Below are 42,853 nucleotides of genomic sequence, written 5' to 3' on the forward strand. Positions count from 1 at the left end.
CGCCGGCGCCGCGGCGGTGGGCCTGCTGGTGGAACGGCTGCCGCTGCCGGTGTGCTTCGCGGTGTCCGGCGCGGTCGCCGCGGCGGCGGCGCTGGTGCCGGGGCGCCGCCGCGGTCGGACCGGTGAACGGACGGGGTGGTTCAGTCGTCGTCCGAGTCGGAGTCTTCCGAGTCCGAGTGGTCCGAGTCGTGTGAGCGATCGGCCGTGACCTTGCCGGTCTTCGGGTCGACCCGCCAGTCCTGCTCGCCCTCGCCGGAGGACCGCGTCTCGACCTCCCAGGCCGCCCTGCCGTCGCCGTAGTGACCGTCCTCGTCCAGCTCGACGGAGGTCACGGTGCCATGGCCGGCCGTGGCCCGCGCGGCCTCGGCGGCGTCCACGGACGTCCCCTTCAGCGCGGCCCGCACCTCGTCGGTGTCGTCCTCGTCGTCCGTTTCCGAGCCGAGGACCCTGCCGTCGGCCGGGTCGATCCACACGCTGTGCCAGGTGCCGTCACCGGCGAGGACGTCGACCTCCCAGGCGGCGCGCTCGCCGTCGTCGCCGTCGTCGCCGTCCTCGGCGTCCAGTTCGGCGGAGACGGCCGTGCCGGGTGCCTCCCGCAGGGCGGAGGCCACGGCGTCGGCCACCGTCACCTTCGTGGAGGACACGCGGGCGGCACCGTCCCGGTCGTCCGCCTGACGTGTCGCACCGGCGTCGTCGTCCCCGGTGTTCGCCAGGGCCGTCGCCGTACCGCCTCCGACCAGTGCGGCGGCGGTGACGGCGGCGATCACGATGTTGCGCTTCATGCGGGTTCCTCCGAAGTCGTTCACAATCACTCCGATGTGGACGCCTTCACTGTCGCGGACCGACGCTGAGGCCAGGCTGAAGCCGCCTGAAGGGATCTTCAGCTTGGCTTTGCGACCCTCTATTCATGCGCCCACCCGTCACCCACCACCACCCTGCCCAAGGCGCTGCGCGCCGCCCCTCTCGAATCCTGATCGTGGAGGACGAGAAGCGCCTCGCCCTGTCGCTCGCCAAGGGCCTCACCGCCGAGGGCTACGCCGTGGACGTCGTCCACGACGGCCGGGAGGGCCTGCACCGGGCCGGCGAGGGCACGTACGACCTCGTCCTCCTCGACATCATGCTGCCCGGCCTCAACGGCTACCGCGTCTGCGCCGCCCTGCGCGCGGCCGGGCACGACGTGCCGATCCTGATGCTCACCGCCAAGGACGGCGAGTACGACGAGGCGGAGGGCCTGGACACGGGCGCGGACGACTACCTCACCAAGCCCTTCTCGTACGTCGTCCTCGTCGCCCGCGTGAAGGCCCTGCTGCGGCGACGCGCCCAGGGGGCCGGGGCCTCGCCCGTGCACGTCCTCGGCGACCTGAAGGTCGACACCGCCGCGCGCCGGGTCTTCCTCGGCGAGGGCGAGGTCACGCTCACCGCGAAGGAGTTCGCGGTCCTGGAGCAGCTCGTGGTGCGGGCCGGGCAGGTCGTCTCCAAGGCGGAGATCCTGGAGCACGTCTGGGACTTCGCCTACGCCGGCGACCCCAACATCGTCGAGGTCTACGTCAGTGCCCTCAGGCGCAAGCTGCGCGCCGGCCTCATCGAGACCGTGCGCGGCGCCGGATACCGGCTGGAGGGCGGGCGATGAGCCGCCTGTTCGGGTCCGTCCGGGCCCGGGCCACGCTCGCCGCGACGCTCGTGGTCGCCGTCGCCCTCGTCGCGGCCGGTACCGCCGTCCTGCTGTCCCTGCGCTCCAACCTGCTCGGCGAGGCCGGCACCCAGGCGGAGCGCTCCGCGCGGGAGGTCGCGACGGAACTGGCCGTCGGGACGCCGTACGGGGACCTGTCGCTGGTGGACGACCGGCCGGTGCAGGTCGTCGACGAGGACGGCCGGCTGGTCGCCGCCAGTGAGGACCTGGAGCGGATCAGCGGGACGGGCGTCACCGCGGTGAAGCCGCAGCCGGCCGCTCCTCGGGACGGCGAGCACGACGAGGCGGACGAGGACGATGACGACTCCGGCGAGTCGCTCGGACCCGGTGAGATCGGGGAGCGGACGACCGTCAGCGACGGCTCGGCGACCATCGACGGCGACGCGGAGGACTACCGCTTCGCCGCCGTCCCCGTGGAGACCGAGGACCGGGGCCTCCTCACCGTCTACGCCGGTGCCCCGCTGTCCGCCGAACACGGCGCCGTGAACACCGCGCTGACCGTCATGCTGATCGGCTTCCCGGTGCTGCTCGCCGTCGTCGCCTGGGTGACCTGGCTGGTCACCCGGCGTGCGCTGCGCCCGGTGGAGGGCATCCGGCGGGAGATGGCCGCGATCACCGCCAGCGAGGACCTCGCGCGCCGCGTCCCGGTACCGGGTACCCACGACGAGGTGGCCAGGCTCGCCTCGACCACCAACGAGACGCTGGCCGCCCTGGAGTCCTCGGTGGAGCGGCAGCGGCGGTTCGTCGCCGACGCCTCGCACGAGCTGCGCAGCCCGATCGCCTCGCTGCGCACCCAGCTCGAGGTGGCCGCCGCCCACCCGGAGCTGCTCGACCTCGACGGCGCCGTGGCGGACACCGTACGGCTGCAGCGGCTCGCCGCCGATCTGCTGCTGCTGGCCAGGCTGGACGCGGGGGAGCGGCCCGCCGACGCGCGCGTCGACCTCGCCGCGCTCGCGCGGGAGGAGGCCGGGGGCCGGACCGGGGTGAGCGTGCGGGCCGGGGGCGAGGTCACCGTGGCCGGATCGCGGGGGCAGCTCGGACGGGTGCTGGCCAATCTGCTGGACAACGCCCAGCGGCACGCCCGGTCGGCGGTGGAGGTGTCCGTGCGGCGGGACGGTGGGCTGGCCGTGGTCGCGGTGGCCGACGACGGCGAGGGTGTGCCGGCGGCCGACCGGGAGCGGATCTTCGAACGGTTCGTACGGCTCGACGCCGCCCGCAGCCGCGACGACGGCGGCGCCGGGCTGGGCCTGGCCATCGCCCGCGACGTCGCCGTACGGCACGGCGGCACCCTCACGGTCCACGACGCGCCGGCGGGCGGGGCCCTGTTCGAGCTCCGCCTGCCGGGCGCCTAGGCCGTCGGGGCCGTCGGGGCCGCCGGGGACGCGGTCAGGAACGTCCCCGCTGCCCGCGCAGGTGCTCCGCGACGGGTTTCAGTGCCTTGTCGAGCTCCGCCAGGTCCTCGGGGGCCAGCAGGTCGATGAAGTGCCTGCGCACGGATGCCACATGGTGCGGCGCGACCTTCCGCATCGTCTGCAGGCCGTGCTCGGTGAGCACGGCGTAGAGCCCGCGGCGGTCGGACTCGCAGTTCTCCCGCCGGACCAGGTCGGCGTTCTCCATGCGCGTGATCTGGTGGGAGAGGCGGCTCTTGGACTGCATCGTGGCGGTGGCCAGGTCGCTCATGCGCATCCTGTCGCCCTCCGACTCGGAGAGGTTCACCAGGATCTCGTAGTCGTTCATCGTCAGGCCGAACGGCTGCAGGTCCCTTTCCAGCTGGTGCGTCAACAGCCTGTTGACCTCCAGGTGGGTGCGCCAGGCACACTGCTCCGTCTCGGTCAGCCAGCGGGTGGCCGTCTCGGTCTCCATGAATGAAGTCTACCTAAAAGGTTGAAAGGCGAACTAGTGAGGGATTCTCCGTGACGGTGACGGTGCGCACGCGTTCGATGTCACACTCCGCAGGTTACCGCTCACAGCCCGAAGCGGCGCTGGAGGTCCCCCAGCTGTCCGGGAAGCCCCGGTACCCCCGACCGCCCTCCCGGTACGCCGGGAGCCCCGCCGCCGGGCACTCCCGCCTGCTGGGGAGCGACCCCCGCGGCCTGCTCCGCCATCAGGACCTCACTGGACTGCAGCAGCACCGTCCCCGCTCCCACGAACTCGAACTGGTGCTCCTCCCCGGAGGCCCCGCCCAGGCCCGTCATCGCACGTAGGCCGCCCAGCAGGCCGGTCATGTACCCGTGGTCGTAGTGGTGGCAGGGCGACGGGCAGTCGGCCCAGCCGACCAGGGCCTGCGGGTCGACCCGGATCGGGGGTTCCACGAACACCACGGGACCGTTCGACGCGGCCACGAACTTCCCGGTCCCGATCAGGGTCAGAAAACCCGGCACGATCGACTGCTTGAGGGCAAGACTTGGCTGAAAAGCGAGCAAGTTGCCCGAGCGAATGGTCAGATTGCCGTCCTCGAGGTCGTACGAGTTCACGTCGAACGCCCGGTCGGCGAGGAGCATCTTGCCCGAGCCCTCGGCCACGACCCAGTCACTCGCGTGCAGAGGCGAATGGAAGGACGTGCGCAGCAGACGGTCCAGCCGGCCGTGCCCGACTCCGTTGAAGTCGATCGACCCGTAGTAGGCGATCATCTTTCCCTTCTGCAGGAACCACTGACCCCCCTCGAGTTCCACGCAGAAGGTGTACGGGTTGACGTTGTCGTCGGCCGGCAGGGTCACCGGATCGTGGTGAACGGTGCTCACAACTTCTCCTCCGAGGCCTGGACGTACACCGTGCCGCTGCCGCTGAGCTCCAGCTGGAACGCCTCGCCGGAGCCGCGCCCCACCATGTCCCGCCAGCCCAGCGCCGTGGACAGCTTGTTGCGGACGTCGCCGTGGTGGGCGACGTAGGCCTGCGGGTCGACGTGCACCGCCCGCTGCGGGGTGATGGGCACCTCGAAGACGCCCCCGTGGGCCATCACCGCCACCGCGCCGTGCCCTCTCAGGCTGGTCGTGAACAGCCCCTGCCCGCTGACCTGGCCGCGCACCATGCCCATCACCCCGCCCTGCGCGCCCAGGAACACCGTGCCCTGCTCCAGGGTGCCCTCGAAGACGAGCAGGCGGTCCGCCTCCACGTACAGGGTGTCGCCGGCGAGGTTGATCACCTGGACGTGGTGGCCGCCGTGCCCGAAGAACACCGTGCCGCTGCCCTCGACGGTCATCAGCGGCGTGTCCTCGTTCGCGACCCGGCGGCCGATCATCGACATGACGCCGCCCTGGCCGCCCCGCAGGTTCGGGGTGAAGGACACCTCGCCCTGGTACGCGAGCATCGCGCCGCGCTGACTGAACAGCCGCTGCCCGGGCGCCACGGTGGCCCGCACCATCCTGGTGTTGATCTCCTGGAAGGCCATGGTCAGACATCCCCCGCGATCGTGTTCCGCTCGCTCGGCTGCACGTACACCAGCCCGTCGCCCTCGAAGCGGATCTGGAAGGCCTCCCCGCCGCCCTCCCCGAACAGCGTGCGGAACGTCACACCGGACTGGAAGGTCTGCCGCAGGTTCCCCTGGTGCGCGACGTACGCCCCCGGGTCGACGGTCAGCGGGTACTGCGCGCTGACCCGCAGCACCACCGCCGGGCCGTCCGACATGATCGCCGCCTGCCCGTGGCCCTCGACGGTCGTGGTGAACAGCCCGTTGCCCTGCGAGGCGCCGCGCGTCCCCGTGAAACTGGTGCCCGTCCGCAGCCCGGCGTCGGCCGCCAGGAAGTTGCTCGACTCGACGTACAGCTTGTCGCCCTGGAGGCCGACGAGGTTGATCTCCGACGCCCGGTCCGCGAACCAGCAGGTCCCGTGCCCCTTCACCTCCATCACCGTCATCTGCTCACCGGTGATCCGCCGGGTCACCATCCCCCGGATGCCCTCACCGCCGCCGCTCAGCTTCTTGAAGGTCACCTCCCCGTCGTACGCGACCATCGAGCCGTTCTTCGCCTTCACGGCGTCTCCGGTCATGTCGACGGCGAGTACCTTGCTGCCTTGAAGTCGGAACATCGCCACAAATGGGAAAGGTAGTCGCCGTCCGGGCCTCCCGACAGGTCCCCGGGGCGGAGACGACCCTGATCCCACCCCCCGGGGCCTGTCCGGCTCCGCCCCCCTCGCCCGGGCGCGTCGGGGGTTTGCCACAATGGACGCGCGCTTGTGCGTGCGTTCACAAATAGCTGCTTCGGCGCGCCGATGTACCGATCCCTCTCATCCCTCTCCCACCGAAGGTGACCCGTGGACCTCAAGACCGCCACCGCCCTCCGCCGCCTCCGCCTGGTCTCGGGCCCCGAGGCGATCTCGTTCATCCTGCTGCTCGTCTGCTCCGTCCTGAAGCGGACCACGGACTTCAACGCGGTGCCGGTGATGGGCATGATCCACGGCGTCCTCTTCGTTCTGTACGTCATCTTCTGGGCCGACGCCTGGAACCGCGCCAAGTGGCCGCTGAAGACCGCCGCCCTCTACTTCGTCCTCTCCGTCCTGCCGACCGGCGGCTTCTTCGCCGAGCGCAAGCTCAAGCGTGAGGCCGAGAACGCGGTCATCGCCTCCCGCGCCCGCCAGGAAGGGATCGTGGGCGCATGATCGTCGCCTTCTCCGTGACGCCGCTCGGCGTCGGCGAGGACGTGGGGGAGTAGGTGGCCGACGCCGTCAGGCTCAGAGGCTGGGGGCTCTAGGCGTCGCGGGCCACGTGAGCGTGGTCGGTGAGCTCACGCCGGAACAACTCGCGTCCGGTGGTGCGTCGGGGGTGCTGTAGCGCCCAGTCCTGGGGGTCGTTTGGATCACCCTGGGGGCCGGACGGTTCCCCGCACTCGTACGTGAGTCGTACTTCTGGCGCCCCTGGAACCCGTAGTGCGTCCGAGTGGTCATACGATTCCGGGGGGCATGCCGCTCGATCGGGGGGTGCACCCCACCTCGCCTAGCGTCGGTCACTCGGCGTCACGCTCCTCCTGGCCAGGACCGCGCATGGGAACGGCCCGCCACCGGATCGGAGTCTGGTGGGCCGTGAGTGGCACTCGAGGGCAGGGCTACAGGGATTTCGCTCAAGGCGAGCCCATCCAGCTCCCCCTGTGGCGCCTCCTCTGGCGTCGGTCCCCAGGCTACGGTCAGGCGGTCGGCCAGTTGCTTCGGGTGGAGTGTCACCCGCAATCCCATGCCCGCCAGGAGGCGGGACCGGGCCGGTACGTCGTACATCTCCCAGGCCTGCGCCATGGTCCGCCCGGTGGCCACCTGGATTTCCCGGACGTCGGGGTCATGCGCGTCCCTCAGGCGGGTGTACGTGTCTTCGAGGTCTTGGGCCAAGCTCTCCAGTGTCCCCAGCATCAGCGGGCCAGCGGTGGCCATGCGTGCGGCCAGACGCTCTGCCTGTTCTTGCGCTTCGAGTAGTTCGGCGGACAAGTCGTTGCCGCCTTCCAATCGAATGACGGTCTCTGGGCAGGAGCCGAAGGTCGTTAGGAACTCCGCCTCCACACGGCTGTCCAGCGCCTCCGCGTAGATGGTGACGTGGCCCGCCTTGCAGCGGTACAGGGGGACGCCCTTGTCCGACGTGCCGCCGTTCAACTTCCCGGAGCATCGGTAGCAGGACGCCATCTCGGAACACATGGGCGTAGCGCGGCGCGGGGCACGGTCCTGGCCCGTGGCCAGAGCCAGCATGCGTTCCCGGACCTTGAGCAACTCGGCAGCGGACAAGATCTCTTCCGCGAATTTCACGGGCGTGATGCCGTCCGGCTCACAGACCAGTTCGCCGTTGTGTACGCGCTGGCCCCGCAGCGTGGGCGACTTCAGGAGCCGTCGCCATTGAGGCTCTGACAGGCCCGTCATGCGTGCCGTGGCGGCCACCGTGGAGCCGTTGACGAGAGCCGCGACAGCTTTGCGGATCTTCGCGGCCTGGTCGTCGTCAATGGCGAGGTAAGCGGCTCCGTCCCGCCGTTCAATGCGGTAGCCGAACGGGGGGCGGCCTGAAGACCAACGGCCTTGACTCCGGCGGGTGGCGTGCCCATCGGCGATGCGGGACGAAATCGCGTCGAGCTCCCACTCGGCAAGCGCGGCCAGGACCGTGGCCACCATGCGCCCGGTCGGAGTCGTCGTGTCGATGGCGTTGTCCGCAGTGGCAATCGACGCGCCATGTGCTTCGGCCCAGGCGACCAGCCGCAGGAACTCGGACACGGACCTGGCAAAGCGGTCCAGTTTCCACGCCACGATCACGCCGGGGCGGGCGGCCATCAGGGCGGCCATGCCCTTACGTGCTTCAAGCGGCTTCGAGCCGGACACGCCGGCGTCGATGTATTCAACGGCGTCCACCGGGTCGTACCCGTGGGCGAGTAACCAGCGGTGAGCGAAATCCCTCTGGGTTTGAAGGCTGGCGCTGTCGTCGGACTCGCGTGACAGCCGGAGGTAGATGGCGAGGGGTGCCCGGCGTTCCATCATGTGCTCCAAGATATCCATGTTCCATAAGAGTGAGACGAGGTTATGGACATCGTCCTGTGGCCCGTAGCTGCCGTCGAGGCACGGGCGCCGCGCGTCTCCCTGGTCCTCAAGGCGGACATCCGCCCCGGCGTGACGGACGGCCTCACGTCGAAGGTGGAGACGGTGGAGCGGCACCTCGCCGAGTAGCCGTGCGGCGACGGTGGTGGTATCGAAAGGCGAGACGGGGCTGACCGGCATATGACCGGCCGGTAAGGTCTGGTGCCGTGCCCAAGCCCCTCAGTCTCTCCTTCGACCCCATCGCCCGTGCCGACGAACTCTGGAAGCAGCGCTGGGGAAGCGTCCCCTCCATGGGCGCGATCACCTCGATCATGCGGGCGCACCAGATCCTGCTGGCCGAGGTCGACGCCGTGGTCAAGCCGTACGGGCTGACGTTCGCGCGCTACGAGGCACTGGTGCTGCTCACCTTCTCCAAGTCGGGCGAACTGCCGATGTCCAAGATCGGCGAGCGGCTCATGGTGCACCCCACCTCGGTGACGAACACGGTCGACCGGCTGGTGCGGTCCGGCCTCGTCGCCAAGCGACCCAACCCCAACGACGGCCGCGGCACGCTCGCCACCATCACCGACAAGGGCCGCGAGGTCGTCGAGTCGGCCACCCGCGACCTGATGGCGATGGACTTCGGCCTGGGCGCGTACGACGCCGAGGAGTGCGGCGAGATCTTCGCGATGCTCAGGCCGCTGCGGGTCGCCGCGGGGGATTTCGCGGAGGAGTGAGGGGCGACTCCGCCGGACACATCGTCGACGGACGTGTCGATTCGTCGCCACCGGGGCGGGCGATTGCCGGCGCCTCCAGGCCGCCGGCCTGCCACTTCCCCCACCAGCCGTCCACCGCCTCCGGCGATGCCGCGAACACCGCTGCGACGTCCGCAGGGTCACGCCCTGCCGCCAACGCGGCCTCCGCCCCGCGGACATCGCCTCCGCACGGCGGCATGACGCCCGCGACGCCCGCCGACCGTCCGCCCTGTTCGGCCTCACGTGATCAGAACTGGGCGTCAGGACACCTCACCGGCGTACTGGTCCCCGCGGGCGATCCCCGATCGGCGGTTTCCCCCGGTCGATGTCGATGAGTGCGGGAGTCACCACGGCCCTGCCGCCCCTCGTCACGCCCCCTCGGCGGTGAGCCGGCCGACGGCCCGGATGACCTGCCGCCGGGTGGCCAGGCGGCGGGCGAGGAAGGCCATCACCCGGTTCATGCGGCCTGCGATGACGCTGGGCGGTGGGTTCCTGCGGTCCAGGGTGGCCAGCGCGGTGCGGACGACGTCGACGGGCGAGGCGAGCCGGGTCCCTCCGGCGGCCCGGGTGGTGCCCACGACGTCGAAGAACTCTGTCCGGGTCGCGCCGGGGGACAGGGCCAGCACCCGCAGACCGGTACCGCGTGACTCCTCCCACAGAGCCTCGGTGAGGCTGAGGACGAACGCCTTGGTCGCCCCGTAGAGCGCCATGCGCGGGTTGGGCTGGTAGGCGGCCATGCTCGCCACGTTGACCAGGACCCCGCGGCCCGCCGTACGCAGTTGGTCGATGAAGGCGCGGCTGATGTCGGCCACCGCGGTCACGTCGACCGCGATCTCCCGGCGCAGCCGTACGGGGTCCGCCTGGTGGAAGGGGCCGAAGGTGGCGAACCCGGCGTTGTTGATCACGCTCGTGACGTTCAGGCCGAGCTGGGTCATCCGGGCGGCCAGCGCCTGCCCGGGCTGGTCCGTGGCCAGGTCCATCTCCACCACGTGCACCTGGACTCGATGGTGTTCGCGCAGCTCGGTGGCCAGCGTCTCCAGGCGTTCCCTGCGGCGGGCGACCAGCACCAGGTCGGAGCCGCGGGCGGCGAGTTGGCGGGCGAACTCGGCTCCGAGGCCCGCGCTGGCCCCGGTGATCAGGGTGGTTTGTCCTTGGTAGTCGACGGCTGGCATGGACGTTCCTTCTTTCAGTCGCTGTCCTCCTGGCAGTTAATGCCAAGTAGGCGTCCGCTGTCCAGGGGGGTAGCCTGACGTCCATGACGACCTTGTGGGAGCGTTCGCGGCAGGTCGCCGTCCAGGCGATCCTGGATACGGCGGTACGTCTGTTCGCCGAGCAGGGCTACGAGCAGACGACGATCGCGCAGATCGCGCGGGAGGCGGGGATCTCGCAGCGCTCCCTGTTCCGCTACTTCGGAACCAAGGAGGACCTGGTCTGCGGGGACCAGGAGGCGCTGGGCAACCTGCTGAAACGGACCGTCGAGCAGCAACCGGCGGAGATGTCCGCCTGGGATGCCCTGCGCGCCGGATTCGAGGTCGTTCTGACCGCCAACCACACCCCTGAGCGTGCGTTGGAGCTGTCCCGCCTCATCTTCGACACACCCTCGCTGCGTGCCCGCTACATCGAGAAGCGGCTGAGCTGGCAGGCCGAACTCGTCCCCGTCATCCGGGCGCGGCTGGGCAACGGCCCGGGTCGCCCCGCCCCCGACACGCAGGCCAGGGCGATCGTCGCGACGGTCTTCGCCTGCGCCGACACGGCGACCGAACTCTGGGCCGGACATGACGGACGGCTCGACCTGGCAGACCTCTACGACCAGTGCCTCGGGGCGGTACGGGGCCAAGGGTGAGGCACATACCCCCGGCACAAAGGGACTGAGCGTGTCGCCGGGGTCGCCGCAAGATCGCGCGAAACGGACGGTTACGCTCGTACGCATGAAAAAGAGCGTGCTGACCCGCTACCGGGTCATGGCGTACGTCACCGGTGTGCTGCTGATCGTGCTCTGCCTCGGCATGATCGCCAAGTATCTGCTGGACATGGACGGTGCCGCCGACTTCACCCGCATCGTCAGCATCGCGCACGGCTGGCTGTACGTCGTCTACCTCGTCTTCGCCTTCGACCTGGGCGCCAAGGCGAAGTGGAAGGTCAGCAAGCAGCTGTGGGTGCTGCTGGCCGGGACCATTCCGACGGCCGCGTTCTTCGTGGAGCGCAAGGTCAGCCAGGAGCTGGACGCCAAGGTCGCGGCCGAGAACGCGCCCGCGGTCGCCAAGGCGTAGGCAGCCTGCCGCCGCCGTACGGAGACCCGTACGGCGGTCTCCCATCGACATTTACTTGGACGTCCTAGTAAATTCGAGGGTATGGACGCTGACGCCATAGAGGAGGGCCGCCTTCGCTGGCAGGCCCGGTACGACGCGGCGCGCAAGCGCGACGCGGACTTCACCACGCTCTCCGGTGACCCTGTGGAGCCGGTGTACGGACCCCGGCCCGGGGACGCCTACGAGGGCTTCGAGCGGATCGGCTGGCCGGGGGAGTACCCCTTCACCCGCGGCCTGCATCCGACCGGCTACCGGGGGCGCACGTGGACCATCCGGCAGTTCGCCGGGTTCGGCAACGCGGAGCAGACCAACGAGCGCTACAAGATGATCCTCCGCAACGGCGGCGGCGGGCTCTCGGTCGCCTTCGACATGCCGACGCTGATGGGCCGAGACTCCGACGACCCGCGCTCGCTCGGCGAGGTCGGTCACTGCGGCGTGGCCATCGACTCGGCCGCCGACATGGAGGTGCTGTTCCAGGACATCCCGCTCGGTGACGTGACGACCTCCATGACGATCAGCGGGCCCGCCGTGCCCGTGTTCTGCATGTACCTGGTCGCCGCAGAACGGCAGGGTGTCGACGCGTCCGTCCTGAACGGCACGCTCCAGACCGACATCTTCAAGGAGTACATCGCCCAGAAGGAGTGGCTCTTCCAGCCCGAGCCGCACCTGCGCCTGATCGGCGACCTGATGGAGTACTGCGCGGCCGGCATCCCCGACTACAAGCCGCTCTCCGTCTCCGGCTACCACATCCGCGAGGCCGGGGCGACGGCCGCGCAGGAGCTGGCGTACACGCTGGCGGACGGCTTCGGGTACGTGGAGCTGGGGCTCTCCCGCGGGCTGGACGTGGACGTCTTCGCGCCCGGCCTGTCCTTCTTCTTCGACGCGCACGTCGACTTCTTCGAGGAGATCGCCAAGTTCCGCGCGGCCCGGCGCATCTGGGCCCGCTGGATGCGGGACGTGTACGGCGCGCGGTCCGACAAGGCGCAGTGGCTGCGCTTCCACACGCAGACCGCCGGCGTCTCGCTCACCGCCCAGCAGCCGTACAACAACGTGGTCCGTACGGCCGTGGAGGCGCTGGCGGCGGTGCTCGGCGGGACGAACTCCCTGCACACCAACGCCCTGGACGAGACCCTCGCGCTGCCCAGCGAGCAGGCGGCGGAGATCGCCCTGCGCACCCAGCAGGTGCTGATGGAGGAGACCGGCGTCGCCAACGTCGCCGACCCGCTGGGCGGTTCCTGGTTCGTCGAGCAGCTGACGGACCGGATCGAGGCGGACGCGGAGAAGATCTTCGAGCAGATCAAGGAGCGCGGGCTGCGCGCCCACCCCGACGGGCGGCACCCCATCGGGCCGGTCACCTCCGGCATCCTGCGCGGCATCGAGGAGGGCTGGTTCACCGGCGAGATAGCCGAGTCCGCCTTCCGCTACCAGCAGGCCCTGGAGAAGGACGACAAGAAGGTCGTCGGCGTCAACGTCCACACCGGCTCGGTCACCGGCGACCTGGAGATCCTGCGGGTCAGCCACGAGGTCGAGCGCGAGCAGGTGCGGGTCCTGGGCGAGCGCAGGGCCGCCCGCGACGACGCGGCCGTACGCACGGCGCTGGACGGCATGCTCGCCGCGGCCCGCTCCGGCGGCAACATGATCGAGCCGATGCTGGACGCCGTACGCGCCGAGGCGACGCTCGGCGAGATCTGCGGGGTGCTGCGTGAGGAGTGGGGGGTGTACACGGAGCCGCCGGGCTTCTGACCGGGGCCCGGGTGCCCGGATGCCCGGATGCCCGGATCACGGTTCCGGCCCGGGAGCGGGTCCTACGAGGCCGGGGGCCGTGTGTGCGGTCGGCAGGGGCGTGGGGCCGCTCGGCGCACCGTGGAGTGGGGACGGGCCTCACCCGGGACCGGCCTGGTCCTCCTCCGTGCCGGCCAGGCCCGTCAGCAGGACGCGGATGAAGCCGCGCACCCACTCCTCGTCCGCGGCCTCCGCGCTGACCAGCGTGCGGTGCACCACCGCGCCCGCGACCACGTCGAAGATCAGGTCCACCGTGCGGGCCGCCTCCGCGGCATCCGGCTCGGGCGGCAGCTCACCCCTGTCCTGGGCGCGGGACCTGCCCTCCAGCACCAGCCGCTTCTGCCGCTCGACGATCGACGTGCGGATGCGCTCGCGCAGCGCGTCGTCGCGGGTGGACTCGGCGACCACCGCCATCAGGCCGCTCTTGGCCTCCGGGCGGGCCAGGATCGCCGCGAACTGGAGCACCACGCCCTCGATGTCGGCGGCCAGGCAACCGCGGTCGGGCAGTTCGAGCTCGTCGAAGAGCTCGGCGACCGCGTCGACCACCAGTTCGTTCTTGCCCGCCCAGCGACGATAGAGCGTGGTCTTGGCAACCCCGGCACGCGTTGCCACGTCTCCCAGGGTGAGCTTCGACCAGCCCAGGTCGACCAGCGCCGCCCGCGTCGCGGCCAGGATCGCGGCGTTGGCCGCGGCGCTGCGCGGGCGGCCGGCGCGCCCGGCGCGGCCGGCGGGGGTACTGCTCTGCATCCCCCGACCTTAACCGGCGGGTAACCCGCGGGCGGCCGTGAGGGAGATCACTGGAGCGGCCTGTTCCGGCGGCCCGTCCTGGCATTACGCTACGGGTCGTAGCGAAAGCACGGGTCCGTCCGTGCCCGAGCGACGACCACCGGCGCGGGGTGGGGACCCGGCGCCAACCGAACACTTCAGGGCGGGCTTTCGACCCGCTTTTCACGCACGCGCGGAGTACGGGGGAGGATAGACCCATGCAGCCACGGAACATGTCCATGAGCGGGGTCGTCGACCTCGCCGCGGTGAAGGCGGCCCAGGAGGCCAAGGCGAAGGCGGAGCAGGCGCGCGCCGAGGCGGCCCGGCACGGCGGGACGGGGGCCGTCTCCCCGGCCGATCTCGTCATCGACGTCGACGAGGCCGGCTTCGAGAGCGATGTCCTGCAGCGGTCCACCGAGGTCCCGGTCGTCATCGACTTCTGGGCCGAGTGGTGTGAGCCCTGCAAGCAGTTGAGCCCGGTCCTGGAGCGGCTCGCCGTCGAGTACAACGGGCGCTTCCTCCTCGCCAAGATCGACGTCGACGCCAACCAGATGCTGATGCAGCAGTTCGGCGTGCAGGGCATCCCGGCCGTGTTCGCGGTCGTCGCCGGCCAGGCACTGCCGCTCTTCCAGGGAGCCGCCGGCGAGGCGCAGATCCGCCAGACCCTGGACCAGTTGGTCCAGGTCGCCGAGGAGCGCTTCGGGCTGACCGGTCTCGCCGTCGACCCCGAGGCGGACCCGGGCGCCCGGCCCGCCGCCGCTCCCGAGCGTCCCGCCGGGCCGCACGACGCGGCGCTCGAGGCCGCCGTGCGGGCGCTGGACGCGGGCGATCTGGCCGGCGCCGTCCAGGCGTACAAGAACGTGCTGGCCGACGACCCCGGTAACACCGAGGCCAAACTGGGGCTGGCGCAGGCCGAGTTGCTCCAGCGCGTGCAGAACGCCGACCCGCAGCGGGTCCGTCAGGACGCGGCCGACAAGCCGGGCGACGCCCAGGCGCAGATCGCCGCCGCCGACCTGGATCTGGTGGGCGGTCACGTGGAGGACGCCTTCGGGCGCCTCATCGACACGGTGCGCGTCACGGCGGGGGACGACCGGGACGCCGTACGCCTGCGGCTGCTGGAGCTGTTCGAGGTGGTCGGCGCGGACGATCCGCGGGTGGCCACGGCCCGCAGGGCGCTCGCCCGCGCGTTGTTCTGAGCCGGTTTCGGCCCCTTCGGCCGGCCGGTCGGTGACCGGCCGGCGGGTGATGCCCGTGTGAAGGAGCTGTCGACGATACGTCAGTGCGGCCGCGCTTTACCAAAGCTTGGTAATCGCGGCCGCTGTTACTGCCAGTAAGTCGATGGCGTCGATCTGTCGGACTCTGTCCGACGATCAGTACTTTTGTTCCGCCCTTGGGGCACACCCAGCGTCGCCGTTCGGGACCGGTGTGTCGCGCCGTGGTGATCCGGCCGTTACTAGCCAGTAACGAACCCCCTTGTGTCGGCGGCGAGAATGCACCACGATCGGCGACGCTCGGTCCATTCCCGTTCCCCGAAAGCCAGTCGGGTCGCGGGGCTTCCTGGGTCCCCACCGAGCAGAGCCGGCGGCAGTGGAGCCGGCTCTTGGGCAGGGGGGTCTTCGCCCACGCGGCGAAGCCTGTCCAGCAGGGTTGTGCGTGATGCGTGTCAGGCGCGACCAGTGGTTGTCGCTCGGGGGTGATCGCCGGTGATTCGGGCGCGTGTACGTGCCGCCGAGCGCGGGCGCTCTCCTTCCCGAGGACGTAGCACTTCTCCCATCCCTGCCAGGCCGAGCCGCCGATCCGGGGGCGGGCCGAGGCCAGGAGATGTACGTCCGAGAAGGAGGAAATATGGAGTCCCAGGTGCGTGGCGGGACCAGATGGAAGCGGTTCGCCTTGGTGATGGTGCCCAGCGTGGCCGCCACGGCGGCCGTGGGTATCGGACTGGCCCAGGGCGCCCTCGCGGCGTCGTTCAGCGTGTCCGGCCAGCAGTTCAAGGTGAAGGCCGAACGCCTCGAGGGCGAGGGCTTCGCCCAGTACGGCGGCATGGAGATGGTCTACGAGTCGATCGAGGGTGGCAAGAAGGTCCCTCGCCCGGTGGCGATCTCCTCGTTCGACACCGCCAAGATCACCAAGATGTGCCAGTCGGTGAAGACGGAGATTCCCCTCATAGGGAAGTCGGTCTACCTCCGTCTCGAGGCGGGTCCTGACGAGCGCCACAAGGTGGAGGCCACGAACCTCTACATCGATGTCGCTCAGTTGAAGGCCGACGCCACCTTCGAGGACATCGACATCGGTGTGGCGGCCGGGGACCTGACCCGCGGTCCGGACGTGAAGGACGACGTCAAGCAGGGCGCCTTCGCCCAGCAGGCGAGGAAGGCGGACCTCAGGGGCGTCGAGCAGACGGCGTGGGCGACCTCGGCCGGCACCTTCAAGCTCAGCGGCCTGAACATGCGCCTCGGCATGGACCCCAAGATGGAGTGTTTCTGACGGTCCCCGTCACCGAGGTGACCTCGGTCCGCTGAGCGGCCGAGGAGGGGCGGGGGGGCGCCTCCCCGCCCCCACACCCCCGGACTCAGCCCACCCCGGCTTCTCCATGCCTAGGCCGAGCCGAGCCGATACCTACGTTCGACGGACCAGGGAGCTGTTTTTTCATGAGTGCCGAGACTCCGGTCCAGAGCGCCGGGAACTTCACCCGGCTGCGTCTGCGATTCCGCGCCTGGCGGGGCAGCCGGCCGTTCTGGGCGGGTCTGCTGACCCTGCTGGGCGGGGTGCCCATCGCCTACTTCCCCTACGCCACGCTCAAGCTGGGCAACATGTCGATCGCCATGGCGACGACCGCCGGCGCGGGCTCGCTGATCATCGGCGTGCTGCTCATCACGCTGGGGCTGACGATGTGGTTCCAGTCGGCGACGCGCATCTTCGCGGGTGTCGCGGCGATCCTCCTCGCCCTGGTGTCCCTGGTGGTCTCCAACATCGGCGGCTTCCTGATCGGCTTCCTGCTGGCGATGATCGGCGGCGCGCTCGGCGTCTCCTGGGTGCCGGGCCGGGAGAAGCCCGAGGACACCGGGAAGCCGGACACCTCCGACGGGCCCGCGGGAGAAGGGGCCGCGGAGGATCTTCCGCGGGGCGCCGACGCCGCGCGGGGATTCCCGCACACGTCGTACGAGGCCGGCGACGGGGAGGCGGACGGTCCCCGGGCCGCGGAGCGCACCGGGGGGTACCGTGTCGGCTGACGAGGCCCGCGACCGTGTGAGAACAGGGCCGCGTCACGCGGCACCGAAGAAGCCGCTCTTCACGAGACTCCACATGCCGGGGGGCAAGGCCATAGCCCTGGCGGCGATGCCGACGGCGGTCCTCATGGGGATGGGGTTCACGCCGACACTCGCGCTCGCCGACGGCAACGACGGGGCACCGCCGGCCAACAGCCTCACGGCCGAGGAGTACAAGGCCTGCGTGGCCGCCCTGGAGGAGGCCGAGGAGAAGTCCTCCGAGTCTCCCGGTCCGTCGGCGTCCGAGGCGCCCGGGGAGGGCGAGGACGGCGCCCAGGAGCCGGACCCGTCCGCCTCCTCGGACGGCTCCGGCACCGCGGGCGGCGACGCCGACGACACGGACCAGGACGGGGGTTCGTCCTCTTCGCCGGATTCAGGTTCCGACGACGAGGCCGACCCCGCCCCCTCCGCCTCGAAGGAGGCGCAGAGCCGGGAGACGGCGTCCGGCGCCGGCGGCGAGTCGGCGGCCCCCTCGCCGTCGGAGAGCAAGGGCGGCGGCCTGCTCGACGGCCTCGGCGACGCCCTCGAGGGCATCCTCACCGGCGGCGGGAAGACCGGGGAGAGCCCCGCGCCGACCCCCTCGGCATCGGCGTCCGAGAGCGCCTCCGGCCCCCTGAAGGACACGACCGGGAAGGTCACCGACACGGTCGAGGACACCGTGGAGGACACGACCGGCGCGGCCGAGGACACCGAGGAGACGGTCGAGAAGGCGGCGGAGGCGACGAGGAAGGCCGTCGAGGAGGCGAAGGAGGAGAAGGAGGCGGGCGACGAGGCCACCGCCTCCCCCGACCCGTCCGAGAGCGCGTCCGCGGACCCCGAGGACTGCCCGATCGCCACGGACGCGGTGGGCGGCGTGGACAACGCCATCCTGCTGCCCGACCGACCCTGGCAGCTCAACGCCAGCTCACTGACGCTGAAGGGCGCCTCCTACAAGGGGATCGTCGAGGTGAGGACGGCCAACGGCACCACCAAGAAGGTGCTGAAGTACGTCATTTCCCACGGCACCGACATCGGCGACCTGCACCAGACGGTGAAGGACGAGCCGTCCGGCAAGACGTACCACGTACAGGCGGCCAAGGGCTCGACGTCCACGATCACCGACGGCGACACGGTGATGTACACCGAGAGCATCTCGGGCAACCTGCTCGGGCTGATCCCGATCACCTTCGACCCGGAGCACCCGCCGCCGCTGGACATCCCGTTGATCTACTTCACGAAGGTGACGGTGGTCCAGGCCGGACAGTTCGGCGGTACCCTGCACATCCCCGGGCTGCACCAGTACGTCACCGGCTGAGCCCGCCCACAGGCCCGTTCGGGAGCCGCGACACACGCCGAGGGCGCCCCCTGCGACAGGGGGCGCCCTCGGCGCCGTACGGCGGCCGTGTGTCCGGCCGCGGGGGGGGGCGTCAGCCGCGCCGCGTCTCGCCCAGGTGGTGCACACGGACCATGTTGGTGGTGCCGGGGACGCCGGGGGGCGAACCGGCGGTGATGACCACGACGTCGCCGTCGTTGAACCGGCCCAGGCGCATCGTCTCCTGGTCCACCAGGTCGACCATCTCGTCGGTCGAGTTCACGAACGGCACCACGTGCGGCTCCACACCCCAGCTGAGCGCCAGCTGGTTGCGGGTGGACTCGTCGGTGGTGAAGGCGAGGATCGGCTGGGCCGCGCGGTAGCGGGAGAGCCGACGGGCCGTGTCGCCGGACTGGGTGAAGGCCACCAGGCCCTTGCCGCCGAGGAAGTCGGCGATCTCGGCGGCGGCACGGGCCACCGAACCGCCCTGCGTACGCGGCTTCTTGCCCGGCACCAGCGGCTGCAGGCCCTTGGAGAGCAGCTCCTGCTCGGCGGCGGTGACGATCTTCGACATCGTCTTGACGGTCTCGATCGGGTACGCGCCCACCGACGACTCGGCCGACAGCATGACCGCGTCCGCGCCGTCCAGGATCGCGTTGGCCACGTCGGAGGCCTCGGCGCGGGTCGGGCGCGAGTTGGTGATCATCGACTCCATCATCTGGGTCGCCACGATCACCGGCTTGGCGTTGCGCCGGCACAGCTCGATCAGGCGCTTCTGCACCATGGGGACCTTCTCGAGCGGGTACTCGACGGCCAGGTCGCCACGGGCGACCATGACGGCGTCGAAGGCCGCGACGACGTCCTCCATGTTCTCGACCGCCTGCGGCTTCTCCACCTTGGCGATCACGGGGACGCGGCGGCCCTCCTCGTCCATCACGCGGTGCACGTCGGCGACGTCCTTGGCGTCCCGGACGAAGGAGAGGGCGACCAGGTCGCAGCCCATGCGCAGCGCGAAGCGGAGGTCCTCGACGTCCTTCTCGGACAGCGCGGGCACGTTGACCGCCGCGCCGGGCAGGTTGATGCCCTTGTGGTCGGAGATGACGCCGCCCTCGATGACGATCGTCCGCACCCGGGGGCCCTCGACCTCGGTGACCTTCAGCTCGACGTTGCCGTCGTTGATGAGCACCTGGTCGCCCTTGGTCACGTCGCCGGGCAGGCCCTTGTACGTCGTGCCGCAGATCGTCCTGTCGCCCGGCACGTCCTCGGTGGTGATGGTGAACTCGTCACCCCGCACCAGCTCGACGGGACCCTCGGCGAAGGTCTCCAGGCGGATCTTCGGGCCCTGCAGGTCGGCGAGGACACCGATGGCCCGGCCGGTCTCCTTGGCGGCGGCCCGGACCCGGTCGTAACGACCCTGGTGCTCGGCGTGGGTGCCGTGGCTGAAGTTGAAGCGGGCCACGTTCATGCCGGCTTCGATCAGCGCGACGAGCTGCTCGTGGGAGTCGACCGCGGGGCCGAGAGTACAGACGATTTTCGAACGGCGCATGGGGCGATCCTAACGGTTTGTTTCGCTGCGGAATATTCCGTCTGGCGGAAAATACAAAAGGGCGGGATGCCGCTCAGGTGAGATTCCCCGAATCATTTACGAGTGCGTAGGTCTGGGTCGCGATCTCCATTTCCTCGTCCGTCGGCACCACGGCCACCGCCACCCGGGCGTCCGCGGGCGAAATCAGCCGCGCCTCGTCGCCGCGTACGGCGTTCAGCTCGCCGTCGACCGCGAGGCCGAGCCCCTCCAGGCCCGCCACGGCAGCCTCCCGCACCGACGCCGAGTTCTCGCCGACCCCGGCCGTGAAGGCCACCGCGTCCACCCGCCCGAGGACGGCGAAATAGGCGCCGATGTACTTCTTCAGCCGGTGAATGTAGATGTCGAACGCCAGCCGTGCCCGCTCGTCGCCGGCGTCCACACGGCGGCGGATCTCCCGCATGTCGTTGTCGCCGCACAGTCCGATCAGACCGCTCCTCTTGTTGAGGAGAGTGTCGATCTCGTCGGCGGACATTCCACCAACACGCATCAAATGGAAGATGACGGCCGGGTCCATGTCTCCCGAGCGCGTACCCATCACGAGCCCCTCCAAAGGCGTCAGCCCCATGGAGGTGTCCACGCACCGCCCGCCCCGCACCGCCGAGGCCGACGCCCCGTTGCCCAGGTGCAGCACGATGACGTTCACGTCCTCGGGCGCCTTGCCCAGCAGCTTCGCGGTCTCGCGGGAGACGTACGCGTGCGAGGTGCCGTGGAACCCGTAGCGCCGGACGCGGTGCGCGTCGGCGGTCTCGACGTCGATGGCGTAGCGGGCGGCGGACTCCGGCATCGTCGAGTGGAAGGCGGTGTCGAAGACGGCGACCTGCGGCAGGTCCGGGCGCAGCGCCTGCGCGGTGCGGATGCCGGTGAGGTTGGCGGGGTTGTGCAGCGGCGCGACCGGGATGAGCCGCTCGATCTCGGCGAGCACGGCGTCGTCGACGACGGTCGGCTCGGTGAAGCGCTTCCCGCCGTGCACCACCCGGTGCCCGATCGCGGCCAGCTCGGGCGAGTCCAGGCCGAGGCCGTCCTTGGCCAGCTCGGCCGCCACCGCCTTGAGCGCGGCGTCGTGGTCGGGGACGGACCCGCTCCACTCACGCGTCGCACCACCCGTCGGCGTGTGCTTGAGCCGTGAGCTCTCCTCGCCGATCCGCTCGACCAGGCCCACCGCGAGCCGGTGGTGGTCGCGCATGTCGAGCAGCTGGTACTTCACCGACGAGGAACCGGAGTTGAGGACGAGGACGCGGGTCGGGCTCACTGGTCGGACGCCTTCTCACTGGGGGACTGCTGGGCCTGGATCGCCGTGATGGCGACGGTGTTGACGATGTCCTGGACGAGGGCGCCCCGGGACAGGTCGTTGACCGGCTTGCGCAGCCCCTGGAGGACCGGGCCCACGGCGATGGCGCCGGCCGAGCGCTGCACGGCCTTGTACGTGTTGTTGCCGGTGTTCAGGTCGGGGAAGATCAGCACGCTGGCCTGGCCGGCGACCGCGGAGCCGGGCAGCTTGGTCGCCGCGACCGACGGCTCCACGGCGGCGTCGTACTGGATCGGTCCCTCGACGCGCAGGTCGGGCCGGTGGGAGCGGACGATCTCCGTAGCCTCGCGCACCTTCTCGACGTCGGCGCCCGACCCGGACGTGCCCGTCGAGTACGACAGCATCGCGATCCGCGGATCCACCCCGAACTGCGCCGCCGTGGACGCCGACTGGGTCGCGATGTCGGCGAGCTGCTCGGCGTTCGGGTCCGGGTTGACCGCGCAGTCGCCGTAGACCAGGACCTTGTCGGCCAGGCACATGAAGAAGACGGAGGAGACGATCGAGGCGTCCGGCTTGGTCTTGATGATCTCGAAGGCCGGCCGGATCGTCGCCGCCGTCGAGTGCACGGACCCCGACACCATGCCGTCGGCCAGCCCCTCCTGCACCATCAGCGTGCCGAAGTAGTTGACGTCGGAGACGACGTCGTAGGCCAGCTCCACGGTCACGCCCTTGTGGGCGCGCAGGGCGGCGTACTTCTCGGCGAAGGAGTCGCGCAGCTCGGACACCGCCGGGTCGATCAGCTGGGCGGCGCCCAGATCGATGCCCAGGTCGGCGGCCTTCTTGCGGATCTGCTCCACCGGGCCGAGCAGCGTCAGCTCGCACACGCCCCGGCGCAGCAGCACCTCCGCCGCGTGCAGCACCCGCTCCTCGGTGCCCTCCGGGAGCACGACCCGGCGCAGGTCGGAGCGGGCCTGCTCCAGCAGCTTGTGCTCGAACATCATCGGCGTGACCCGGTCGCTGCTCGGTGCCGAGACCCGCTTGTTGAGGTCGGCGGTGTCGACGTACCGCTCGAAGAGGCCGAGAGCCGTCTCCGCCTTGCGCGGGGTGGCCGCGTTCAGCTTGCCCTCCAGGGAGAACAGCTGCTCGGCGGTGGGGAAGCTGTTGCCGGTCACCGAGAGCACCGGCGTGCCCGGGGCGAGGCGGGCGGCGAGGGTGAGGATGCCGTCGCCGGGCACCTCGTTCAGGGTCAGCAGGACGCCGGCTATCGGCGGGGTGCCGGCGCTGTGCGCGGCCAGCGTGCCGATCACCAGGTCGGCGCGGTCACCGGGGGTGATCACCAGGCAGCCCGGGGTCAGGGCGCCCAGCAGGTTGGGCAGCATGGCCCCGCCGAAGACGAAGTCCAGCGCGTCGCGGGCCAGCCCCGAGTCGTCGCCGAGGACCACCTTGGCGCCGAGGGAGTGCGCGATCTGGGAGACGGTCGGCGCCGACAGGGCGGGCTCGTCGGGGACGACCCAGCACGGCACCGGCAGCCGGTTCGCGAGCCGCTCGGCGATCTGGTCCCGGTCCTCGCGGGCGACCCGGTTGGTCACCATGGCCAGGACGTCGCAGCCCAGCCCGTCGTAGGCGCGGAAGGCGTTGACGGTCTCGGCGAGCACCGACTCGGCGGTCTGCTTCCGCCCGCCCACCACCGGGATCACCGAGGCGCCGAACTCGTTGGCCAGCCGCGCGTTCAGCGACAGCTCGTCCGGGAGCTGGGTGTCGGCGAAGTCGGTGCCGAGGACGAGGACCACGTCGTAGTCGCGTGCGACCAGGTGGAAGCGGTCGACCAGCGCGGACAGCAGCTCGTCCGTGCCCTGTTCGGCCTGGAGCGCGGAGGCCTCGCGGTAGTCCATGCCGTAGACGGTCGCCGGGTCCTGCGTGAGCCGGTAGCGGGCGCGCAGCAGCTCGAAGAGCCGGTCGGGCCCGTCGTGGACCAGGGGACGGAAGACGCCGACCCGGTCGACCTGCCGGGTCAGGAGCTCCATGACCCCCAGCTCGACGACCTGGCGGCCGTCGCCGCGGTCGATGCCGGTCACGTACACGCTGCGCGTCACGCGTGTTCTCCGTTTCGTAGGGCGTTCGTGTGGCCGTTCGTGTGGTCGTCGTGCGGTCATGCGTGTGGCCGCCGTACGGCCGTTCGTCTGGCGGCGGCTGTCCCGTGCACAGGAATCACCCACCGGGGTGAGCGAAACCCTCTTGACAATACCTCTCCCTATAGATAAGGCGCCCGTCAGTGAGTCGTACTCGAAGGTCACTGAGGTACCGACCGGACGGAAGCGGCATCCCGTTGGGGGACGTGAAAGAATCGGACCTGGCTCACCGGTGTCAACAGCGAGCAGGAGACACAGCACGATGCGTATCGGAGTTCTCACCGCAGGCGGCGACTGCCCCGGCCTGAACGCAGTGATCCGGTCGGTCGTGCACCGAGCGGTCGACAACTACGACGACGAGGTCATCGGCTTCGAGGACGGCTACGCGGGCCTCCTGGACGGCCGTTACCGCTCCCTCGACCTGAACGCGGTCAGCGGCATCCTGGCCCGCGGCGGCACCATCCTCGGCTCCTCCCGTCTGGAGCGCGACCGGCTCCGCGAGGCCTGCGAGAACGCCTCGGACATGATCCAGAACTTCGGCATCGACGCGCTGATCCCGATCGGCGGCGAGGGCACCCTGACCGCCGCCCGGATGCTGTCGGACGCGGGCCTCCCGGTGGTCGGCGTGCCGAAGACGATCGACAACGACATCTCCTCCACGGACCGCACCTTCGGCTTCGACACCGCCGTCGGCGTGGCGACCGAGGCGATGGACCGGCTGAAGACCACCGCCGAGTCCCACCAGCGGGTCATGGTCGTCGAGGTGATGGGCCGGCACGCCGGCTGGATCGCCCTGGAGTCCGGCATGGCCGCCGGCGCCCACGGCATCTGCCTGCCCGAGCGCCCCTTCGACCCCGCCGACCTGGTCAAGATGGTCGAGGAGCGCTTCGCCCGCGGCAAGAAGTTCGCCGTGGTCTGCGTCGCCGAGGGCGCCCACCCCGCGGACGGCACCATGGACTACGGCAAGGGCGCGATCGACAAGTTCGGCCACGAGCGCTTCCAGGGCATCGGCACGGCCCTCGCGTACGAGCTGGAGCGCAGGCTCGGCAAGGAGGCCAAGCCGGTCATCCTCGGCCACGTCCAGCGCGGCGGCGTGCCGACCGCGTACGACCGGGTGCTCGCCACCCGCTTCGGCTGGCACGCGGTGGAGGCCGCGCACCGGGGTGAGTTCGGCCGGATGACCGCGCTGCGCGGCACGGACGTCGTGATGGTCCCGCTCGCGGAGGCCGTCACCGAGCTGAAGACGGTGCCGAAGGACCGCATGGACGAGGCGGAGTCGGTCTTCTAGACCGCTTCCGGACAACACCCACAACACCCACAACACCCACAACGCCTGCAACACCCGCAACACCTACGGGTGTCTCTCGACCGCCGCCCAGAAGTGCTCCACGATCCGGTCGAGGAAGTCGCGGCCCGCCGCGCCGGAGTCGCCGCTGCCGCCGCCCCAGCCGAGGGTGGCGGCCATGCGCCCCTGGTAGTCCTGGTGCAGCACCTGGAGGACGTTCTCCAGGACTCGCCGGTCCAGCGGGGCCACCTTGGCGATCGGGCGCGCGTACCCCTGCCAGCGCGTGGTCACGGCGCTCGACAGCAGCTCGGCGAGCTTCCCGTCGCGTCCCGTGACGGTCACGAAGTCGGGCAGGGTCAGGCCGAGCACGTCGGCGAGCGCGGCCGACTGGCGGTCGGTGCCGCGCCAGCCGTCCGTCTCCTCCATCCGCAGGTAGGCCTGGAGCGCGACCCCGACGGCCCGCGCCACGTCCTCCGGCGCCAGACCGCGGGCGACGCGGTGCTCGCGCAGGGTCTGCGGCCGGCCGATCAGCTCACCGGGCGAGCACCACAGCACCCCCGCGAGCGCGGTCAGCTCATGGCTCCCGGGGGAGGTCGTCCCCCGCTCCCAGGCGCGGACGAGGTCGGCGGTGACATACGGCAGCCCGTACGACACCCGCATGCCGTGGGCGACGTGCTCGGGCCCCATGGTGAGGGCGGCGCGGAGCCGGCGGGCGGCCAGGGCGTTGAACGGGGGACCCGACTGGTTCGGGTGGGATGAGGGTCGGCGCACGCGCCACACCGTAGGGGGCGGGGGCGGTGCTGACTACGGGCTGTTCGGCCTGCGATACGGATTGTAGGAACGTACGGGCGGATGCGGACACCCGTGGGGTCGTTCACCCCTTGACCGCCCCGCCCAGCGCGAACCCCCCGCCCAGCCGCCGGGAGATCAGCACGTACAGCAGGACGACCGGCGTCGAGTAGACGATCGAGAACGCCGCGAGCTGCCCGTAGGCCACCATGCCCCGGTTGCCGAAGAAGTCGTTGATGCTCACCGAGGCGGGCATCTGGTCCGGGGTGAGCAGCAGCATGAAGGGGACGAAGAAGTTCCCCCACATCATCACGAACGAGAACACCGTCACCACCGCCACCCCCGGCCCCATCAGCGGCAGCACGATCCGCAGCAGCGACTGGAACGACGACGCCCCGTCCGTCCACGCCGCCTCCTCCAGCTCCTTGGGCACGCCGTCCATGAAGTTCTTCATCAGCCAGATGGCGAAGGGGAGCTGGGAGGCGGCGAAGAAGAAGATCGTCCCCTGCATGGTGTCGATCAGGTTCACCCGCACGAAGAGGGCGTAGACCGGCACCATGACCGCGGTGATCGGCAGGCTGGTCGCGAACAGGACGGTCAGCAGGAACGGCCGGTTCAGCCGCGACCGGAAGCGGGAGAGCGGATACGCGGCGAGCGCCGCGCAGACCACCGTCAGCAGGGTCGCGCCGCCGCACAGGACCAGGCTGTTGAGCAAGGGCCTGAAGGTGATGTCCTGGGTGAGGATCGCGTCGAAGTGGTCCAGCGTCAGACCGTCGGGCGCCTTCACCCTGAGGCTCGCGTGCGGGTCCAGGGCGGACAGCACCACCCAGGCAAGCGGCAGCACGAAGGCGGCGGCGACCACGAGCAGACCGGCGTCGGCGGCCAGCCGGCGCTTCGTACGACGCCCGGCGGGCGGGCGTGTCGCAGGGGCCTCAGGGGCCGTAGGGACCGTAGGGGCCATGGGGGTCAGACCTCCGTCCGCAGCAGGCGCAGGTACACGACCGAGAACAGCGAGCCGATCAGCAACAGCAGCAGCGCCACCGCCGTGCCGTAGCCGATCAGGCTGTTCTGGAAGGCCTGTTCGTACATGAACAGCGGCAGCGTCTGGCTCTTGCCGCTCGGCCCGCCGCGCGTCATCACCCAGATCAGGCCGAAGACCGACAGGGTCTGCAGGGTGTTGAGCATGAGGTTGGTGCCGATGGAGCGCCGGATCATCGGCAGGGTGATGTGCCACATCCGGCGCCAGCCGCTCGCGCCGTCCACTGCGGCGGCCTCGGTGATCTCCTTGGGGATCTCGTTCAGGGCGGCGGAGTAGACGAGCATCGAGAACGCCGTGCCCCGCCAGACGTTGGCGAAGGACACCGCCAGGATCGGCAGGGTGAACAGCCAGTTCTGGGAGGGCAGGTGGAGCCAGTCGAGGAGGGCGTTGAGGGTGCCCTCACGGCGGAAGAAGGCGTAGAGCAGGAAGCCCGCCACCACTTCCGGCAGCACCCACGCCGTGACGACGATGCCGCCGGTGAGCGTACGGACCGGCTTCGAGGCCCGCTGCATCAGCGAGGCCAGCGCCAGACCCAGGGTGTTCTGCCCGATCAGCGACGACAGCACTGTGAACACCAGGGTCAGCCACACGGCGTTGAGGAACGCCTCGTCCTGGAACGCCCGCCGGAAGTTCTCGAATCCGACGAAGGACTCCTCGGCCTGCCCGGTGAGCTGGAGGTCCGTGAAGGCGATGACGACGCAGTAGGCGATCGGACCGGCGAGGAAGAGCAGCAGCAGGACGACGGCGGGGGAGACGGGCAGGGCGCGCAGCAGGGAGCGGCGGGCGGTGACGGTCCGCGCGCGGCGGGCCGGGGACGGGGTTGGGGGGACCGGCGGGACTTTCCGGAACTCCGGTCCCGCGTGCGGCGGGGTGGCCGCGGTCACTTCCTGACCACCTGGTTGTCGGTGGCCTCCTTCAGCGCCTCGTCGTAGCCGCGCGCCGCCTCCTCGACCGACTTGTCACCGGTCGTCACGCCCTCCATGGCCTCCTGGATGGCGACGGAGACCTTGGGATACGCGGGGTAGGCGGGCCGGTAGTGGGTGTCGGCGACGAGGTCGGTGAAGAACTCGATGCCGGGCTGGGCGTCGACGTACGCGGGATCCTCCGCCACGTCCTCGCGGACCGCGATGCCGGAGTTGGCGACGTACCACTTCTGGGCGTTGGCCTTGGTCTGCATCGTCTTGATGAACTCGAAGGCCAGGTCGGGGTTGGCCGCCTTGGCCGGGATCGCCCAGGTCCAGCCGCCGGACATGCTCACCCGGCCCGGCGCCTGCCCGTTCTGCGTGGGCATGGCCGCCAGCCCCAGCTCCTGCGACCACTCGGGCCACTCGTGCCCGCTGCCCTCCAGCCAGTCCTGCGGCAGCCAGGAGCCGTCCAGGGCGATACCGAGCTTGCCCTGCGGAAGCAGCTCACCGCGCACCTTCGTACCGAAGTTGGGGTCGAGCGCGTCGGAGACCTCCGGGCCGAGCTTCTCCTTGTAGACGGTCTCGACGAAGCGCAGGGAGTCCTCGAAGCCCTGCCCCGCCGCGATCCACTTCCTGCTGCCCTTGTCGTAGAGCGGGTCCGTGGTTCCGTCGCCCGTGCCGTACAGCAGCATCTCGAAGCCCTGCATGGTGGCGGCCTCGCCGGCGGGCTTGCCGGTGTAGACGTTGAGGGGGACGACTCCGGGCACCTTCTCCTTGATCGTGCGGGCCGCGTCCAGCACGTCGTCCCACGTCTTCGGCTGCCAGTCGGCGGGCAGGCCGGCCTTGGCGAAGACGTCCTTGCCGAACCACAGTCCCCGGGTGTCGGTGCCGTCCGGGACGCCGTACGTCCTGCCGTCCTCGCCCTTCGCCGCCGCCTTGGCGGTGCCGATGAACCGGTCCCAGTCCCCCCACTTCGCCAGGTAGTCGTCGAGGGATTTCAAGTACCCGCTGGTGATGTCGGAGTTGATGAGGAAGGTGTCCTCGTAGACCAGGTCCGGCGCGGTCTTGGGGGAGCGGAGCATCTGCTGGAGCTTGGTGTAGTACTCAGAGTCCGGCGCCTTGATCGGCACCAGCTCGACCTTCTTGCCCGGGTTGGCCTTCTCGAACTGCTCCTTGATGTCGCCGAGGTAGGTGTCCATCACCTTGATGGAGTTGTCCGTCGACTGTTTGAAGGAGACCTTCACCGTGTCCGGATCGCTGCCGGAGCCGCTGCCGCACGCGGCGAGGGTGGTGGAGGCGAGCGCGGTGAGGGTGAACAGAGCGGTGAACCGGACGGTGGGGCGCACGGGCACGACCTCCTACGGGCACGACGCTGTGGCCGGGACGGCTGCTCGGTGAACGTAAGAGGGGTGGTCTGGTCAGGTCAATGCGTGTGCGGCGGATTGAGCCCTGGGGGTGATGTCGCCACTTCGGCTGCAGGAGGTGGCCGGCTTTGCCGGGCATGTCCGGAGGGGCCCCGTCACCGACGGCGGGGCCCCACGCAAGGTCTGCCGGCGAGCGCTCGGGCACTCGGCTCAGATGCTGTTGGCGATGCGCTCGTGATCCCGTTCGCCCTCACGGGTCTGGATGCCGGCGGCGAGCAGCTTGTGGGCGAGTTCGGTGACCTCGTCGCCGAACGCCGCGAACAGGCCCTCGTTCTCCACGGCATACGCCGCACGAGGGACCGGAGGCGCGACCGCGTCGACCGCGGCCTTGGTGATGGTGATCACCTCCGGTCGCAGGCCGGCGATCCGCCGGGCCAGAGTGTCGACGAACGCGTCGAGTTCCCCGGCGGGCAGCGCGCGGTTGATCAGGCCGTATCGTTCCGCGAGCTCCGCGCCCACGAGTTCGGCGCCGAGGATGAGCTCGAGCGCGCGGGCCCGGCCCGTCAGGCGCGTCATGTTCACCGTGCCGCCGCCTCCGGGGAGGATCCCCATCAAGGACTCCGGCTGAGCCTGCCCCGACTTGCCGATCGCCGCGAAGCGCATGTCCAGGTACATGAAGAACTCGTTGCCCGCGCCGCGGGCGAGACCCGAGAGCTTGCCGATGGTGACCTGCGGCAGTGAGCGGACCTCCTCGCTCATCGCCTGGAGGATGTTCAGACCGTCGGGAATGGTCGCGTTCGGTGCGGCCGCGATCGCGGCGCGGGTGGCCGCGGGCAGTGCGTCGGGGTCGGTGAGGTAGGCCATGTCACCGTGCGCGATGAAGAACTCGGGGTCGGCGCTCTCGAAGACGATGGCGCGGACGTCGGCGTCGTCGCGCACCCGCGCGATGAACGCCCGGAGGGACGGCAGCAGGACCGCGTCCATCAGATTGAGCGGCGGGTGATCGATCGTCACCGTCGCGACCCCGTCCGAGACGTCGATCGTCAGGGCGGAGAGGTCGTCATAGCTCATGGGGTTGCTCCAACTCGAATGAAGGTGTGCGATACCCAGCGTCGCGACTGACACTGAGTATCAGGTTAGGAACCCGTGCCCATTTAAGCAAACGAGTGTGTCGGAGTACGCTTGGCTCCATGAGCGCAGCACCCGTCGGTACCCGTGAGATCGGCCGTCACGCGGTGCGGGCGGAGCTGGCCCGCGTGGCTTTCAACCGGTTCTGTCTCACCGGCTTCGACCAGGTCACCTTCGCCGACCTCGCCGAGGCCGCCGGAGTGTCGCGGAGCACCTTCCTGCGCTACTTCGGGACCAAGGAGGACGTGGTCCTGTTCGTCTTCGACCCGGTCGGTGACGTCATCGCCGACGCGCTCGAAGCGGACCGGGCCAACGAGGACGACTGGGGCAGGTTGCGCGACGCTCTCGAGTCGGCCGTCACGTTCCTCGTCCGCGACGTCCAGGAACTCGTGACGATCCTCGGCCTCATCGACCAGACCCCGGCGCTGTGCGCACGGCTCCGGGAGAAGCAGACTGAATGGCGACCGGAGATCGTCGCCCGGCTGCGGGAGACGGCCTCCTCGGCCGACGGATCACCGGTCATTGCCGACGTGCGCGTCGCGGCGGCGCTCGAATGCCTGTGGATCGTCCTCGGGCAGTGGAGCGCGAGCGGCGGCCAAGAGGATCTCGGCGAACTGCTGGACGCCGCTTTCGCCGCCTTCTCCACCCCGGCGCGCGGGCAGACGGACGCTGTGTCGTCGTAGGAACCGGGGCTTCGCCACACGGCTTCGCCAGTTCCGAGGGAAGTGGGCAGGCCCGGCGGCCCGTCCCGCAAGCGGGATTCGTCCCACACCGCCCGCGGGGGCGAACGCACCGGCGTCGCACGGTCGTCGTCCAGGTCGCGGGGTGGGTGCCTGGCCTTCACCGCCGGCCGACGGTTCACCGATCGAGTGCGGGCGTCGCGCCGTTCATGACGCCCGCTCCCCGGTCTCCCGTCACTGGAGAGTCAAGCCGCGAGCGCCAGGTGATGCCCGGAGCGCCGGCCCCCGCCACGCTGCTGAGCGCCCGGCGTCAACGACCCCGGGCCCACCGGTACACCAACTCCGGCCGCCCCACCTGACCGTAGAGCGGGCTCCGTCCCGCCCGGCCCGCGTCCACCAGGTGCTCCAGATAGCGCCGGGCCGTGATCCGTGAGATGCCGACGGCCTCGGCCACCCCGGCCGCCGTGAGGCCCTCCTCCGCGCCCCGCAGCGCGCCCGTCACCCGCTCCAGCGTGGGCGCGCTCAGCCCCTTCGGCAGGGCGGCCGGACCGGGAGCGCGCAGCGTGGCCAGCGCCCGGTCCACCTCGTCCTGGCCGCTCGCCTCCCCGGCCGCACCCCGGAACTCCGCGTACCGCACCAGGCGGTCGCGCAGGGTCGCGAAGGTGAACGGCTTCAGCACGTACTGGACGACTCCCAGCGACACGCCCTCCCGGACGACCGCCAGGTCCCGGGCCGACGTCACCGCTATCACGTCGGTGTGATGCCCCGTCGCCCGCAGCGAACGGGCCAACTGCAGTCCGTGCACGTCCGGCAGGTGCAGGTCGAGCAGGAGCAGGTCCACCGGCGTACGGTCCAGTACGCGCCGCGCCTCCGCCCCGGTGTGCGCCTTGCCGACCGCCGTGAACCCCGGTACCCGGCCGACGTACATCACGTGCGCGTCGGCGGCGACGGGGTCGTCCTCGACGACCAGGACGCGGATGGGCTGCTCCTGGGTCATACCGCGCCCCCGGAGGCCTGTCCGTCCGCCGGAGTGTTCGACGGTGACGGGGCGTCCCCGCCGACGCCCAGCGGCAGCCGCGCCTCGAACCGGGCGCCGCCGCCCTCGGCCTCCGCCACGGTCAGGGTGCCGCCGTGCCGTTGCACCGCCTGCCGCACCAGCGCCAGCCCGAGGCCCCGCCCGCCCTCGCCGGCCGGCTTCGTCGAGAAACCCCGCTGGAAGAGCAGGTCGGCATGGTCCGGGTCGACGCCCGCGCCGGTGTCCGACACCCGCAGCACCAGCTCGGACCCGCCGCGCCGGGCCGGTACTCCGGAGCCTGCGCCGCCCGCGGGCACCTCGGGGCCGGTGCCGGCGACCGCCCCGGTGTCGCCGCCCCCGGCGACCGCTCGGGTGCCGCCGCCCCCGGCGACCGCTCGGGTGCCGCCGCCCCCGGCGACCGCTCGGGTGCTGCCGCCCCCGGCGACCGCTCGGGTGCTGCCGCCCCCGGCGACCGCTCGGGTGCCGCCGCCTCCGGCGACCGCTCGGGTGCTGCTGCCCTCGGTGACCGCTCGGGTGCTGCTGCCCTCGGTGACCGCTCGGGTGCTGCTGCCCTCGGTGACGGCTCGGGTGCTGCTGCCTTCGGTGACGGCTCGGGTGTTGCCGCCCCCGGCGACCGCTCGGGTGCTGCTGCCCCCGGTGACGGCTCGGGTGCTGCTGCCCTCGGCGACCGCTCCGGACCCGCCGCCCCCGGCCGCGTCCGTGTACGCCGCCACCGTCACCCGCGACGGCACCCGGCCCTGGGCCGCGTCCACCGCGTTGTCCACCAGGTTGCCCAGGATCGTCACCAGGTCCCGCGCGGGCAGGGACGGCGGCAGCAGGCCGTCGTCCAGTCGGCTGTCCTGCGACACCACCAGCTCCACTCCCCGCTCGTTGGCCTGCGCCGTCTTGCCCAGCAGCAGCGCGGCCAGCACCGGCTCGCCCACCGCCGCCACCACCTGGTCGGTGAGCGCCTGCGCCAGCTCCAGTTCGGCCGTCGCGAACTCCACGGCCTCCTCCGAGCGCCCCAGCTCGATCAGCGAGACGACCGTGTGCAGCCGGTTGGCCGCCTCGTGCGCCTGCGAGCGCAGCGCCTGGGTGAAGCCGCGCTCCGAGTTCAGCTCGCCCATCAGCGACTGGAGCTCGGTCACGTCGCGCAGGGTCACCACCGTGCCCCGGTGCTCCCCGCCGGAGACCGGTGAGGTGTTGACCACCAGCACCCGCTCCGCCGTCAGATGCACCTCGTCCACCCGCGGCCCGGACGCCAGCAGGGCCCCCGTGAGCTGCGCCGGCAGCCCCAGGTCCGCGACCGAGGTGCCCACCACGTCACCGGTCACGCCGAGCAGCTCCCGTCCGCCGTCGTTGATCAACGCGACACGGTACTGCCCGTCCAGCATCAGCAGCCCCTCCCGCACCGCGTGCAGCGCCGCCTGATGGTAGTCGTGCATCCGGCTCAGCTCGTCCGCGTTCATGCCGTGTGTGTGCCGCCGCAGCCGGGCGTTGATCACGTACGTGCCGACCGCGCCGAGCAGCAGCGCCCCGGCCGCCACCGCCATCAGCGCCGTCAGCTGCTCCTGCGCCCGCTTGCTGATCTCCTCGACCTTGATCCCGGCGCTGACCAGGCCGACGACCCGGTCGCCGTCCTGGACGGGCGTGACCGCCCGCACCGACGGGCCGAGCGTGCCGGTGTAGGTCTCCGTGAAGGTCTCCCCCCGCTGCGCGCGCTCGATGTGGCCGCGGAAGGGGAGGCCGATCTGCTCCGGGTCGGGGTGGGTCCAGCGGATGCCCTCCGGATCCATGATCGTCACGAAGTCGACGTCGGTGTCCCGCATGACCCGCACCGCGTACGGCTGGAGCCGCGCCGTCGGATCGGGGGTGCGGATCGCGTCCACCACGGACGGCGAGTCGGCGATCGCCAGGGCCACCGACCTGGCCTGCCGCCCGGCCGCCGCCTGGGCCTGCCCCCGGTCGCTGATGTAGGTGAACAGCGCGTATCCGGCCACGACGACCGCTATCAGCACGGCCTGCATGGCGAAGAGCTGGCCGGCCAGGCTACGGGGTCTCGGGACGCTGAGGCGCATGCGGCCAGTCTCCCTCTTGGCCGATTATGAACTAAATGAACGCAAGGGTGACCGCGCTCACAGCGCGGGAGATAGTCAGCGCATCCCCGAAACAAACCCCCGGACGTGAGCCGCACGCCGGTGATGCCGACGACGTCGTCAAGGAGGGCCGCCGTGACCAGCAACGCCGCTACGGCACCTGCCGCACCCAAAGCCAAGCGGGACCGCACGCACTATCTCTACATCGCGGTGATCGTCGCGGTCGCCCTCGGTATCGCCGTCGGTCTGGCCGCGCCCGACTTCGCGGTCGAACTGAAGCCGATCGGCACCGGCTTCGTGAACCTGATCAAGATGATGATCTCGCCGATCATCTTCTGCACGATCGTGCTGGGCATCGGTTCGGTGCGCAAGGCCGCCAAGGTCGGCGCGGTGGGCGGCATCGCGCTCGCCTACTTCATGGTGATGTCGCTGGTGGCCCTCGCCATCGGCCTGCTCGTCGGCAACATCCTCGACCCCGGCACGGGCCTGGCGGTCACGGACGCCGTCAAGGAGACCGGCCACGCGCAGGTCGACGCCGAGGCCAAGGACACCACCGAGTTCCTGCTCGGCATCATCCCGACCACGATCGTCTCCGCGTTCACCGAGGGCGAGGTCCTCCAGACCCTGTTGATCGCCCTGCTCTGCGGCTTCGCCCTGCAGGCCATGGGCAGCACCGGCCAGCCGGTGCTGCGCGGCATCGAGCACATCCAGCGCCTGGTCTTCCGCGTCCTCTCCATGATCATGTGGGCCGCCCCGGTCGGTGCCTTCGGTGCCATGGCCGCGGTCACCGGCTCGGCCGGCCTCGACGCGCTCAAGAGCCTGGCCGTGCTGATGCTCGGCTTCTACGTCACCTGCGTCCTGTTCGTCGTCGTGGTGCTGGGCGCCCTGCTGCGCATCGTCTCCGGCGTCAACGTCTTCTCGCTCTTCAAGTACCTGGGCCGCGAGTTCCTGCTGATCCTGTCCACGTCCTCGTCCGAGTCCGCGCTGCCGCGGCTCATCGCGAAGATGGAGCACCTGGGCGTCAGCAAGCCGGTGGTCGGCATCACCGTCCCGACCGGCTACTCCTTCAACCTCGACGGCACCATGATCTACATGACCATGGCCTCGCTGTTCATCGCCGACGCCATGGGTACGCCGATGTCGATCGGCGAGCAGATCCCGCTGCTGCTCTTCCTGTTCGTCGCCTCCAAGGGTGCCGCCGGTGTCACGGGCGCGGGCCTCGCGACCCTGGCCGGCGGCCTGCAGTCGCACAAGCCCGCGCTGGTGGACGGCATCGGCCTGATCGTCGGCATCGACCGCTTCATGAGCGAGGCCCGTGCCCTGACCAACTTCGCGGGCAACGCCATCGCCACGGTGCTGGTCGGCACCTGGACGAAGGAGATCGACCGGTCCCGCGTGGACGAGGTGCTCGCCGGCCGGGCGCCGTTCGACGAGAAGACGCTCCTGGACGACGGGCACGGCGGCCACGGCGACTCCTCCGCGGAGCTGCCCGAGCAGGGCGGCGAGAAGGAACTGGCCAAGGCCTGACGCGCGCGCCCGCGCGCAGACTCCGGGCGGCTGAGGTGCTCCCCCCGTCGCTCAGCCGCCCGGTCCCCCCGCAAGAAGCCCCGCGCATCCCGGCGCGGGGCTTCTTGCGTTGACGTCCGCGTCAAGGCTTACGTTCGTCCGCATGCGAATCGGCGAGCTGGCCGCACGGGCCGGGACCACGACGCGGACGCTGCGGTACTACGAGTCGCGGGGGCTGCTGCCCGCGCGGCGCACCGGCAACGGATACCGGACGTACGACGAGGACGACCTGAAGCTGCTGCGGCAGATCAGGACGCTCCAGGACTTCGGGTTCGACCTGGAGGAGACCCGGCCGTTCGTGGAGTGCCTGCGCGCCGGGCACCCCGAGGGCGACTCGTGCCCGGCCTCCCTCGGGGTCTACCGGCGCAAGCTGGCGGAGCTGGACACGCTGATCGAGCAGCTCACGACGGTGCGGGCGCAGGTCGCGGCGCAGCTGACGCGGGCCGAGGCGGCGGTTCCGGGGGGTCCGGAGCCCAAGTGCGAACTGGGAGGACACGTATGACGCACAGCGGGGTGGCCGAGGTGACGGACGCGGATTTCGCGGCGGAGGTGATCGGGGCGGAGCTGCCGGTGCTGGTGGAGTTCACCGCGGACTGGTGTCCACCGTGCCGGCAGATGGCTCCGGTACTCAGCGCCCTCGCTGAGGAGGAAGGGGACCGGCTGCGGGTGGTGCAGCTGAACGTCGACCGGAACCCGACGACCACGAACGCGTACAAGGTGCTGTCCATGCCGACGTTCATGGTGTTCCGCGACGGTGAGCCGGTGAAGTCAATGGTGGGCTCCCGGCCCAAGCGGCGGCTGCTGGAGGAGCTGTCCGACGTGATCTGACCGGCGCCTGGCACGAGAAATCCCCCGAGCAATTGCGCTCGGGGGATTTCTTTGCGTATATTTGTTGGTTCGTGACTTCAAGAGAATGAGGCCACGAAGAAGTTCAGTGAGCACAGTATATCCGGGCGGGAGTGGAATTGTCAAACACCGAATTTCCGGACGATGAATTGCGGCACGAGCAGGAATTCATCGACGGACTCTACGCACGCGTGGACGCGCTGCGCGGCGACACCGAGGTCTCGGTCACGGACGCCCTCGCGCAGGGCAACACCCCCATGCAGGCCCGGCTGGAACGGGACATCCTGGTCGCCGAGCGCTCCGGGCTGCTCGCCGCGCTCAACGCGGTGGACGGCTCCCTCTGCTTCGGCCGGATCGACCTCACCTCCGGCGCGGGCCACCACATCGGCCGCATCGGGCTGCGCGCCGACGACGCCGAACGCACCCCGGTCCTGATCGACTGGCGGGCCGACGTCGCCCGCCCCTTCTACCTGGCCACCGGCCACACCCCGATGGGCCTGCGCCGTCGCCGGCACATCGCGAGCGAGGGCCGCACGGTCACCGCCCTGCACGACGAGTTCCTCGACGTCGGAGACGAGACGCGGACCGGCCACGAGGACCCGTCCGGCGACGCCGTGCTGCTCGCCGCGCTGAACTCCGCGCGCACCGGCCGCATGGGCGACATCGTGCAGACCATCCAGGCCGACCAGGACCGCATCATCCGCGCCCCGCACCGCGGCGTCCTGGTCGTCGAGGGCGGCCCCGGCACCGGCAAGACCGCCGTCGCCCTGCACCGCGCGGCCTACCTCCTCTACGAGCACCGCGAGCTGCTCGCCAAGCGCGCCGTCCTCATCGTCGGCCCCAACCCCGCCTTCCTCGGCTACATCGGCGAGGTGCTGCCCTCCCTGGGCGAGACGGGCGTACTCCTCGCCACCGTCGGCGAGCTGTTCCCCGGCGTGAAGGCCACGGCCACGGACACGCCCGAGGCGGCGGCGGTGAAGGGCCGCGCCGACATGGCCGACGTGCTCGCCGAGGCGGTCCGCGACCGGCAGGCGCTGCCCGACCCGGTGATCGCCATCGAGCACGACCGCGAGATCCTCATGCTCGACGACGACCTGGTCAACGTCGCCCGCGAGCGCACCCGCGCGGCCAGGCTGCCGCACAACGCGGCCCGCGAGCACTTCGAGGGGCACATCCTCAACACCCTCACCGACATGGTCGCCGAACGCATCGGTACCGACCCCTACGACGGCACCAACCTCCTCGACCCCAGCGACATCACCCAGATCCGCGACGAGCTCGCCGAGAACCCCGAGGTCTGGTCGGCCATCGACCAGCTCTGGCCCCGGCTCACCCCGCAGCGCCTGGTCGCCGACTTCCTCGCCGCCCCCGAGGCCTTCCTCCCCGCGGAGGACGCCGCCGCCGTCCGCCGCCCGGTCACCCGGCGCTGGACCGTCGCGGACGTGCCCCTGCTGGACGAGGCGGCCGAGCTGCTCGGCGAGGACGACCGCATCGCCCGCTCCCGCGCCGAACGCGAACGGCAGCAGCAGATCGCGTACGCGCAGGGCGTGCTGGACGTGTCGTACGCCTCCCGGACCTACGAGTTCGAGGACAAGGACGAGGAGGAGGCGGAGGTGCTGTCGGCGCACGACATCATCGACGCCGAGCGCTTCGCCGAGCGCCACGAGGAGGACGACCACCGCAGCGCCGCCGAACGCGCCGCCGCCGACCGGACCTGGGCCTTCGGGCACATCATCGTGGACGAGGCGCAGGAGCTGTCCCCGATGGCGTGGCGGCTGCTGATGCGCCGCTGCCCGACCCGCTCGATGACCCTGGTCGGCGACCCCGCGCAGACCGCCGAGGCGGCCGGCGTCGGCTCCTGGTCGAAGATCCTCGCCCCGTACGTGGAGGACCGCTGGGAGCACACCCGTCTCGGCGTCAACTACCGCACCCCGGCCGAGATCATGGACGTCGCGGCGGCCGTGGTCCGCGCCGAGGACCCGCGGTTCACGCCGCCGAGTTCGGTACGGTCCACGGGCGTACGGCCCTGGATCCGCGCCACCGGGGACCTCCCGGCCGCCGTCGCCGAGGCCGCCCGGGAGCTGACCCCCGAGGAGGGCCGGCTCGCCGTCATCGCCCCGCGCGAACTGCACCGGGCCCTCGCGGCCCGGCTCGACGGCGTGACGGCGGGCGCCGAGCCCGACCTCACGCACACCGTCGTCCTCCTCGACCCGCGCCAGTCCAAGGGCCTGGAGTTCGACTCCGTCCTGGTCGTCGAGCCCGGCCGCTACGGCACGAGCGACCTGTACGTGGCCCTCACCCGCGCCACCCAGCGGCTCGGCGTGCTGCACACCGAGCCGCTGCCGAAGGGGCTCGTGGACGCGGCCTGACCGTCAGGCCGGGCGCACCTGACCGTCAGGCCGGGCGCAGCCACAGCGTCGCCAGGGGTGGCAGGGTCAGCCGGATGCTCGCCGGCCGGCCGTGCCACCCCTGCGGCTCCGGCTTGACCGGGTCCGGGTTGCCCACGTCGCCGCCGCCGTACCGCGCGGCGTCGGTGTTGAGCACCTCGTGCCAGGCGGGGACCTCGTCGGGGACGCCGAGGCGGTAGTCGGGGCGCACGACGGGGGAGAAGTTCGACACCGCCAGCAGCGGCGTCCCGTCGGCGTCCAGGCGCAGGAACGCGAGGACGTTGTCCTCGGCGGCGTCCCCGGTCACCCAGGCGAAACCGGAGGGATGGGTGTCGCGCCGCCAGAGCGCCGGCGTGTCCCGGTAGACGGTGTTGAGGTCGCGGACCAGGTCCAGCACCCCCCGGTGGTCCGCCGCCGCCCCGTACCGCGGGTCGAGCAGCCACCAGTCGGGGCCGTCCGCCTCGGACCACTCGGCGCCCTGGGCGAACTCCTGGCCCATGAACAGCAGCTGCTTGCCGGGATGGGCCCACATGAAGCCCAGGTACGCCCGCTCGTTCGCGCGCTGCTGCCACCAGTCGCCGGGCATCTTCGACACCAGCGACTTCTTGCCGTGCACCACCTCGTCGTGGGATATCGGCAGCACGTAGTTCTCGCTGTACGCGTACACCATGGAGAAGGTCATCTCGCCGTGGTGGTACTTGCGGTGCACCGGCTCGTGGCTCATGTACCGGAGCGAGTCGTGCATCCAGCCCATGTTCCACTTCAGCCCGAACCCCAGCCCGCCGAACCCGCTCGGCCCCTCGTGGTGCGTGGCCCGCGTGACCCCGTCCCAGGCCGTCGACTCCTCCGCGACGGTCACGACACCCGGCACCCGGCGGTACACCGTCGCGTTCATCTCCTGGAGGAACGCCACCGCGTCCAGGTTCTCCCGGCCCCCGTGCTCGTTCGGCGTCCACCGGCCCGGCTCGCGCGAGTAGTCCAGGTAGAGCATCGAGGCGACCGCGTCGACCCGCAGCCCGTCGATGTGGAACTCCTCGCACCAGTACACGGCGTTGGCCACCAGGAAGTTGCGCACCTCCCGGCGCCCGAAGTCGAACTCCAGCGTGCCCCAGTCCGGGTGCGCGGCCCGCAGCGGGTCGGCGTGCTCGTACAGCGGGCGGCCGTCGAACTCGGCCAGCGCCCAGTCGTCGCGCGGGAAGTGCGCCGGCACCCAGTCCATCAGGACGCCGATGCCCGCCCGGTGCAGCCGGTCCACCAGGTACCGGAAGTCGTCGGGGTCGCCGAGGCGGGCCGTGGGCGCGTAGAAGCCGGTGACCTGGTAGCCCCAGGAGCCGCCGAAGGGATGCTCGGCGACGGGCATCAGCTCGACGTGCGTGAAACCGAGGTCCTTGACGTAGGCGGGGAGTTGTTCGGCCAGCTCGCGGTAGGACAACCCCGGGCGCCAGGACGGCAGGTGGACCTCGTACACCGACATCGGCGCCTCGTGCGCGGGCACGTCCGCACGCCGGGCCAGCCACTCCTCGTCCCCCCAGGCGTACTCCGAGGCGTGCACCACGGAGGAGGTGGCGGGTGGTACCTCCGTACGGCGGGCCAGCGGGTCGGCGCGGAAGGTGCGCGAGCCGTCGGGCCGGGTGATCTCGAACTTGTACAGCTCGCCCGCGCCGATGCCGGGCAGGAACAGCTCCCACACGCCGGTCGAGCCGAGCGACCGCATCGGGTGGCCGGTGCCGTCCCAGAAGTTGAAGCCGGCGGCCACCCGCACCCCGCGCGCATGGGGCGCCCACACCGCGAAGCGGGTGCCCGTGACGCCCTCGTGGGTGGTCGGATGCGCGCCGAGCGCCTGCCACAGCTGCTCGTGCCGGCCCTCGCCGATCAGATACAGGTCGAGGTCGCCCAGCGTGGGCAGGAAGCGGTACGGGTCCTCCACCTCCTGGGCGCTCCCGTCGTACGTCACGAGGAGCCGGTACGGGGGGACATCGGTCAGCGGGAGCAGTGCCGAGAAGAACCCGTCCCCGTCGTCGCGCAGTTCGGCCCGCAGCTCCCCGGACAGCAGGGTGACCGCCAGGGCGTACGGCCTGAAGGTCCGGAAGGCGACTCCGCCGGGCACCCGGTGGGCGCCGAGGACGGAGTGCGGGTCGTGGTGCGTGCCGGCGATCAGCCGCTCCCGGTCGACGGGGTCGAGGGCGGGGGAGACGGCGGCTGCCACCGGGGCGGGGACGGCGGTCGCGGGTGCCTTCCCGGCAGGGGGCTTCCTGGCAGGAGCCCTCTTGGAGGGGGCCCTCTTCGCGGTCTTCGCCGTGCTGTTGGCCGTGCTCTTCGGCGTGCTCTTCCTCGCCGCCGCGGCCTTCTTGGCGACAGGCTCCTTCGCAGCCGTCTTCTTCGCGGCCGGCGTCTTGGCGGCCGTCTTCTTCGCGTTCCTCTTCGCGGCCACCGCCTTCTCAGGCGGCGCCGCCTTCTTCGCGGCGCTCTTCTCCTCGGCCGTCTTCTCCTCGGCCGTCTTCTTCGGGTCGGGACCGCTGGGCGAGGGGCGGGGGGTCACGGGTGGAGCCTCCTGGGCGACATGGGATCGAGCGGTGGCGTCATACCGGTTCGGGCGTGGCCAGGCGGCGCACCGCGGACAGCGGCACCGCCAGCCAGTCGGGACGGTGCCGGGCCTCGTACAGGACCTCGTAGACCGCCTTGTCCGTCTCGTGGGCGCGCAGCATCACCGGGTCCGTGCGCGGATCCCGGCCGGTGACCTCCGCGTACCCGGTGCAGTACGCGGCCCGGCACGCACCGGCCCAGCCCGGCACCGGGGCGTCGGCCGAGTGCGCCGCGTAGTCGAAGGAGCGCAGCATCGCGGCGACGTCCCGCACCGGCGGCTGGGGCATCCGCCGCTCGGCCAGCGGTTTCGCCGGCTCCCCCTCGAAGTCGATCAGCGACCACTGACCGGAGGGCGAGCGCAGGCACTGGCCCAGGTGCAGGTCGCCGTGGACGCGCTGGGCCGTCCAGGTACGTCCCTCGGCGGCGAGGTCGCCCAGCGCGGTGAAGGCCGTGCGCAGTCCGGGCGCGTACGGGCGCAGCAGGGGCACCGCCCGCGCGGCCTCCTCCAGCCGTTCGATCATGCCGTCGGCGAGCTGCCGTATCCGGCCGTGGCCGAGGGTGACGGTCGGCAGCGCGCGGGCCAGCGCGGTGTGCACCTCGGCGGTGGCCCGCCCGAGCGCCCGCGCCTCGGCGGTGAAGTCCTCCCCCTTGGCCGGCTCGCGCAGGGCCAGCTCCCAGCCGTCCGTCGCGCCCTGCACATACGGCTGGAGCACCCCCAGCACCCAGGACCGGCCGCCCAGGTCCGCCACCATCCACCCGGCCGGCGCCGGAACCCGGGGGCAGCCCGCGCGGGCCAGCGCCAGCGGCAGCTCCAGGTCGGGGTTGACGCCGGGCACGATCCGGCGCAGCACCTTGAGAATAAACGTATCTCCATATACGACCGAGGAGTTGGACTGCTCGGCGGTCATCAGTCGCGGCACCAGTCCGGTGCGGATCTCCCGGCGCCGGTCCCGCTCGAAGCGAAGCCCGCCGATGCGGGCCTGGGTGCGCAGTGCCTCCAGGAGCACCTCGGCGGGCCGGGTGTCGTACAGGGCGTCGTAGGCGGTGCGTCCGGCCAGGGGGCCTTCGGTCACGTGCCCGATGAGCGCGGGCGCCAGCCGGGGCGGCAGCGCCTCGCGCACGCCTATGAGGAGCTGGTAGCAGTCGCCGGGCTCCTCGGGCGCACCCGGTCCCGGCACGAGCTGCTGGTGGGCGCGGACCAGCACGTGGTACAGGCCGAGGCGGGCGTCGGCCGGGAGCAGTTCGGTGGCGGCGACCAGCGCGAACCCGGTGACCGGGCGCCCTTTGCCCGCGAACCAGCGTTGCCGCGGCAGCCAGTCCCGCAGCAGTGGATCAAGTGACGCAAGGAGGCCTGGCGGGTTCGTGACGGTGCGTGTGACGGCTTCCGACATGGCGTCGCGTCCTTTCCCCGGGTCGTCGGGGTGCTAGTGATGCGTGCCCCGGGCGGGGCGGCGGAAACCGCCCCGCCCGGGGATCGGGCCGGTACGTCCTAGAGGGCGTCCTTGCGCAGCCGGAACCAGTAGAAGCCGTGCCCCGCCAGGGTCAGCAGGTACGGCAGTGCGCCGACCGCGGGGAAGCGGACTCCGCCGAACAGCTCGACCGGGTGGCGGCCCTCGAAGGCGCTCAGGTCGAGCTCGGTGGGCTGCGCGAACCGGGAGAAGTTGTGGACGCACAGCACCAGGTCGTCACCGTCCTCCCCGTTCGGTGGGGCCTCCCGCAGGAAGGCCAGCACCGCGGGGTTGGTGGAGGGCAGTTCGGTGTACGAGCCCAGGCCGAAGGCGGGGTTCTGCTTGCGGATCTCGATCATGCGGCGGGTCCAGTGCAGCAGCGAGGACGGCGAGGCCATGGACGCCTCGACGTTCGTCACCTGGTAGCCGTAGA

At 71.1% G+C, this 42,853-nt stretch carries 39 protein-coding genes and 2 pseudogenes (1 of these 41 running past the window's edge); 19 read left to right on the plus strand and 22 right to left on the minus strand.

The annotated features are described in order from the left end of the window. Positions 1 to 208, plus strand: the end of a protein-coding gene (locus tag RM812_RS26350) for an MFS transporter (protein WP_311576849.1). Its footprint begins 1,088 nt before the window's first position; only the last 208 of its 1,296 coding nucleotides appear in the window; its start codon lies off the left edge, out of view; its stop codon occupies positions 206 to 208. Here the strand turns inward: RM812_RS26350 and RM812_RS26355 are convergent. Next, positions 141 to 782 carry a PepSY domain-containing protein gene (locus tag RM812_RS26355; protein ID WP_311576851.1) on the minus strand — a complete coding sequence of 214 codons (642 nt, stop codon included), beginning with the start codon at positions 780 to 782 and terminating at the stop codon, positions 141 to 143. The two genes, RM812_RS26350 and RM812_RS26355, sit on opposite strands and share 68 nt — an antisense overlap. A gap of 125 nt (positions 783 to 907) precedes the next feature. Here RM812_RS26355 and RM812_RS26360 point away from each other — a divergent pair, with 125 nt between their 5' ends. Both RM812_RS26360 and RM812_RS26365 read left to right on the plus strand, forming a co-directional pair. Then, a complete protein-coding gene (locus RM812_RS26360) occupies positions 908 to 1,630 on the plus strand; it encodes a response regulator transcription factor (RefSeq protein ID WP_311576853.1) in 723 nt (240 codons plus the stop codon). Continuing rightward, positions 1,627 to 3,042, plus strand: a complete 1,416-nt coding sequence (locus tag RM812_RS26365) for a sensor histidine kinase (protein WP_311576857.1) — start codon at positions 1,627 to 1,629, stop codon at positions 3,040 to 3,042. The genes RM812_RS26360 and RM812_RS26365 overlap by 4 nt, the downstream gene beginning before the upstream one ends. A gap of 34 nt (positions 3,043 to 3,076) precedes the next feature. Here the strand turns inward: RM812_RS26365 and RM812_RS26370 are convergent, their stop codons facing one another. The 4 genes from RM812_RS26370 to RM812_RS26385 all read right to left on the minus strand — a co-directional run bounded on the left by RM812_RS26370 (position 3,077) and on the right by RM812_RS26385 (position 5,713). Then, positions 3,077 to 3,553 (minus strand): MarR family winged helix-turn-helix transcriptional regulator, encoded by a 477-nt coding sequence (locus RM812_RS26370; RefSeq protein WP_311576860.1) that lies wholly within the window; start codon positions 3,551 to 3,553, stop codon positions 3,077 to 3,079. 101 nt (positions 3,554 to 3,654) lie between these two features. Next, complete coding sequence (locus RM812_RS26375) at positions 3,655 to 4,431, minus strand: AIM24 family protein (RefSeq protein WP_311576864.1); 777 nt, start codon at positions 4,429 to 4,431, stop codon at positions 3,655 to 3,657. Beyond that, entirely contained in the window at positions 4,428 to 5,078 is a 651-nt protein-coding gene (locus RM812_RS26380) for an AIM24 family protein (RefSeq protein WP_311576867.1), read from the minus strand. Before RM812_RS26380 ends, RM812_RS26375 begins: the two co-directional genes overlap by 4 nt. Positions 5,079 to 5,080: 2 nt before the next feature. Then, on the minus strand, positions 5,081 to 5,713 hold the full coding sequence (locus tag RM812_RS26385) for an AIM24 family protein (protein ID WP_311576872.1): 633 nt from the start codon (positions 5,711 to 5,713) through the stop codon (positions 5,081 to 5,083). Positions 5,714 to 5,938: 225 nt separating this feature from the next. Between RM812_RS26385 and RM812_RS26390 the strand changes: the two genes are divergently transcribed. Further along, a complete protein-coding gene (locus RM812_RS26390; protein ID WP_311576880.1) occupies positions 5,939 to 6,283 on the plus strand; it encodes a DUF3817 domain-containing protein in 345 nt (114 codons plus the stop codon). An 88-nt stretch (positions 6,284 to 6,371) separates the two neighbouring features. On the opposite strand, the pseudogene RM812_RS43370 reads toward RM812_RS26390, so the two are convergent. Both RM812_RS43370 and RM812_RS26395 read right to left on the minus strand, forming a co-directional pair. After that, positions 6,372 to 6,500, minus strand: a pseudogene (locus RM812_RS43370) (DUF7848 domain-containing protein); the annotation flags it as partial. Between the two features lie 137 nt (positions 6,501 to 6,637). Beyond that, positions 6,638 to 8,143, minus strand: a complete 1,506-nt coding sequence (locus RM812_RS26395; RefSeq protein WP_311576883.1) for a recombinase family protein — start codon at positions 8,141 to 8,143, stop codon at positions 6,638 to 6,640. Between the two features lie 15 nt (positions 8,144 to 8,158). Between RM812_RS26395 and RM812_RS26400 the strand changes: the two are divergent. Next, positions 8,159 to 8,311: pseudogene (locus tag RM812_RS26400) on the plus strand (thiamine-binding protein); the annotation flags it as partial. Between the two features lie 77 nt (positions 8,312 to 8,388). Continuing rightward, the gene (locus tag RM812_RS26405; RefSeq protein ID WP_311576886.1) at positions 8,389 to 8,898 is read left to right on the plus strand and encodes a MarR family winged helix-turn-helix transcriptional regulator; all 510 of its coding nucleotides are present in this window, start codon (positions 8,389 to 8,391) and stop codon (positions 8,896 to 8,898) included. A 386-nt stretch (positions 8,899 to 9,284) separates the two neighbouring features. On the opposite strand, the gene RM812_RS26410 is transcribed toward RM812_RS26405, so the two are convergent. Further along, entirely contained in the window at positions 9,285 to 10,088 is an 804-nt protein-coding gene (locus tag RM812_RS26410; RefSeq protein WP_311576893.1) for an SDR family NAD(P)-dependent oxidoreductase, read from the minus strand. A gap of 83 nt (positions 10,089 to 10,171) precedes the next feature. Between RM812_RS26410 and RM812_RS26415 the strand changes: the two genes are divergently transcribed. From RM812_RS26415 to RM812_RS26425, 3 genes are all read left to right on the plus strand, one after another. After that, positions 10,172 to 10,759: a TetR/AcrR family transcriptional regulator gene (locus RM812_RS26415; RefSeq protein WP_311576896.1), complete on the plus strand. Its 588-nt coding sequence runs from the start codon at positions 10,172 to 10,174 to the stop codon at positions 10,757 to 10,759. Between the two features lie 85 nt (positions 10,760 to 10,844). Continuing rightward, positions 10,845 to 11,186 carry a DUF3817 domain-containing protein gene (locus RM812_RS26420; RefSeq protein WP_311576898.1) on the plus strand — a complete coding sequence of 114 codons (342 nt, stop codon included), beginning with the start codon at positions 10,845 to 10,847 and terminating at the stop codon, positions 11,184 to 11,186. Between the two features lie 81 nt (positions 11,187 to 11,267). Beyond that, positions 11,268 to 12,968, plus strand: coding sequence for an acyl-CoA mutase large subunit family protein (locus tag RM812_RS26425; protein ID WP_311576900.1), 1,701 nt, complete (start codon positions 11,268 to 11,270; stop codon positions 12,966 to 12,968). A 138-nt stretch (positions 12,969 to 13,106) separates the two neighbouring features. Here RM812_RS26425 and RM812_RS26430 read toward each other — a convergent pair whose 3' ends face one another. Next, positions 13,107 to 13,754 carry a TetR/AcrR family transcriptional regulator gene (locus RM812_RS26430; protein WP_311576903.1) on the minus strand — a complete coding sequence of 216 codons (648 nt, stop codon included), beginning with the start codon at positions 13,752 to 13,754 and terminating at the stop codon, positions 13,107 to 13,109. Positions 13,755 to 13,990: 236 nt separating this feature from the next. On the opposite strand from RM812_RS26430, the gene RM812_RS26435 reads away from it, so the two are divergent. The 4 genes from RM812_RS26435 (at position 13,991) to RM812_RS26450 (ending at position 18,332) form a co-directional block, all read left to right on the plus strand. After that, complete coding sequence (locus RM812_RS26435) at positions 13,991 to 14,968, plus strand: tetratricopeptide repeat protein (protein ID WP_311576906.1); 978 nt, start codon at positions 13,991 to 13,993, stop codon at positions 14,966 to 14,968. A gap of 649 nt (positions 14,969 to 15,617) precedes the next feature. Then, positions 15,618 to 16,256, plus strand: a complete 639-nt coding sequence (locus RM812_RS26440; RefSeq protein ID WP_311576909.1) for a DUF6230 family protein — start codon at positions 15,618 to 15,620, stop codon at positions 16,254 to 16,256. A gap of 164 nt (positions 16,257 to 16,420) precedes the next feature. Continuing rightward, positions 16,421 to 17,002 (plus strand): DUF6114 domain-containing protein, encoded by a 582-nt coding sequence (locus RM812_RS26445; protein ID WP_311576913.1) that lies wholly within the window; start codon positions 16,421 to 16,423, stop codon positions 17,000 to 17,002. Positions 17,003 to 17,075: 73 nt separating this feature from the next. Further along, the gene (locus tag RM812_RS26450; RefSeq protein ID WP_311576916.1) at positions 17,076 to 18,332 is read left to right on the plus strand and encodes a hypothetical protein; all 1,257 of its coding nucleotides are present in this window, start codon (positions 17,076 to 17,078) and stop codon (positions 18,330 to 18,332) included. A gap of 112 nt (positions 18,333 to 18,444) precedes the next feature. On the opposite strand, the gene pyk is transcribed toward RM812_RS26450, so the two are convergent. The 3 genes from pyk to pta all read right to left on the minus strand — a co-directional run bounded on the left by pyk (position 18,445) and on the right by pta (position 23,253). Further along, positions 18,445 to 19,875 carry a pyruvate kinase gene (gene pyk / locus RM812_RS26455; protein WP_311576918.1) on the minus strand — a complete coding sequence of 477 codons (1,431 nt, stop codon included), beginning with the start codon at positions 19,873 to 19,875 and terminating at the stop codon, positions 18,445 to 18,447. 73 nt (positions 19,876 to 19,948) lie between these two features. Further along, a complete protein-coding gene (locus RM812_RS26460; protein ID WP_311576921.1) occupies positions 19,949 to 21,163 on the minus strand; it encodes an acetate kinase in 1,215 nt (404 codons plus the stop codon). Further along, complete coding sequence (gene pta / locus RM812_RS26465; protein ID WP_311576924.1) at positions 21,160 to 23,253, minus strand: phosphate acetyltransferase; 2,094 nt, start codon at positions 23,251 to 23,253, stop codon at positions 21,160 to 21,162. Before pta ends, RM812_RS26460 begins: the two co-directional genes overlap by 4 nt. A gap of 298 nt (positions 23,254 to 23,551) precedes the next feature. On the opposite strand from pta, the gene RM812_RS26470 reads away from it, so the two are divergent. Beyond that, a complete protein-coding gene (locus RM812_RS26470; protein WP_311576927.1) occupies positions 23,552 to 24,577 on the plus strand; it encodes an ATP-dependent 6-phosphofructokinase in 1,026 nt (341 codons plus the stop codon). A gap of 63 nt (positions 24,578 to 24,640) precedes the next feature. On the opposite strand, the gene RM812_RS26475 is transcribed toward RM812_RS26470, so the two are convergent. The 5 genes from RM812_RS26475 to RM812_RS26495 form a co-directional block, all read right to left on the minus strand. Further along, positions 24,641 to 25,354, minus strand: a complete 714-nt coding sequence (locus tag RM812_RS26475; protein WP_311576929.1) for a helix-turn-helix domain-containing protein — start codon at positions 25,352 to 25,354, stop codon at positions 24,641 to 24,643. A gap of 94 nt (positions 25,355 to 25,448) precedes the next feature. After that, complete coding sequence (locus RM812_RS26480) at positions 25,449 to 26,324, minus strand: carbohydrate ABC transporter permease (protein WP_311576932.1); 876 nt, start codon at positions 26,322 to 26,324, stop codon at positions 25,449 to 25,451. A gap of 5 nt (positions 26,325 to 26,329) precedes the next feature. After that, a complete protein-coding gene (locus tag RM812_RS26485) occupies positions 26,330 to 27,286 on the minus strand; it encodes a carbohydrate ABC transporter permease (protein WP_311576936.1) in 957 nt (318 codons plus the stop codon). Further along, entirely contained in the window at positions 27,283 to 28,653 is a 1,371-nt protein-coding gene (locus RM812_RS26490; RefSeq protein WP_311576939.1) for an extracellular solute-binding protein, read from the minus strand. The genes RM812_RS26485 and RM812_RS26490 overlap by 4 nt, the downstream gene beginning before the upstream one ends. A 228-nt stretch (positions 28,654 to 28,881) precedes the next feature. Next, positions 28,882 to 29,742: an enoyl-CoA hydratase/isomerase family protein gene (locus RM812_RS26495; protein WP_311576942.1), complete on the minus strand. Its 861-nt coding sequence runs from the start codon at positions 29,740 to 29,742 to the stop codon at positions 28,882 to 28,884. Between the two features lie 119 nt (positions 29,743 to 29,861). Between RM812_RS26495 and RM812_RS26500 the strand changes: the two genes are divergently transcribed. Then, positions 29,862 to 30,482: a TetR family transcriptional regulator gene (locus RM812_RS26500; RefSeq protein ID WP_311576945.1), complete on the plus strand. Its 621-nt coding sequence runs from the start codon at positions 29,862 to 29,864 to the stop codon at positions 30,480 to 30,482. Positions 30,483 to 30,789: 307 nt separating this feature from the next. Here the strand turns inward: RM812_RS26500 and RM812_RS26505 are convergent, their stop codons facing one another. Together RM812_RS26505 and RM812_RS26510 are read right to left on the minus strand one after the other, a co-directional pair. Further along, a complete protein-coding gene (locus RM812_RS26505; RefSeq protein WP_311576948.1) occupies positions 30,790 to 31,476 on the minus strand; it encodes a response regulator in 687 nt (228 codons plus the stop codon). Continuing rightward, positions 31,473 to 33,572, minus strand: a complete 2,100-nt coding sequence (locus RM812_RS26510) for an ATP-binding protein (protein WP_311576951.1) — start codon at positions 33,570 to 33,572, stop codon at positions 31,473 to 31,475. The genes RM812_RS26505 and RM812_RS26510 overlap by 4 nt, the downstream gene beginning before the upstream one ends. Before the next feature lie 153 nt (positions 33,573 to 33,725). Here RM812_RS26510 and RM812_RS26515 point away from each other — a divergent pair, with 153 nt between their 5' ends. The 4 genes from RM812_RS26515 (at position 33,726) to RM812_RS26530 (ending at position 38,371) form a co-directional block, all read left to right on the plus strand. Next, positions 33,726 to 35,117, plus strand: a complete 1,392-nt coding sequence (locus tag RM812_RS26515) for a cation:dicarboxylate symporter family transporter (protein WP_311576955.1) — start codon at positions 33,726 to 33,728, stop codon at positions 35,115 to 35,117. 142 nt (positions 35,118 to 35,259) lie between these two features. Next, a complete protein-coding gene (locus RM812_RS26520; protein WP_311576958.1) occupies positions 35,260 to 35,658 on the plus strand; it encodes a MerR family transcriptional regulator in 399 nt (132 codons plus the stop codon). A gap of 11 nt (positions 35,659 to 35,669) precedes the next feature. Next, the gene (locus tag RM812_RS26525; protein WP_311576973.1) at positions 35,670 to 35,984 is read left to right on the plus strand and encodes a thioredoxin family protein; all 315 of its coding nucleotides are present in this window, start codon (positions 35,670 to 35,672) and stop codon (positions 35,982 to 35,984) included. A 119-nt stretch (positions 35,985 to 36,103) separates the two neighbouring features. Then, positions 36,104 to 38,371 carry a HelD family protein gene (locus RM812_RS26530; protein WP_311576976.1) on the plus strand — a complete coding sequence of 756 codons (2,268 nt, stop codon included), beginning with the start codon at positions 36,104 to 36,106 and terminating at the stop codon, positions 38,369 to 38,371. 25 nt (positions 38,372 to 38,396) lie between these two features. Here RM812_RS26530 and glgB read toward each other — a convergent pair whose 3' ends face one another. From glgB to RM812_RS26545, 3 genes are all read right to left on the minus strand, one after another. Next, positions 38,397 to 40,928: a 1,4-alpha-glucan branching enzyme gene (gene glgB / locus RM812_RS26535; RefSeq protein ID WP_311576961.1), complete on the minus strand. Its 2,532-nt coding sequence runs from the start codon at positions 40,926 to 40,928 to the stop codon at positions 38,397 to 38,399. Positions 40,929 to 40,968: 40 nt separating this feature from the next. Further along, positions 40,969 to 42,363, minus strand: a complete 1,395-nt coding sequence (locus RM812_RS26540) for a maltokinase N-terminal cap-like domain-containing protein (protein ID WP_311576964.1) — start codon at positions 42,361 to 42,363, stop codon at positions 40,969 to 40,971. 98 nt (positions 42,364 to 42,461) lie between these two features. Continuing rightward, positions 42,462 to 42,853: alpha-glucosidase C-terminal domain-containing protein (locus tag RM812_RS26545; RefSeq protein WP_311576967.1), on the minus strand; the 392-nt coding region annotated here is incomplete at its 5' end.

This window comes from Streptomyces lancefieldiae, assembly GCF_031845825.1.
GTDB classification, from domain to species: domain Bacteria; phylum Actinomycetota; class Actinomycetes; order Streptomycetales; family Streptomycetaceae; genus Streptomyces; species Streptomyces lancefieldiae.

Bases quoted from the DNA above. Each gene is read 5' to 3' on its own strand.
- RM812_RS26355 (WP_311576851.1), bottom strand. From the start codon at position 782: ATGAAGCGCAACATCGTGATCGCCGCCGTCACCGCCGCCGCACTGGTC.
- RM812_RS26360 (WP_311576853.1), top strand. From the start codon at position 908: ATGCGCCCACCCGTCACCCACCACCACCCTGCCCAAGGCGCTGCGCGC.
- RM812_RS26365 (WP_311576857.1), top strand. From the start codon at position 1,627: ATGAGCCGCCTGTTCGGGTCCGTCCGGGCCCGGGCCACGCTCGCCGCG.
- RM812_RS26370 (WP_311576860.1), bottom strand. From the start codon at position 3,553: ATGGAGACCGAGACGGCCACCCGCTGGCTGACCGAGACGGAGCAGTGT.
- RM812_RS26380 (WP_311576867.1), bottom strand. From the start codon at position 5,078: ATGGCCTTCCAGGAGATCAACACCAGGATGGTGCGGGCCACCGTGGCG.
- RM812_RS26385 (WP_311576872.1), bottom strand. From the start codon at position 5,713: ATGTTCCGACTTCAAGGCAGCAAGGTACTCGCCGTCGACATGACCGGA.
- RM812_RS26395 (WP_311576883.1), bottom strand. From the start codon at position 8,143: ATGGATATCTTGGAGCACATGATGGAACGCCGGGCACCCCTCGCCATC.
- RM812_RS26410 (WP_311576893.1), bottom strand. From the start codon at position 10,088: ATGCCAGCCGTCGACTACCAAGGACAAACCACCCTGATCACCGGGGCC.
- RM812_RS26415 (WP_311576896.1), top strand. From the start codon at position 10,172: ATGACGACCTTGTGGGAGCGTTCGCGGCAGGTCGCCGTCCAGGCGATC.
- RM812_RS26420 (WP_311576898.1), top strand. From the start codon at position 10,845: ATGAAAAAGAGCGTGCTGACCCGCTACCGGGTCATGGCGTACGTCACC.
- RM812_RS26425 (WP_311576900.1), top strand. From the start codon at position 11,268: ATGGACGCTGACGCCATAGAGGAGGGCCGCCTTCGCTGGCAGGCCCGG.
- RM812_RS26430 (WP_311576903.1), bottom strand. From the start codon at position 13,754: ATGCAGAGCAGTACCCCCGCCGGCCGCGCCGGGCGCGCCGGCCGCCCG.
- RM812_RS26435 (WP_311576906.1), top strand. From the start codon at position 13,991: ATGCAGCCACGGAACATGTCCATGAGCGGGGTCGTCGACCTCGCCGCG.
- RM812_RS26440 (WP_311576909.1), top strand. From the start codon at position 15,618: ATGGAGTCCCAGGTGCGTGGCGGGACCAGATGGAAGCGGTTCGCCTTG.
- RM812_RS26445 (WP_311576913.1), top strand. From the start codon at position 16,421: ATGAGTGCCGAGACTCCGGTCCAGAGCGCCGGGAACTTCACCCGGCTG.
- RM812_RS26450 (WP_311576916.1), top strand. From the start codon at position 17,076: ATGCCGGGGGGCAAGGCCATAGCCCTGGCGGCGATGCCGACGGCGGTC.
- pyk (WP_311576918.1), bottom strand. From the start codon at position 19,875: ATGCGCCGTTCGAAAATCGTCTGTACTCTCGGCCCCGCGGTCGACTCC.
- RM812_RS26470 (WP_311576927.1), top strand. From the start codon at position 23,552: ATGCGTATCGGAGTTCTCACCGCAGGCGGCGACTGCCCCGGCCTGAAC.
- RM812_RS26480 (WP_311576932.1), bottom strand. From the start codon at position 26,324: ATGGCCCCTACGGTCCCTACGGCCCCTGAGGCCCCTGCGACACGCCCG.
- RM812_RS26495 (WP_311576942.1), bottom strand. From the start codon at position 29,742: ATGAGCTATGACGACCTCTCCGCCCTGACGATCGACGTCTCGGACGGG.
- RM812_RS26500 (WP_311576945.1), top strand. From the start codon at position 29,862: ATGAGCGCAGCACCCGTCGGTACCCGTGAGATCGGCCGTCACGCGGTG.
- RM812_RS26505 (WP_311576948.1), bottom strand. From the start codon at position 31,476: ATGACCCAGGAGCAGCCCATCCGCGTCCTGGTCGTCGAGGACGACCCC.
- RM812_RS26510 (WP_311576951.1), bottom strand. From the start codon at position 33,572: ATGCGCCTCAGCGTCCCGAGACCCCGTAGCCTGGCCGGCCAGCTCTTC.
- RM812_RS26520 (WP_311576958.1), top strand. From the start codon at position 35,260: ATGCGAATCGGCGAGCTGGCCGCACGGGCCGGGACCACGACGCGGACG.
- RM812_RS26540 (WP_311576964.1), bottom strand. From the start codon at position 42,363: ATGTCGGAAGCCGTCACACGCACCGTCACGAACCCGCCAGGCCTCCTT.